General features: G+C 55.5%; 49 protein-coding genes and 6 tRNA genes (1 of these 55 only partly in view). 29 read left to right on the plus strand and 26 right to left on the minus strand.

What is annotated here, in order from left to right:
* Nucleotides 1-39: 39 nt before the first annotated feature.
* The 3 genes from ACKWMY_RS14490 to amiA all read right to left on the minus strand — a co-directional run bounded on the left by ACKWMY_RS14490 (nt 40) and on the right by amiA (nt 2365).
* Nucleotides 40-495 (minus strand): YaiI/YqxD family protein, encoded by a 456-nt coding sequence (locus tag ACKWMY_RS14490; RefSeq protein WP_024527105.1) that lies wholly within the window; start codon nt 493-495, stop codon nt 40-42.
* Complete coding sequence (gene hemF / locus ACKWMY_RS14495) at nt 495-1415, minus strand: oxygen-dependent coproporphyrinogen oxidase (RefSeq protein ID WP_409486498.1); 921 nt, start codon at nt 1413-1415, stop codon at nt 495-497. Before hemF ends, ACKWMY_RS14490 begins: the two co-directional genes overlap by 1 nt.
* Nucleotides 1416-1483: 68 nt before the next feature.
* Complete coding sequence (gene amiA / locus ACKWMY_RS14500; RefSeq protein ID WP_024527107.1) at nt 1484-2365, minus strand: N-acetylmuramoyl-L-alanine amidase AmiA; 882 nt, start codon at nt 2363-2365, stop codon at nt 1484-1486.
* A 229-nt stretch (nt 2366-2594) separates the two neighbouring features.
* On the opposite strand from amiA, the gene ACKWMY_RS14505 reads away from it, so the two are divergent.
* Nucleotides 2595-3020 (plus strand): GNAT family acetyltransferase, encoded by a 426-nt coding sequence (locus ACKWMY_RS14505; RefSeq protein ID WP_024527108.1) that lies wholly within the window; start codon nt 2595-2597, stop codon nt 3018-3020.
* A 39-nt stretch (nt 3021-3059) separates the two neighbouring features.
* Here ACKWMY_RS14505 and ACKWMY_RS14510 read toward each other — a convergent pair whose 3' ends face one another.
* Nucleotides 3060-3458 (minus strand): YgiW/YdeI family stress tolerance OB fold protein, encoded by a 399-nt coding sequence (locus ACKWMY_RS14510; protein ID WP_024527109.1) that lies wholly within the window; start codon nt 3456-3458, stop codon nt 3060-3062.
* Between the two features lie 158 nt (nt 3459-3616).
* Between ACKWMY_RS14510 and ACKWMY_RS14515 the strand changes: the two genes are divergently transcribed.
* From ACKWMY_RS14515 to ACKWMY_RS14560, 10 genes are all read left to right on the plus strand, one after another.
* Nucleotides 3617-4081 (plus strand): DUF2919 domain-containing protein, encoded by a 465-nt coding sequence (locus tag ACKWMY_RS14515; protein WP_024527110.1) that lies wholly within the window; start codon nt 3617-3619, stop codon nt 4079-4081.
* Nucleotides 4082-4201: 120 nt separating this feature from the next.
* On the plus strand, nt 4202-4786 hold the full coding sequence (locus ACKWMY_RS14520; RefSeq protein ID WP_024527111.1) for an RpoE-regulated lipoprotein: 585 nt from the start codon (nt 4202-4204) through the stop codon (nt 4784-4786).
* Between the two features lie 160 nt (nt 4787-4946).
* Entirely contained in the window at nt 4947-5846 is a 900-nt protein-coding gene (locus ACKWMY_RS14525; RefSeq protein ID WP_024527112.1) for a Dyp-type peroxidase, read from the plus strand.
* Between the two features lie 283 nt (nt 5847-6129).
* The gene (locus ACKWMY_RS14530; RefSeq protein WP_024527113.1) at nt 6130-7152 is read left to right on the plus strand and encodes a sulfate ABC transporter substrate-binding protein; all 1023 of its coding nucleotides are present in this window, start codon (nt 6130-6132) and stop codon (nt 7150-7152) included.
* Nucleotides 7152-7985, plus strand: a complete 834-nt coding sequence (gene cysT, locus ACKWMY_RS14535) for a sulfate/thiosulfate ABC transporter permease CysT (protein WP_024527114.1) — start codon at nt 7152-7154, stop codon at nt 7983-7985. Before ACKWMY_RS14530 ends, cysT begins: the two co-directional genes overlap by 1 nt.
* Entirely contained in the window at nt 7985-8860 is an 876-nt protein-coding gene (gene cysW, locus ACKWMY_RS14540) for a sulfate/thiosulfate ABC transporter permease CysW (protein ID WP_409486499.1), read from the plus strand. Before cysT ends, cysW begins: the two co-directional genes overlap by 1 nt.
* A complete protein-coding gene (gene cysA, locus ACKWMY_RS14545; RefSeq protein WP_024527115.1) occupies nt 8850-9938 on the plus strand; it encodes a sulfate/thiosulfate ABC transporter ATP-binding protein CysA in 1089 nt (362 codons plus the stop codon). Before cysW ends, cysA begins: the two co-directional genes overlap by 11 nt.
* A gap of 68 nt (nt 9939-10006) precedes the next feature.
* Entirely contained in the window at nt 10007-10888 is an 882-nt protein-coding gene (cysM, locus tag ACKWMY_RS14550) for a cysteine synthase CysM (RefSeq protein ID WP_039995377.1), read from the plus strand.
* A 208-nt stretch (nt 10889-11096) separates the two neighbouring features.
* Nucleotides 11097-11777 carry a response regulator transcription factor gene (locus tag ACKWMY_RS14555; RefSeq protein ID WP_024527117.1) on the plus strand — a complete coding sequence of 227 codons (681 nt, stop codon included), beginning with the start codon at nt 11097-11099 and terminating at the stop codon, nt 11775-11777.
* 5 nt (nt 11778-11782) lie between these two features.
* The gene (locus ACKWMY_RS14560; RefSeq protein ID WP_309048501.1) at nt 11783-13102 is read left to right on the plus strand and encodes an ATP-binding protein; all 1320 of its coding nucleotides are present in this window, start codon (nt 11783-11785) and stop codon (nt 13100-13102) included.
* Here the strand turns inward: ACKWMY_RS14560 and pgtA are convergent.
* From pgtA to ACKWMY_RS14575, 3 genes are read right to left on the minus strand one after another with little or no spacing between them, the layout of a single operon-like run.
* Complete coding sequence (gene pgtA / locus ACKWMY_RS14565) at nt 13099-14343, minus strand: two-component system response regulator PgtA (protein WP_409486500.1); 1245 nt, start codon at nt 14341-14343, stop codon at nt 13099-13101. The two genes, ACKWMY_RS14560 and pgtA, sit on opposite strands and share 4 nt — an antisense overlap.
* Nucleotides 14337-16340 carry a two-component system sensor histidine kinase PgtB gene (pgtB, locus tag ACKWMY_RS14570; RefSeq protein WP_409486501.1) on the minus strand — a complete coding sequence of 668 codons (2004 nt, stop codon included), beginning with the start codon at nt 16338-16340 and terminating at the stop codon, nt 14337-14339. The genes pgtA and pgtB overlap by 7 nt, the downstream gene beginning before the upstream one ends.
* On the minus strand, nt 16337-17572 hold the full coding sequence (locus ACKWMY_RS14575) for an ABC transporter substrate-binding protein (protein ID WP_309048502.1): 1236 nt from the start codon (nt 17570-17572) through the stop codon (nt 16337-16339). The genes pgtB and ACKWMY_RS14575 overlap by 4 nt, the downstream gene beginning before the upstream one ends.
* Before the next feature lie 457 nt (nt 17573-18029).
* Between ACKWMY_RS14575 and pgtP the strand changes: the two genes are divergently transcribed.
* Entirely contained in the window at nt 18030-19412 is a 1383-nt protein-coding gene (gene pgtP, locus ACKWMY_RS14580; RefSeq protein WP_024527122.1) for a phosphoglycerate transporter PgtP, read from the plus strand.
* A gap of 65 nt (nt 19413-19477) precedes the next feature.
* Here pgtP and crr read toward each other — a convergent pair whose 3' ends face one another.
* From crr to cysZ, 5 genes are all read right to left on the minus strand, one after another.
* Nucleotides 19478-19987, minus strand: coding sequence for a PTS glucose transporter subunit IIA (crr, locus tag ACKWMY_RS14585; protein WP_021807057.1), 510 nt, complete (start codon nt 19985-19987; stop codon nt 19478-19480).
* Nucleotides 19988-20036: 49 nt separating this feature from the next.
* The gene (gene ptsI, locus ACKWMY_RS14590) at nt 20037-21764 is read right to left on the minus strand and encodes a phosphoenolpyruvate-protein phosphotransferase PtsI (RefSeq protein ID WP_021178689.1); all 1728 of its coding nucleotides are present in this window, start codon (nt 21762-21764) and stop codon (nt 20037-20039) included.
* Between the two features lie 46 nt (nt 21765-21810).
* Nucleotides 21811-22068 carry a phosphocarrier protein Hpr gene (ptsH, locus tag ACKWMY_RS14595; protein ID WP_024484477.1) on the minus strand — a complete coding sequence of 86 codons (258 nt, stop codon included), beginning with the start codon at nt 22066-22068 and terminating at the stop codon, nt 21811-21813.
* A 402-nt stretch (nt 22069-22470) separates the two neighbouring features.
* Complete coding sequence (gene cysK, locus ACKWMY_RS14600; protein WP_199062377.1) at nt 22471-23439, minus strand: cysteine synthase A; 969 nt, start codon at nt 23437-23439, stop codon at nt 22471-22473.
* Nucleotides 23440-23595: 156 nt separating this feature from the next.
* The gene (cysZ, locus tag ACKWMY_RS14605; protein WP_024527124.1) at nt 23596-24357 is read right to left on the minus strand and encodes a sulfate transporter CysZ; all 762 of its coding nucleotides are present in this window, start codon (nt 24355-24357) and stop codon (nt 23596-23598) included.
* A gap of 222 nt (nt 24358-24579) precedes the next feature.
* On the opposite strand from cysZ, the gene zipA reads away from it, so the two are divergent.
* From zipA to ACKWMY_RS14620, 3 genes are all read left to right on the plus strand, one after another.
* Nucleotides 24580-25536, plus strand: coding sequence for a cell division protein ZipA (gene zipA / locus ACKWMY_RS14610; protein WP_024527125.1), 957 nt, complete (start codon nt 24580-24582; stop codon nt 25534-25536).
* A gap of 77 nt (nt 25537-25613) precedes the next feature.
* A complete protein-coding gene (gene ligA, locus ACKWMY_RS14615; protein WP_261161716.1) occupies nt 25614-27635 on the plus strand; it encodes an NAD-dependent DNA ligase LigA in 2022 nt (673 codons plus the stop codon).
* Nucleotides 27635-27850 (plus strand): DUF3820 family protein, encoded by a 216-nt coding sequence (locus tag ACKWMY_RS14620; RefSeq protein WP_021178683.1) that lies wholly within the window; start codon nt 27635-27637, stop codon nt 27848-27850. The genes ligA and ACKWMY_RS14620 overlap by 1 nt, the downstream gene beginning before the upstream one ends.
* Nucleotides 27851-27888: 38 nt before the next feature.
* Here ACKWMY_RS14620 and ACKWMY_RS14625 read toward each other — a convergent pair whose 3' ends face one another.
* The 3 genes from ACKWMY_RS14625 to ACKWMY_RS14635 form a co-directional block, all read right to left on the minus strand.
* The gene (locus ACKWMY_RS14625; protein ID WP_024527127.1) at nt 27889-28338 is read right to left on the minus strand and encodes a FlxA-like family protein; all 450 of its coding nucleotides are present in this window, start codon (nt 28336-28338) and stop codon (nt 27889-27891) included.
* 51 nt (nt 28339-28389) lie between these two features.
* Nucleotides 28390-28938: a nucleotidyltransferase family protein gene (locus ACKWMY_RS14630; protein ID WP_309048503.1), complete on the minus strand. Its 549-nt coding sequence runs from the start codon at nt 28936-28938 to the stop codon at nt 28390-28392.
* Nucleotides 28939-29063: 125 nt separating this feature from the next.
* Entirely contained in the window at nt 29064-31361 is a 2298-nt protein-coding gene (locus tag ACKWMY_RS14635; RefSeq protein WP_409486502.1) for a TonB-dependent siderophore receptor, read from the minus strand.
* Nucleotides 31362-31668: 307 nt separating this feature from the next.
* Here ACKWMY_RS14635 and fes point away from each other — a divergent pair, with 307 nt between their 5' ends.
* The 5 genes from fes (at nt 31669) to ACKWMY_RS14660 (ending at nt 39328) form a co-directional block, all read left to right on the plus strand.
* Nucleotides 31669-33021: an enterochelin esterase gene (gene fes, locus ACKWMY_RS14640; RefSeq protein WP_308872580.1), complete on the plus strand. Its 1353-nt coding sequence runs from the start codon at nt 31669-31671 to the stop codon at nt 33019-33021.
* Between the two features lie 10 nt (nt 33022-33031).
* Nucleotides 33032-33238, plus strand: a complete 207-nt coding sequence (locus tag ACKWMY_RS14645) for an MbtH family protein (RefSeq protein ID WP_024527131.1) — start codon at nt 33032-33034, stop codon at nt 33236-33238.
* Between the two features lie 41 nt (nt 33239-33279).
* Entirely contained in the window at nt 33280-37227 is a 3948-nt protein-coding gene (locus ACKWMY_RS14650) for an enterobactin synthase subunit F (protein ID WP_409486503.1), read from the plus strand.
* A gap of 251 nt (nt 37228-37478) precedes the next feature.
* Complete coding sequence (locus ACKWMY_RS14655) at nt 37479-37910, plus strand: hypothetical protein (protein WP_065682998.1); 432 nt, start codon at nt 37479-37481, stop codon at nt 37908-37910.
* Nucleotides 37907-39328 (plus strand): FKBP-type peptidyl-prolyl cis-trans isomerase N-terminal domain-containing protein, encoded by a 1422-nt coding sequence (locus ACKWMY_RS14660; protein WP_024527134.1) that lies wholly within the window; start codon nt 37907-37909, stop codon nt 39326-39328. Before ACKWMY_RS14655 ends, ACKWMY_RS14660 begins: the two co-directional genes overlap by 4 nt.
* A 151-nt stretch (nt 39329-39479) precedes the next feature.
* Here ACKWMY_RS14660 and ACKWMY_RS14665 read toward each other — a convergent pair whose 3' ends face one another.
* Genes ACKWMY_RS14665 through fepD form a run of 3 tightly spaced genes read right to left on the minus strand, consistent with a single transcriptional unit; the run spans nt 39480 to nt 42377 of the window.
* Nucleotides 39480-40280 carry an ATP-binding cassette domain-containing protein gene (locus tag ACKWMY_RS14665; protein ID WP_024527135.1) on the minus strand — a complete coding sequence of 267 codons (801 nt, stop codon included), beginning with the start codon at nt 40278-40280 and terminating at the stop codon, nt 39480-39482.
* Nucleotides 40277-41302: an iron-enterobactin ABC transporter permease gene (fepG, locus tag ACKWMY_RS14670; protein ID WP_409486504.1), complete on the minus strand. Its 1026-nt coding sequence runs from the start codon at nt 41300-41302 to the stop codon at nt 40277-40279. The genes ACKWMY_RS14665 and fepG overlap by 4 nt, the downstream gene beginning before the upstream one ends.
* Before the next feature lies 1 nt (nt 41303).
* Nucleotides 41304-42377: a Fe(3+)-siderophore ABC transporter permease gene (fepD, locus tag ACKWMY_RS14675; protein WP_409486505.1), complete on the minus strand. Its 1074-nt coding sequence runs from the start codon at nt 42375-42377 to the stop codon at nt 41304-41306.
* Nucleotides 42378-42536: 159 nt separating this feature from the next.
* Between fepD and entS the strand changes: the two genes are divergently transcribed.
* Complete coding sequence (entS, locus tag ACKWMY_RS14680) at nt 42537-43805, plus strand: enterobactin transporter EntS (protein ID WP_024527138.1); 1269 nt, start codon at nt 42537-42539, stop codon at nt 43803-43805.
* Here the strand turns inward: entS and fepB are convergent.
* Entirely contained in the window at nt 43792-44751 is a 960-nt protein-coding gene (fepB, locus tag ACKWMY_RS14685) for a Fe2+-enterobactin ABC transporter substrate-binding protein (protein ID WP_409486506.1), read from the minus strand. The genes entS and fepB overlap by 14 nt on opposite strands.
* Before the next feature lie 194 nt (nt 44752-44945).
* Here fepB and ACKWMY_RS14690 point away from each other — a divergent pair, with 194 nt between their 5' ends.
* From ACKWMY_RS14690 to dhbA, 4 genes are read left to right on the plus strand one after another with little or no spacing between them, the layout of a single operon-like run.
* On the plus strand, nt 44946-46154 hold the full coding sequence (locus ACKWMY_RS14690; RefSeq protein WP_409486507.1) for an isochorismate synthase: 1209 nt from the start codon (nt 44946-44948) through the stop codon (nt 46152-46154).
* Nucleotides 46155-46162: 8 nt separating this feature from the next.
* Nucleotides 46163-47791 carry a (2,3-dihydroxybenzoyl)adenylate synthase gene (locus ACKWMY_RS14695; RefSeq protein ID WP_409486508.1) on the plus strand — a complete coding sequence of 543 codons (1629 nt, stop codon included), beginning with the start codon at nt 46163-46165 and terminating at the stop codon, nt 47789-47791.
* A 3-nt stretch (nt 47792-47794) separates the two neighbouring features.
* Complete coding sequence (locus ACKWMY_RS14700) at nt 47795-48649, plus strand: isochorismatase family protein (protein ID WP_409486509.1); 855 nt, start codon at nt 47795-47797, stop codon at nt 48647-48649.
* The gene (gene dhbA / locus ACKWMY_RS14705; protein WP_199062366.1) at nt 48649-49407 is read left to right on the plus strand and encodes a 2,3-dihydro-2,3-dihydroxybenzoate dehydrogenase; all 759 of its coding nucleotides are present in this window, start codon (nt 48649-48651) and stop codon (nt 49405-49407) included. The genes ACKWMY_RS14700 and dhbA overlap by 1 nt, the downstream gene beginning before the upstream one ends.
* Before the next feature lie 611 nt (nt 49408-50018).
* Here the strand turns inward: dhbA and ACKWMY_RS14710 are convergent.
* From ACKWMY_RS14710 to ACKWMY_RS14725, 4 genes are all read right to left on the minus strand, one after another.
* Nucleotides 50019-50094: transfer RNA gene (locus ACKWMY_RS14710), tRNA-Lys, on the minus strand.
* Between the two features lie 33 nt (nt 50095-50127).
* A tRNA-Val gene (locus ACKWMY_RS14715) sits at nt 50128-50203 on the minus strand.
* Nucleotides 50204-50241: 38 nt separating this feature from the next.
* Nucleotides 50242-50317 (minus strand) — tRNA-Val (locus ACKWMY_RS14720).
* Between the two features lie 33 nt (nt 50318-50350).
* A tRNA-Val gene (locus ACKWMY_RS14725) sits at nt 50351-50426 on the minus strand.
* Between the two features lie 283 nt (nt 50427-50709).
* On the opposite strand from ACKWMY_RS14725, the gene gltX reads away from it, so the two are divergent.
* The 3 genes from gltX (at nt 50710) to ACKWMY_RS14740 (ending at nt 52559) form a co-directional block, all read left to right on the plus strand.
* Nucleotides 50710-52125, plus strand: coding sequence for a glutamate--tRNA ligase (gene gltX / locus ACKWMY_RS14730; RefSeq protein WP_024527144.1), 1416 nt, complete (start codon nt 50710-50712; stop codon nt 52123-52125).
* 220 nt (nt 52126-52345) lie between these two features.
* Nucleotides 52346-52421 (plus strand) — tRNA-Ala (locus ACKWMY_RS14735).
* Between the two features lie 62 nt (nt 52422-52483).
* Nucleotides 52484-52559 (plus strand) — tRNA-Ala (locus ACKWMY_RS14740).
* A 179-nt stretch (nt 52560-52738) separates the two neighbouring features.
* Here ACKWMY_RS14740 and ACKWMY_RS14745 read toward each other — a convergent pair.
* Nucleotides 52739-53926, minus strand: a complete 1188-nt coding sequence (locus ACKWMY_RS14745; protein WP_021178662.1) for a NupC/NupG family nucleoside CNT transporter — start codon at nt 53924-53926, stop codon at nt 52739-52741.
* Between the two features lie 378 nt (nt 53927-54304).
* On the opposite strand from ACKWMY_RS14745, the gene ACKWMY_RS14750 reads away from it, so the two are divergent.
* Nucleotides 54305-55543 (plus strand): Nramp family divalent metal transporter, encoded by a 1239-nt coding sequence (locus ACKWMY_RS14750; RefSeq protein WP_024527145.1) that lies wholly within the window; start codon nt 54305-54307, stop codon nt 55541-55543.
* 124 nt (nt 55544-55667) lie between these two features.
* Here ACKWMY_RS14750 and ACKWMY_RS14755 read toward each other — a convergent pair whose 3' ends face one another.
* Both ACKWMY_RS14755 and mgrA read right to left on the minus strand, forming a co-directional pair.
* Nucleotides 55668-56054: a DUF2502 domain-containing protein gene (locus ACKWMY_RS14755; RefSeq protein WP_253082832.1), complete on the minus strand. Its 387-nt coding sequence runs from the start codon at nt 56052-56054 to the stop codon at nt 55668-55670.
* 257 nt (nt 56055-56311) lie between these two features.
* On the minus strand, nt 56312-57039 hold the 3' portion of the coding sequence (gene mgrA / locus ACKWMY_RS14760; RefSeq protein ID WP_065683015.1) for an L-glyceraldehyde 3-phosphate reductase. Its footprint extends 262 nt past the window's final position; the window shows 728 of its 990 coding nt (coding positions 263-990); the start codon falls outside the window, past its right edge; it ends in the stop codon at nt 56312-56314.

Below are 57039 nucleotides of genomic sequence, written 5' to 3' on the forward strand. Positions count from 1 at the left end.
TCCCTGGGGAGAGGGTTAGGGTGAGGGGTAATCTCGGTGCTAATTGGCCCGTTTCGCCTGCTGCAGCCACTTGTCCAACTCATTGGCAAACTGCTGGCGATCGCGCTGGTTGAGGGTGTTCGGCCCCCCGGTCTGGATCCCGCTGGAGCGCAGGGTATCCATAAAATCACGCATGTTCAGGCGTTCACGAATGGTGTCTGGCGTATAACGCTCACCGCGAGGATTCAGGGCGATAGCGCCTTTTTCTATCACTTCGGCGGCCAGCGGGATATCCGCGGTGATCACCAGATCGCCTTTTTCACAGCGGCGCACGATTTCGTTATCCGCCACGTCAAATCCCGCTGCAACCTGCAAGGTGCGGATAAATTTCGAAGGGGGCGTGCGCAAAGGCTGATTAGCCACCAGGGTAACTGGCATCGCCGCGCGATCTGCGGCACGGAACAGCACTTCTTTGATCACGTTTGGACAGGCGTCGGCATCGACCCAAATCTGCATTATTGTTGCTCCTGTAGCCAGTCGCGCACTGGCAGAAAGTCACGGTATAGCGCGGCTTCCGGGCTGTCGGTTGCAGGCTGGAAGTTATATTCCCAACGCACCAAAGGCGGCATCGACATCAGGATCGATTCGGTGCGGCCCCCAGTTTGCAGGCCGAACAGCGTACCGCGATCCCACACCAGATTAAACTCGACATAGCGGCCACGGCGATACAACTGAAATTGGCGTTCGTTGTCGCCCCAAGGCAGTGCTTTACGTCTTTCCACGATCGGCAGATAGGCCTCCAGGAAACCTTCACCTACCGCCTGGGTAAACGCGAAACAGCTTTCGAAATCCGGGATATTCAGATCGTCAAAGAATAGGCCGCCGATGCCGCGGGCTTCATTACGGTGTTTGATAAAGAAATAGTCATCGCACCACTTCTTGTATTTTGGGTACACATCGTCACCGAAGGGGGCGCAGAGTTGTTGCGCGGTGCGGTGCCAGTGAACGGCGTCCTCGGTAAAACCATAGAAGGGCGTTAGGTCAAAGCCACCGCCAAACCACCAAACGGGCTCTTCACCCGGTTTTTCCGCAATAAAGAAGCGCACGTTGGCATGGCTGGTGGGTATATAGGGGCTGAGCGGATGGATCACCAGCGATACGCCCATCGCCTGAAAGCTGCGCCCGGCCAGTTCGGGACGATGCGCGGTGGCTGAGGCGGGCAGTGTGGCACCGGAAACGTGGGAAAAGTTTACTCCTGCCTGTTCGAACACCTTACCGTTGGTCAGCACCCGGCTACGGCCACCGCCGCCTTCCTCACGCGTCCAGCGATCTTCCTTAAAAGCGGCGCCGCCATCAGCCTGGGCCAAGTGCTCACAAATATTATCTTGCAACGCCAGCAGGAAGGATTTTACTGCGGCAATGGTGGGTAAACTCATACAGGTTATTCGCAACGGGTAACTGAACGGGGCGACAAGTATACCTTCTCGCCCCGTATTTTGCAGGTCTAGCGCGGCTTACGTTGGTGTGCGTCGTAATATTGGAAGAAGTTGATCACGCCGTCGGCGATGGCGCGGGCAATTTTTTCGCGAAAGGCGGTGGTGCCTAACAGGCGCTCCTCACCGGGGTTGGTGATAAACGAGGTTTCTACCAACACCGAAGGAATTGAAGGGGACTTTAATACGGCAAACGCCGCCTGTTCGGTGCTTTCGCTATGCAGGCGGTGAACCGGGCGGATCTGGCCCAGCACGTGGCGGCCCAGGGTCAGGCTGTTGTTGATGGTGTCGGTTTGCACCAGATCGAACAACACCTGCTGTAGATAGTTATCCTGATCTTTGTATTTGCCCCCCGCGACGTCATCGGCAGCGTTTTCCTTATTGGAGAGATAGCGTGCCATTGCGCTGCTGGCTCCACGGTTGGAAAGGGCAAACACCGAAGCACCGGCGGCATCCGGGCTGGTAAATCCATCGGCATGGATCGAGATAAACAGATCGGCCTGATGCTGGTGGGCGATTTCCACGCGCTGGAACAACGGGATAAATTCGTCCTCTTCCCTGGTCAGCCGGGCTTCAACGTGTTCGTGCTCATGCAAAAAACGCCGCACGTGGTTGGCAATTTCCAGCACCACGTGTTTTTCCTGTGAGCCTTCATGGCCCACCGCACCGGAGTCGATACCGCCGTGACCGGGATCGATCATCACCACTCTTCTGCTCCCCGTGGCCTTGGGGAGTGGTTTACTGTGCGGCTTGGGTTGCAGCATATTTGCCTGGGTGGCTGAGGTTTTCCCCCCGAGCAGGGCCAGGGCCAGGCCGGAGAGCAGCAGTTGGCGACGGGTCGATGAAGCGGTGAGGGGGCTGAAATTGAGGTAGGTTTTGCTCTGTTTTTTCATCACGCGCGGCTCCAACTAGATCAATCTATTTCGCGACGTTATAGCGTATTGATACTCATTAATCGACTTGATAACTATTGCCATTTATTACCTGACAAAACCCTGCGGCTTGAAAGACGGCGGGTATCAGTCAATAATTACGTAATAATCAGATATACCCGTCGTCTTTCACGCTGCAGCTTGAAATCCATAGGGTATTAAATAAGTTAATTAACAGTAGCGAGCAACGATGGAAATTCGCGTATTTCGGCAAGACGACTTTGAAGAGGTCATCACCCTATGGGAGCGTTGCGACCTATTGCGACCATGGAACGATCCCGAGATGGATATTGAACGCAAACTGAACCACGATCCTGATCTGTTTTTGGTCGCGGAAGTGGGCGGCGAGGTGGTGGGCTCGGTGATGGGGGGTTACGACGGCCACCGTGGCTCGGCGTATTATCTGGGCGTTCATCCAGACTATCGCGGGCGAGGCATTGCCAATGCGTTGATTAATCGGCTGGAGAAAAAGCTGATTGCGCGCGGTTGCCCAAAAATTCAGCTGATGGTGCGTGAAGATAACGACACCGTGATCGAAATGTATGAAAAGCTCGGCTACGAAATTCAGGCGATCACCAGTCTGGGGAAACGCCTGATCGAAGATCAAGAGTATTGATCGTCAGGGCGGTGGTTGCCACCGCCCCCAAGCCTTGGTTCAAGGCAGTTTTTTGATGTTTTTCACATCGACTTCCACGTTGTTCCAGTCCTTATCCACTTTCCCTTCCAACTGTACCTTGTCTTTTGGGGTGATGGTCTGGCCGTTCCAGCGCTTTCTGTCGATCTCTACCGTCAGCGTGCCGGTGGCGTCGCGGAAGGTGTAGGTGTCATCCCCCACGCGCTGTTCGATATTGCCCTGCAACATCACCCAGGTATCATCGCTCATCGATTTGACCTTATCTACCGTGGTCAGTGTGGCGCTAGGGCCAGAAAAGCCACCTTGCGGGCTGGTTTGCGTTTGAGCCGGTGTTGCGTTGGGGTCGAGGAACCCGCCCTGTTGAGCTAGAACCGGTGCGCTGCATAATGCGATGAGTGTGAGTAAAGCGATCTTTTTCATCTGGATCTTCCTTATCAGTGGTCTGAATGATTTCCCGTTAGCGGGACATAACCTGATTAAACCATAAGGATCTTAAGAGCTTCTTAAGCTGGAGATTGAAAATGGTGGCCACCGTCGCCATTTGCAAGGGTAATCATAACATCGGCAAGGAAAAGTCTTTGAAGGCGTCAACACACCGGTTTTCACCGGACGATTACGATCAGCACGGTATGTTACGGTTGCCGCTGTGGTTTTGGGGCGTACTGATCTTACAGGCTCGTACCTGGCTACTGTTTGTGATGGCGGGCACCTCACGCGATCAGGGTGCTGGCTTGTTACAACTGTTCTATCCAGATACTCAGCGCTTTTGGTACGGTATTGCGCTTGGGCTGCCTGCGGCGCTGGCCTTTTTGATTGCTGGCCGCCGCCTGCATTGGCCACGACTGTGGCGTAGTTGGCGTTGGGTACTGATAGTTTCGCTGGCGGCAGCGCTGCTCGGCTCGCTGTACAGCCTGTGGCAGCAAGACAGCAATGAACCTCCGTTGGATCTCCTGCTGGCGCTGTTGGATGTGCTGGCGATGGGGTATCTGTTAATGAATCGGCGCTTGAAAGCCTGTTTTATCCCGCAGGATGAGGCGGGTTAATTGTTAAAAGTTGCGGCACTTTTCCCAATTTACGCACTCCAATCTGGCAATTGATGGCGCAGCCACAGTGGTTATGAGAGGCTGCATATCGCCGATGTCTTTGATGTTAAGGAGCTATGAATGAATATTCGCCCACTGTTGTTAGGGCTACCGCTGTTGTTGACCGGCTGTTCGGCCATGTCAAACTTCTCCTGGTCAAGCCTGTCGCCGTTCAACTGGTTTGGCGGCAGCGTAGAGGTCAGTGCTAAAGGCGTCGGTGATGTGGGGGCTGGTACCCCCATGACGGAAGCGGCGATTGGCAAGGGCCTGAATAACAATTACCGCATGCGTGGCGGGATGGCGACCAATCAAGGGCAGATTGTTTCCTACTTCCAGGCATTGGACGGTGATGACGTGAAGCTGGTGATCACCGGGGAGCCTAAAGGCCACGTGCAGCGCATTGACGTGATGGATGCCAAGATCGCCACCGAATGGGGCAGTAAGTTGGGTACGCCGTTTAGTGAACTGTTCAACAAGGCCTACGGCGCCTGTAAACCAGCCGAAGGTGAGGATGCTGGCAAGGTCGAGTGTGTGGCACAGCAAAGCCGCAATGTCAGCTATATCTTCAGTGGTAAATGGGCTGGCCCGCAGGACCTGATCCCACCGGACGATACTCTGCAGAGCTGGACGGTGAGTAAAATCGTCTGGCATGCCAAAGCACAATAATTCTCATTGCGGGCGCACCTTGCGGTGTGCCTGCCTCGTTTGGCGTTAAATCCCTATTTTCTTTGCGTTCGGGCAAGGCAATCAGCCTGCTGTGCGTTATGATATTGCGCGTTTATAACAGGGCAACCTGTTACCCGATTCAGGTCTTGAGGAAATCAACATGACACAGGTTCAGAGCGGCATCCTGCTGGAACACTGCCGTTTTGGTATTTTTATGGAAGCGATGGTGCAGGGCGAATTCGTCGATCTGCGCCAAGGTTGCAAACAGTTTTGTCAGGTGCTCGGCGAGTTGCAGCAACAGTTTCCAGATGCCCACTTAGGTGCGGTTATCGCTTTTGGCTCCGACGTTTGGCATGATCTCTCCAATGGCCAGGGTGCCAAAGAGCTGAAGCCTTTCACGCCGTTGGGCAAAGGGCTGGCACCGGCCACCCAACGCGATATGCTGATCCATATTCAATCGCTGCGTCATGACGTTAACTTCACCCTGGCGCAGGCCGCCTTGGCCGCGTTTGGTAACACCATTCGTATTGAAGAAGAAACGCACGGTTTCCGCTGGGTAGAAGAGCGCGATCTGAGCGGCTTTATCGACGGTACCGAAAATCCGCAGGGCGAACAACGTCCGGAAGTCGCGGTGATTGGCGCTGGCGAAGAAGACGAAGGTGGCAGCTACGTGCTGGTACAGCGTTACGAGCACAACCTGCGCCAGTGGCAGCGTTTCACTACCGAACAGCAGGAACAGATCATTGGCCGTACCAAACAAGACAGTGAAGAACTGCCGCCGGATCAACGGCCAGATACCTCGCACGTCAGCCGTGTCGATCTGAAAGAAGACGGCAAAGGGCTGAAAATTTTGCGCCAGAGCCTGCCTTATGGCACCGCCAGCGGCAAACATGGCCTGTATTTCATCGCCTATTGCGCGCGCCTGCATAACATCGAACAGCAGCTGTTAAGCATGTTCGGCGAACTGGACGGCAAACACGACGCGATGTTGCGTTTCAGCCGCGCGGTGACCGGCAGCTACTACTTTGCCCCTTCGCTGACGCGTCTGATGTCGCTTTGATGTAATTGGCTTTTATGTAGGGGTATAGCACGCTGTTAAACGGGTGCAGCATGCGGCACCCCTACAATAAATTCATCAACATTGTCATTCTCTGGGCCAGTTCTTCTGGCTCCGGGCTTTCCCTCCCTCTGCGGTGAACCGCTCCCCTCCTGCCTTATAGCGTTTGATGCTTGAAAATCACTAAACGGTATATAAAAGCGTTACAGGTCTGCATCAAGTTATAAATACACTGGTCAATATCAGGGCATCAGCCCGGCGGTAAGACTCAGTGATAAGGTGCGCAATGGAACATTCCCGGGTTAGAAATACGCTGTTGAAAGGTTGGCTGGTGGCGGCATTGTTAGCCAGCGGTACGGTTTCGGCGGCAGAATTGCTCAACAGCTCTTATGACGTCTCCCGCGAACTGTTTGCTGCGCTGAACCCTGGCTTTGAAAAACAGTGGGATCAGCAGCATCCGAACGACAAACTGACCATCAAACAGTCCCACGCCGGTTCTTCCAAACAGGCGCTGGCGATCTTGCAGGGGCTGCGTGCCGATGTGGTCACCTATAACCAGGTCAGTGATGTGCAAATCCTGCACGATCGCGGCCAACTGATCCCGGCAGATTGGCAGCAACGCCTGCCGAACAACAGCTCTCCCTTCTATTCCACCATGGCGTTCCTGGTGCGCAAGGACAACCCGAAAGGCATCCACACCTGGAGCGATCTGGTGCGTGATGACGTGAAGCTGGTATTCCCGAACCCGAAAACCTCCGGAAATGGCCGCTATACCTATCTGGCCGCCTGGGGCGCTGCCAGCCAGGCTGACGGCAACGATCAGGCCAAGACCCGCGAGTTCATGACCCGTTTCCTGAAAAACGTGGTGGTGTTTGATACCGGTGGCCGTGGTGCAACGACGACCTTTGTCGAGCGTGGCCTGGGCGACGTGCTGATCAGCTTTGAATCCGAAGTGAACAATATCCGCAAGCAGTACGGCGCAGACAAATATGAAGTGATCGTGCCGCCGGTTGATATTCTGGCGGAGTTCCCGGTGGCCTGGGTGGACAAAAACGTCGAGAAAAACGGCACCGAGCAGGTGGCCAAAGAATACCTGAACTATCTCTACAGTCCGGCGGCCCAGAAACTGATCACCAGCTTCTATTATCGCGTCAATGACCCACAGGTGATGGCGGCGGCCAAAGGCCAGTTCCCTGAGACCAAGCTGTTCAGCGTGGAAGATCAGTTCGGTGGCTGGCCACAGGTGATGAGTGCCCACTTTGCAACCGGCGGAGAATTGGACCAACTGTTAGCGGCAGGGCATAAGTAATGTTTTCGATGGCCAGCAAGCGGGTTCTGCCTGGGTTTACTCTCAGTTTGGGAAGCAGTCTGCTTTTCACCTGCCTGATTTTGTTGTTGCCGCTCAGCGCGCTGGTGATGCAGTTGGCGCAGATGAGTCTGGCACAGTATTGGGAAGTGATCACCAATCCGCAGGTCGTCGCGGCCTATAAAGTGACGCTGCTGGCAGCCGGAGTTGCCAGCATTTTCAACGCGGTGTTTGGCATGCTGATGGCCTGGATCCTCACTCGTTACGAGTTCCCCGGCCGTTCCTTGTTGGATGGCCTGATGGATTTGCCGTTTGCATTGCCTACAGCTGTGGCCGGCCTGACCTTGGCAGGGCTGTTTTCTACCACCGGTTGGTACGGCCAATGGCTGGCTCATTTTGATATCAAGGTTTCCTTCACCTGGTTGGGGATTGCGGTGGCGATGGCCTTTACCAGCATTCCTTTCGTGGTGCGCACGGTGCAACCGGTGCTGGAAGAGTTGGGGCCGGAATATGAAGAGGCCGCTGAAACGCTCGGGGCTACCCGCTGGCAGAGCTTCCGCCGCGTAGTATTGCCAGAGGTTGCGCCAGCGCTGCTCGCCGGGACGGCGTTGTCGTTTACCCGCAGTCTGGGAGAATTTGGTGCGGTGATATTTATCGCTGGCAACATCGCCTGGAAAACCGAAGTGACCTCATTGATGATTTTTGTGCGCTTACAGGAGTTCGATTACCCGGCAGCCAGTGCGATTGCCTCGGTGATCCTGGCGGCATCACTGCTGTTGTTGTTTGCCATTAACACCTTACAGAGCCGCTTTGGCCGCCGTATTGGAGGGCACTGATGGCTGATGTTACCGCCCTGAACGGCGCAGAGCGCCCACGCGTGAATTGGGGGAAATGGACGCTGATTGCCATCGGTGCGCTGTTCTCCATCCTGCTGCTGGTCGTGCCGATGGTGATGATCTTTATCGAGGCATTTTCCTCCGGCGTGGGTGCCGTGTGGCATAACCTTTCGGACCCGGACATGCTGCACGCCATTTGGTTGACGGTGCTGGTGGCGCTGATCACCGTGCCAGTCAACCTGGTGTTCGGTACTTTGCTGGCCTGGCTGGTGACGCGCTTTACCTTCCCTGGCCGCCAACTGCTGCTGACACTGTTCGATATGCCGTTTGCGGTGTCGCCGGTGGTCGCGGGGCTGCTGTATCTGCTGTTTTACGGCACCAACGGCCCGATTGGCGGCTGGCTGGATGCCCATAATATCCAACTGATGTTCGCCTGGCCGGGCATGGTGCTGGTGACAATATTCGTGACCTGCCCGTTTGTGGTCCGTGAACTGGTGCCGCTGATGATGAGCCAGGGCAGCCAGGAAGACGAGGCCGCGGTGCTGTTGGGCGCTTCCGGTTGGCAGATGTTCCGCCGCGTCACCTTACCGAACATCCGCTGGGCATTGTTGTATGGCGTGGTGCTGACCAACGCCCGCGCGATTGGCGAGTTTGGTGCGGTATCAGTGCTGTCCGGTTCTATCCGTGGCGAAACCTATACCTTGCCACTGCAAGTGGAATTACTGCATCAGGATTACAACACCGCTGGGGCGTTTACCGCTGCGGCACTGTTGACCCTGATGGCGATAGTCACCCTATTTCTGAAAAGTGGACTGCAATGGCGCCTGGCGCGTCAGGATGCGCGTCTCGAGCGGGAGGAAAATCATGAGCATTGAGATTAACGGTATCAACAAGTCTTTTGGTCGTACCAAGGTATTGAACGATATCTCGCTCGATATTCCTTCCGGTGAGATGGTGGCGCTGTTAGGCCCATCCGGTTCGGGCAAGACCACCCTGCTGAGGATTATTGCCGGGCTGGAAAGCCAGAGCAGCGGTAAGCTGGGTTTCCACGGTACCGACGTCAGCCGCGTGCATGCGCGCGATCGTCGCGTCGGCTTCGTGTTCCAACACTACGCGCTGTTCCGCCATATGACGGTTTTCGACAATATCGCCTTTGGCCTGAGCGTGCTGCCACGCCGTGAACGTCCGAATGCGGCGGCGATCAAACAAAAAGTGGAGCAGTTGCTGGAGATGGTGCAGTTGGGTCATCTGGCTAACCGCTACCCTTCACAGCTTTCCGGCGGCCAGAAGCAACGTGTCGCCTTGGCGCGCGCGCTGGCGGTGGAACCCCAGATCCTGCTGTTGGACGAGCCGTTTGGTGCGCTGGATGCCCAGGTGCGTAAAGAACTGCGCCGCTGGCTGCGTCAACTGCATGAAGAACTGAAATTCACCAGCGTGTTCGTGACTCACGATCAGGAAGAAGCGATGGAAGTCGCCGATCGCATCGTGGTGATGAGCCAGGGGAATATCGAGCAGGTAGGTTCACCGACCGAGATCATGCGTGAGCCCGCGACCCGCTTCGTGCTGGAGTTTATGGGCGAAGTTAACCGCCTGAACGGCGAAATCCGCGGTTCACAGCTGTTTGTGGGCGCTCACCAATGGCCGCTGTCGTTCCAGCCAATGCACCAAGGCAGCGTCGATCTGTTCCTGCGCCCGTGGGAAATGGAGATCGGCACCGATTGCAGCGCCCGTTGCCCATTACCGGTACAGGTGTTGGAAGTCAGCCCGCGTGGCCACTTCTGGCAGTTGACCGTGCAGCCGATTGGCTGGCATCAGGAACCTATCAGCGTGATTATGTCAGAAGGTCATGTTGCACCGGCGCGCGGGGACCGTTACTACGTTGGCAGCCTGAATGCCCGCCTCTACGCCGGTGAACAACTGTTACAACCGGTTGCGTTAGCGAAAAGCGCCTGATAATTTCTAACCATTCCCATTTAAGGCAACCCAGGGTTGCCTTTTTACATTATACGCAGGCAATGATTGTGACCACGCTGGAACAATGCATCGGTAATACACCGTTAGTAAAACTACAACGACTGGCCGAAGGGCTGGACAGTGAAATCTGGCTCAAGCTGGAGGGCAACAATCCGGCGGGGTCGGTCAAGGATCGGGCCGCGCTGGGGATGATCCAGCAGGCGGAACTGCGTGGTGAAATCCAGCCGGGCGATACGCTGATCGAGGCCACCAGTGGCAATACCGGCATCGCGCTGGCGATGATCTGTGCAATGAAAGGCTATACGCTGAAGCTGCTGATGCCGGAAAACATGAGCATGGAACGCCAGGCGGCGATGCGTGCCTATGGTGCCGAACTGATCTTGGTCAGCCGTGAGCAGGGGATGGAAGGGGCACGTGACCTGGCGCTGGAGATGCAGCAACAGGGGCAGGGCAAGGTGTTGGATCAGTTCAACAATCTGGATAATCCCTACGCGCATTTCACCACCACCGGCCCGGAAATCTGGCAGCAGACCGCCGGTCGTATCACTCATTTCGTTTCCAGCATGGGCACTACCGGCACCATTACCGGCGTTGGTGGCTACCTGAAAAGCCAAAATCCGCAGGTGAATATTATTGGCTTACAGCCTGCTGAAGGCAGCAGCATCCCGGGGATCCGCCGTTGGGCACCGGCCTATCTGCCGGGTATTTTCCGCCCGGAGCTGGTGGATCAGGTGTTGGATATGGCACAAAGCGAAGCCGAACAGACCATGCGCCAACTGGCGCAGCGGGAAGGTATTTTCTGCGGTGTCAGCTCTGGTGGAGCCGTAGCTGGGGCGTTGCGCGTTGCTGCGGCCAACCCTGGCAGCGTCATTGTCGCTATTATCTGCGATCGCGGTGACCGCTACCTGTCTACCGGCGTATTTTCCTAGCTGAGCGATAATCGGTAGGGAGGAGCGAGACTCTCTACCTATTCCCCAACCTCTGCCATTTATCCCCTCAAGATCGAGTATCCCCTGAGCCATAAGCCCCGTCTTTCATTTGTGCCGGGAGAATGTCAATGTGTAAGGATTAGGTAAAACCGGCTGCGTACAGCCACAATAGACGCGAAAATGGCGGTAAATCAGCGGAGGAATGGGCATGAAAATTTTATTGGTCGATGACGATCTGGAACTTGGCACCATGCTGAGCGAATACCTGACGGCTGAAGGATTCAACGCGTCCCTGGTGCTGACTGGCAAGGCCGGAGTGGATGGGGCGCTTTCTGGCGATTATACCGCAATGATCCTCGACATCATGCTGCCGGACATGAGTGGGATCGACGTGCTGCGCGAGGTTCGCAAAAAGAGCCGTTTGCCGATCATCATGCTGACGGCCAAGGGAGACAATATCGACCGGGTGATCGGGCTGGAGATGGGGGCCGACGACTATGTGCCCAAGCCTTGTTACCCACGCGAACTGGTGGCACGCCTGCGTGCGGTGCTGCGCCGGTTTGAAGAGCAGCCGGAAGCGGTGGATAAAGTCTCTACCCTGAAATTTAATGAATTGACGCTCAACCCGTCCACCCGCAGCAGTGCCTGGCAGGGTAAGGCATTTGATCTCACCGCCTCAGAATTCAACTTGCTGGAGTTACTGCTGCGCTCTCCTGAACGAGTAGTGTCGAAGGATGAACTGTCAGAGAAAGGGCTGGGGCGGCCACGCGAAGCTTACGATCGCAGCGTGGATGTACATATCAGCAATATCCGCCAGAAGCTGGGCGCGCTAACCGATAACCGACTGAGCATTGAAACCGTGCGCAGTATCGGTTACCGCATCAGGTAATGCCGATGCGCGGAAGACTGTTCTGGAAAATCCTGCTCGGTTTCTGGCTGACGTTTATCATCATGACCCAGGCGCTGTGGGTGACGTTCGCGTTCTATGGCAATCGCCATGAATCGCCGGAAAACAACATGGCCCGGCGCATTGTCAATCTGCAACTGACCTCTGCGGCCTCCGTGTTACACAGTGGTGGCATGCCAGCATTGAACGCGATGGTCGCCGACTGGCCTGAAGTCGAGCGCCGCTTCTTTAGCGTGACGCCTATGGCCCAATCTCCAGCCGAGCAGCCAGATCAAAACCAGGCACCTCGGCCTACCAAGATGGTGGAGTGGGTCAAGGGGGCGGACAATCAGGGTTACCTGTTGAGCTACGATGTGGAGGGGCTGCGGGCCGAATATCGGCCAGCCAAGCGTTGGCGTTTGCTGAATATTCCGGAGCCGATGCTGTGGGTCGGTGGGCTGGGGGGCTTGCTGTTCAGCGCTATGTTGGCCTGGAACCTGACACGCCCGATGCGCCAACTGCGCGTCGGTTTTGAGCGGGTAGCGCAGGGCGATCTGGCTGTGCGGCTGTTCCCGGCGATGCGGCGGCGACATGACGAGCTTTCTGAGGTGGCGCGTGACTTTGACAGCATGGCAGAGCGGCTGGAGGTATTGGTTAGCGCCCGTGAGCAATTGCTGCATGATGTCTCCCATGAGTTGCGCTCCCCATTAGCCCGCTTGCAGCTAGCCATCGGCCTGGGGCGGCAAAATCCGGGTAACGTGGAGAACTCGTTGCAGCGTATCGAGCATGAAGCCGGGCGGTTGGACAAGATGATCGGCGAACTGTTGGCGCTGTCACGCACCGAGAACAGCGGCCTGTCGAATGATGAGGAGTATTTCGATCTTTATGGGTTGGTGGACGCGGTGGTTAACGATGCGCGCTACGAGGCGCAAATCCCCGGCGTAGAGATCGTGTTGCAGGCCAGTTCCGACGTGGAGTACACCGTAAAAGGCAATGCCGAGTTGATGCGCCGTGCGGTTGAGAACATTGTGCGTAATGCCCTGCGCTTTTCCAGTCACGGCCAGAGCGTGACGGTGGTGCTGTCGCGTATCGACCAATTGTTCCAGATCCAGGTCCGCGATCAGGGGCCGGGCGTGGAGGAGTCGAAGCTGTCCAGCATCTTTGATCCCTTCGTTCGGGTAAAGTCGGCGATGTCTGGCAAGGGCTATGGCCTGGGTTTGGCGATCGCTCGCAAAGTGGTGCTGGCCCATGGTGGGCAGGTTGAGGCACACAATGGTGAACAGGGGGGTTTGGTGATCACGCTGCGGGTACCGCGCTGGCCAATTTAACGATAATGCTGCTTGTCCAAATCGTACTTTTTCATCCGCAGGTAGAGCTTTTTACGCGGGATCTGTAAATACTCGGACACCTCATTAATCCGCCCCTGATGCAGGTTCAACGCCTCGGTAATGATCTGGCGCTCATAGTCTTCGATACGCTGATCCAGCGGAGCGGGATCGGATCCGTGTAACAGCGGATTGGCGGTCTCTGCCAGTGGCATCACCCCGACGGCAAACAGCTCTGCGGCATTGGCCAGCTCGCGCACGTTATTTGGCCATATCCTTTTGACCAAACGCTTAATCAACTCGGCTGGCAGATCCGGCAACGGATGGTTAAGGCGCAGGCAGGCCTGTTCCAGGTAGTGGCGGAACAACGGCTCTATATCGTCGGGACGCAGAGAAAGCGGCAGGCAGGCGATTTGGGTCATGGCAAAGCAGTAATAGAAATCGGGCAGGAGGGTATGCCCGGCGGCCAGCTCCACCAACGGTGAAGTCCCAATGCCGATCAGCCGGAAGGGGAGCGGGTCTTGCCCCTGGAGCTGGATCAGCCGCGCCTGCTGGGGGATAGACAAGTGCTCAAGGTGGCGTAAAATCAGCGTCCCGCCGCTTACCTGCTCAATCCATTGCTCTAACGATGCCTCACCCCCTGGCGTCAATTCACCCACGATCAACGGCTGTTCGCTACGATGGCTCATACGGTGTAAATAACGGGCTGCCAATGTCCTGCCGACCCCTAGCTCCCCTTGCAGGTAAACCGCCAAATCGGTTTCGGCCACCTGCTGCAAACGCACTCGTAGCTGCTTTACCCACTCACTACGTCCAATCAGATTGCTCTGCAGCTGTTCTTGCTGCCAACGACGACGGGCAATGTAAGAACGTCTCTGGGCCAGCGCGGTGGCGACCTGTTCGAGTAGCTGGGCCGGGTTGACCGGTTTTTGCAGGAAGTCCCAGGCCCCTTTTTTCACCGCTTCAACCGCCATCGGCACATCGCCATGGCCAGTGATCAACAACACCGGTAAACAGGCATCGTGAGCGAGCAGTAGCGCCATCAGCTCAATTCCGGAACAGCCAGGCATACAGACATCGCTGATAACGATCCCCGGCCACTCCTCACCGAGCATTTCCTGTGCCTTAAGTGGGTTACTACAGGCCTGAACCTGATAGCCTGCCTGGTTGAGCAGCATGGTATAGGCATCTAGGACGTCGGCATCGTCGTCGATTAACAGAATTTGCGCTTGTTGGCTTAACATGGTTGATCCACCGGTTGAAACTGTAAAACGACGCAGGCGTTTTGCGTCAGCGTAGAGGCCAGATGCAGGCTACCGCCCATTTGCTGCATCAGCGAAAGCGAGATGGACAGGCCAATCCCCAAGCCTACCGATTTGCTGGTGGTGAAAGGTTTGAGTAACGATTCAGCCCGCGCCAGCGGCCAGCCAGGCCCGTTATCCCACAGCATGATCTGCCACCCGGACTCGTGGTGTTGCCAGCTTATCTGCAATAGCGGTCGTTCCTGGCAGGCATCCAACGCGTTGCTCATCAGATTGACCAACACCTGCTGAATGCGCACCTCATCGCCTAACACATTTGGCGCACCTTCCGGTAGCCGCAGTTCCCCGTGCAGCGGTTGGTGGCGAAGAGCCAGCAACTCCCAGGCGGCGATGAATGACTGGCGCAAATCAACGGGCTGAGAGGGGCTATCCTGTTCCGTTCGCCGGGTGAATTGCCGCAGCATGCGGATGATGGCATCCATGCGGCCAATCAGACCGTCTGCTTTGGTCAGGGCCAGCGCGGCCGCCTCTGGTTGTTGTTTCTCCACCGCATGACGAGCGGTAAACAGGTACATCGATAGAGCGTTCAGCGGCTGATTGATCTCATGGGCCAGGGTGGTCATGGTCTGCCCAACCACGGCCAGCTTGGCGGCCTGCACCAGCTCATCCTGCGTGGCACGCAAATGCAGCTCAATGCCCTTGCGCTCGGTAATTTCCTGCTCCAGCCGGGATTTTTGCTGGTTCAATTGGCCTAGGGTGCGCCGCAACAGACGTGCGATGCGGCCCAGTTCATCGCCACCGTAAACCGGGATCACCGCGTTGGTTTCCCCAAGGCCGATACGCACTACCACCTGGTTCAGCTGGGTAAAACGCTTGACCAGGCGGGAACGGATAAAGTAGTGATTGAGCAAATACACCAATAACATCGCCAGCAGGGTGGCGATCACAATTAGCCTGCCGCTGACGCGGATGATTTGCTCCAGGCGATGGTTAAAGGTCTGCATCTGCTGGTGGCTGTTACTCAGTTGCGATTCCAGCTGTGTGCGAAAGCGGGCAAGCGTGGCCTCCTTGGCCTGAGTGGCCAGCGTAAGTGCCTGTTGCGCCTGATGATAGTTTTTCATCGCCGCGGGCATACTGTTTTCGGCAATGCCGGTCTCCAGCAGTTCGTCGATGGTTTGCCGCAGCGTGATGGTACTGGGATGAGCCTGCAACCCCTGCATATTTTCGTTCGCCGTCTTTTGCAGATAGGCTAGGTAACGTACATGCTCGGCAACCGAGGTGGGCTCTTCAGCGCCGGATTGCAGCTCGTTGAGGCGATCGCGCAGGGCATCGGCGATCTGGTTCTCGATGCGTGCCAGGGCATAGACCTGCTGTTGTTCACTTTGTACTTCGCGCAAACTAGCCTGCAATCGGGGGAATACCTGGCCAGAGCCTGTCTCCATCTGATCGAGCAATGCCCCCTGTTGCCAACTGAAATCCTGCACCAGCGAATTCAGCTCGGTGGTGAAGTCATCATGTAGCCAACTGATGCGCGCGGCGATCTCATTGACCTTTTCCCCGGCGATAAACATGTTGTACAGCGCGTTGTCCAATCGGCCCAACAGTTGGCGGCTTTCTGCCAGCGTCGCCTGAATTTGCTGACGTTCAGGGTTATCCAACAGCATGCTGGCCTGCTCGATTTGTTCCAAATGGCCGACGATCTGATTTCTCAACTGTAGGCGGGCATTGGTATTGGCGGCCTGCAAAAATTCATTGAGCTGATCGACCAGCGTGTTCAGATTGCTTTCGATCACGAACGAAGATTGGATGCGTGGAAAGTAATCATCCAGCGCATAGCGGACCTGCGAGCTTTGCTCATGCCAGGAGTATAGGCTGACCCCGCTGACGGTAAGCGTCAGCAGCGCGCCGGTGAGAAAGGCTCCCCGCAGGCAGGCGCTGATGGTCAGGCGTTTAAAGAAGCGCGGCAATAAACGGCTCATTTCAACTCTTCCAGCGCCTTGATGGCCTTTCTCTGCTGCTGCTGAAAGAACAGCTGCCATTCCATGACCTGCTGCTCACTCTCGCTACGTGCCGCAAACTGTTTAAGGTACTGAGGATCTTCGCTTTGAGCCAGGGTGACAGGAATGGCGGTCAACAATGCACGGATTTCCGGCAAAGGCCGTTTGAGGCGGCTTTCAGCGCCATGCAACGCTTTCCAGGCGTCCTTGAGCTGAGACAGGCGGAAGCTGATGGCCGTATCAAACAGCTTTTGCACCAGGCGCTGACGTTGCAAAATTAGGGAGTAATTCAGCGGTGGCCGCTGTAACAGCTTTTGCTGTTGCGCAAAACGTGGGTTATCTGCCGGCAGTGGAACCACCGGGTATTTTCCCGTGCTGGTATCTGCCAGGACCCGCTGCCCCTGCGGGCTGAGCAGAAACTGTATAAAGCGCCGGGCCTCAGCGGGATAATGGCTATTGCTCGTTACGGCAATATAGGTGGGGGAGGCCGCGGCCTGAGGGAAATAATGGAAGGCCAGATGCGGATCGTCGAGCAGTAGATTGGCGTAGTTATCGATAATCGGCCCAACGGAACCCAGGCCGCTTTTGACTTTATCCGCCACGCCAAAGCTGCGCGAAGAGATGGTGATCAGGTTACCGGCCGCCGATAGCATCGTTTGCCAGCCAGATTGCCAGCCCCGCTGTTGCAACAGCGATTCCACCATCAGGTGGTTGGTATCCGAGCGGGAAGGGCTGCTCATCAGCAAAGCACCCTGGTAGCGGGCATCGGTCAGATCGTCCCAATCGTCTGGCAGCGGCAGCCGTTTCTCTGCCAGATTGGTGCGGTTGATTAGCAGGCCAAAGCCCGAAATGGCCACCGCCACGGCGGTATTGCGGATAGGTTCAGGTACCAGCCGCTGTGATTGTTCCGGAGCACCCTCATAGTTTGCCAGACGCTGATGCTGTTGCAGGTGCTGGAGCAGCATGGGGGAGGAGGTCAGTACCAGATCGACGTTGTCGCTGCCGGTGCTGTCGAGCAGTTGTTCCAGGGAACTGCTGGTGCGGTTCAGCGTGCGGATGACCACCGACTGAGGCTGGCCTTGCCAACGGCTGATGAGGTAGGCGGTTGCCTCTGGTGAAAAGGTAGTGGCCATCACCAGTTCATTTCTTTTGGCTCCGGCGACACTGGATAACAGCCAGCAGACCATTGCCGTAAAAATGAGCGTTGCACGCATAATAAAATTCTCCCTCGACCTCATCGTTTGTGATCTTATTCATAAAATCGCAATGACGATAAAAATAACCCGCAAAACATTTGGGACAAAAATATTTTCGTGAACCAATAGGATTTAGCCGGGGTTATAACGTTGATGAAGCCAGGATATTACCATTGATAGACCATCAATACTGTTAACGCCTTCAAAAACATCGCCACTGGTGGGCTGGCTTGGTGTGCAACCGCATTGCTGTGGCGCTCTGGCGCGGGGAGGTGAGCGAACTGGCTTTTGGTTAATAATGGTAATGTTAATTGATGGGTCAAAAATGGGCTTATTTGTTTTGGGTTTGAGTCAATTTTGACACATGTTACGGGGCTTGTCTTATTAATGAATTAATTACACCATCCGCTGCGAGCGTTATTAATAAATAGCAGGCGCATTGAGCCAGTACAGATAAACCTCACAGGGGAATAACATGTTTTCATTATTAAAACCTAGCGCGGCGGCAAAGCGTGTTCCGCCAGAACAGGTGCAGGCAACCTACCAGCGTTATCGCATGCAGGCGTTACTGAGCGTCTTTTTGGGCTACCTGGCCTATTACATCGTGCGTAACAACTTCACGCTTTCGACGCCCTACCTGAAAGAGCATCTGGATCTGAGTGCGACGCAGATCGGCATGTTGAGCAGTTGCATGCTGATTGCCTACGGCATCAGCAAAGGGGTGATGAGCAGCCTGGCCGATAAGGCCAATCCCAAAGTGTTTATGGCCTGTGGCCTGGTGCTGTGTGCCATCGTCAACGTCGGTTTGGGATTCAGCTCAGCTTTCTGGATCTTTGCCGCATTGGTGGTGTTTAACGGCCTGTTCCAGGGGATGGGCGTAGGCCCTTCGTTCATTACCATCGCCAACTGGTTCCCACGCCGTGAGCGCGGCCGCGTTGGCGCATTTTGGAATATATCCCACAATATCGGCGGTGGGGTGGTGGCCCCCATCGTTGGCGTGGCTTTTGCGGTGTTGGGCAGTGAACACTGGCAGAGTGCCAGCTATATCGTCCCAGCGGGCGTGGCAGTGCTGTTTGCTTTGGTGGTGTTGTGGCTGGGTAAAGGCTCCCCGCGCAGTGAAGGTCTGCCTGCCCTGGAACAAATGATGCCGGAAGAAACCATCAGGGTGAAAACCGGTGTGCAGGAGCAGGCACCGGAAAATATGAGCGCCTTCCAGATCTTCTGTACTTATGTCCTGCGTAATAAAAATGCCTGGTATGTGTCGCTGGTGGACGTATTTGTCTACATGGTGCGCTTTGGCATGATCAGTTGGCTGCCCATCTACCTGCTCACCGAAAAACATTTTTCCAAAGAGCAGATGAGCATCGCGTTTTTGTTCTTTGAATGGGCGGCGATCCCGTCCACATTGTTGGCTGGGTGGCTGTCGGATAAGCTGTTCAAGGGACGCCGTATGCCGCTGGCGATGATCTGCATGGTGATGATTTTTATCTGCCTGATTGGTTACTGGAAGAGTGACTCGCTGTTGATGGTCACCATCTTTGCCGCCATCGTCGGTTGCCTGATCTATGTGCCACAGTTCCTGGCTTCGGTACAGACGATGGAGATCGTTCCCAGTTTTGCTGTCGGCTCCGCCGTCGGCCTGCGTGGCTTTATGAGCTATATCTTTGGGGCCACGCTGGGCACCAGCCTGTTTGGCGTGATGGTTGATAACATGGGATGGCATGGAGGCTTTTATCTGCTGATGGGCGGTGTGGTGTGCTGCATCTTGTTCTGCTATCTGTCACATCGTGGCGTATTGGCTTTGGAGCGTGAAAGACAGCAACAGGAGCTACAAGCGGAGCCGCTGGTAGCGCAGTAGGGCTTAGAAGTTCTGGATAAAAAAATGGCGCCGATAAAGGCGCCATTTTTACGATCGAACCGCGATTACTTCTTGATGCGGATGATCGGGGTCTCGCCAACGGTGACGCTGCCGGACAGTTTGATCAGCTCTTTGATCTCGTCCATGTTGGAGATAACCACCGGAGTCAGGGTAGACTTGGCTTTCTCTTCCAGCAGGGCCAGATTGAACTCGATAATCACATCGCCTTTCTTGACGCGCTGGCCTTCTTCCGCGATGCGTTTGAAGCCTTCGCCTTTCAGTTCAACGGTGTCGATACCAAAGTGCACGAACAGCTCAATGCCGCTATCAGATTCGATAGAGAACGCATGGTTGGTTTCGAAAATTTTACCGATAGTGCCGTCAACCGGAGCAACCATTTTGTTGCCAGCAGGTTTGATAGCAATGCCATCGCCGACGATCTTCTCGGCGAATACGACGTCCGGTACATCTTCGATATTGACGATCTCGCCAGAAAGTGGAGCGACGATCTCGATAGTGCCCATGTCTTTCTTGTCATCAGAAACCAGAGACTTCAGTTTATCGAACAAACCCATGATCTTCTCCTAAGCATTAAATTGGGCGGCGTTCCAGTGTCGTGGAATTTTAGCAGAGCGTTTTTTCTTCGATGAACTTATTGACGCAGTTCATCAAATCCTGTGCCGTTGGTTGTTCCAAGGCCTGCGCTGCCAATGCCTTCACATCTTCGAAATTGGTATTACGAATAATTTTCTTGATGCGCGGGATTGCAATCGCACTCATGCTGAACTCATCCAGCCCCATGCCCAAAAGCAACAGTGTAGCACGCTCATCGCCAGCCAGCTCGCCGCACATACCGGTCCACTTGCCTTCTGCGTGAGATGCATCAATAACCTGTTTGATCAGGCCAAGCACTGATGGGGACATCGGGTTATAGAGATGAGAAATCAGCTCGTTGCCGCGATCTACTGCCAGAGTATACTGGGTTAAATCGTTTGTCCCAATACTAAAGAAGTCGACTTCTTTCGCCAGGTGGCGAGCGATCACTGCCGCAGCTGGTGTTTCCACCATCACGCCCACTTCAATGCTCTCGTCAAAGGCTTTGCCTTCTTCACGCAGCTGCGCTTTCAGCGTTTCCAGCTCGCCCTTCAGATCGCGCACTTCTTCCACCGAGATGATCATCGGGAACATGATGCGCAGTTTACCGAAAGCAGAGGCACGCAGAATGGCGCGCAGCTGAGCGTGCAGGATTTCCCGGCGGTCCATCGCGATACGGATCGCGCGCCAGCCCAGGAACGGGTTCTCTTCTTTTGGCAGGTTCATGTACGGCAGGTCTTTATCGCCGCCGATGTCCATGGTACGGACGATAACTGCCTGTGAGCCCATGGCTTCCGCAACGGCCTTGTAAGCCGAGAACTGCTCGTCTTCGGTTGGCAGTGAGTCGCGGTCCATGAACAGGAATTCGGTACGATACAGGCCGACACCTTCGGCGCCATTGCGCTCCGCACCGGCGACGTCGCGCACGGTACCGATGTTGGCACAGACTTCAACCTGATGCCCGTCCAGCGTGATCGCCGGCAGGTCTTTCAGCTTGGCCAGATCGTTTTTCTCGGTGACGTATTGGGTATGAACCGCTTTCAGCTGTTCAATCACCTCGGCCGTCGGGTTGACGTAAATCTTGTTGTTAACCGCATCCAGGATCAGGTAATCGCCGTTTTTCACCTGGGTGGTCACGTCGCTGGTGCCAACGATAGCGGGCAGTTCCAGGGAGCGAGCCATGATCGAGGTGTGGGAAGTACGGCCACCCAGATCGGTGATGAAGCCCAGCACTTTGTCCAGGTTCAGCTGTGCGGTTTCTGACGGTGTCAGGTCCTTCGCGACCAGGATCACCTCATCTTGAATGGCGGTCAGATCAACAATCGCCAGGCCCAGGATGTTTTGCAGCAGACGTTTACCGATATCACGCACGTCAGCCGCGCGCTCTTTCAGGTATTCGTCGTCTAATTCTTCCAGCGCTTTCGCCTGGCCTTCGATCACGGTGTAGGCTGCCGCATCGGCAGACGCCAGATCGTCTTTGATGAGGGCTATGATTTCCTGCTCAAGCTCTTCGTCTTCCAACAGCATGATGTGGCCTTCGAAGATCGCTTCTTTTTCTTCGCCGAAGGTTTCGCCTGCCTTGGTTTTGATTACTTCCAGCTGTTCAGACGCTTTGGCGCGGCCTGCCAGAAAACGTGAGATTTCCTGCTCTACATGGTCTGCAGAGATTTTTTTCCGGTTGATGACAATTTCATCTTCCTTCAGCAAGAGAGCCTTACCAAAAGCGATACCCGGTGATACTAAAATGCCTGAAATCATAACCCTACCTTACTCTTGACTGGTGTTAACTAAAAAGACGGGCCGATTACTCAAGCTCTGCCATCAGTTTTACCAAGTGCTCAACGGCTTTCTGCTCGTCTTCACCAACGGCTTCGATGGTGACTACTGTTCCTTGGGTCAGGCCCAGAGTTTGCAGCTTAAACAGGCTTTTGGCGCTAGCGCTCTTGCCGTTGGAAGTCACGGTGATGTCAGACGTGAAGCCTTTGGCTTCTTTTACGAACTGAGCGGCAGGGCGAGTGTGCAGACCATTCGGAGCGGTGATAGTCACTTCTTGCTGGAACATTGATGTTTCCCCAACTTATCGGATTTAAGGTTGTGGAGCTAAAGTTTAGCCTAATGGCGTGATTTTAGCTTGTCTGGTTAGCGCCTGACTATGGTACAGGGGCGAGCGTTGATGCAACATAAAACGACGCTTTAAGCATTTCAGATCAAAAAATCCGAGCATCTGGCGTTGTTTCAATCAGCTCCCCATTATGCCGTGTTTTTCGCTTGAGCGACAAATGAGTAAATCGATTCAGCTCAAACAATGGCAGGAAGGTGATTAATTTTGCGCATCGAAATAATTGACCGGTTAAATACTAAAGCCAGCGGCGAAAATCAATCGTTGAGTGGTGTAAACTTTGATCCAGTCCACAAAAAAAGCACCTGAATAGGTGCTTTTTTAGCTATTTGTGCACTGTTTGCGCTATTGCTGCAGTTCCTGTTCGGTGAACAGATCGGCAAACAAAGCGGTGCTCAAGTAGCGCTCACCTGAAGAAGGCAGAATAACCACAATTGTCTTGTCGGTAAAGTCGGCTTCTTCGGAAAGTTTGACGGCGGCCGCCACGGCGGCACCGGAAGAAATCCCGGCCAGGATACCTTCTTCTTCCATCAGACGGCGTGCCATGCTGATGGCTTCGTCGTTGGTGATCTGCTCGACGCGGTCAACCAGGCTCAGATCCAGGTTGCCAGGAATGAAACCGGCACCGATGCCCTGGATTTTGTGCGGACCGGGTTTGATTTCCTGGCCTGCCAACGCCTGGCTGATGACCGGTGAGTCGGTCGGTTCAACCGCCACTGTGGTGATGGCTTTGCCCTTGGTGTTCTTGATAAAGCGGCTGACGCCGGTCAGCGTACCGCCAGTGCCGACGCCCGCGATAAAGACATCGACCTCGCCATCGGTATCTTCCCAGATTTCCGGGCCGGTGGTTTGTTCGTGGATTTCCGGGTTGGCCGGGTTGCTGAACTGTTGCAGCAGGATGTAGCGATTCGGATCGGTGGCCACAATCTCTTCGGCCTTGGCGATCGCCCCTTTCATGCCTTTGGCACCTTCGGTCAGCACCAGATTGGCACCCAGCGCCTTGAGCAGTTTACGACGTTCGATGCTCATGGTTTCCGGCATGGTCAGCGTGAGCTTGTAGCCCCGTGCCGCGGCGACAAACGCCAGGGCGATACCGGTGTTGCCACTGGTTGGCTCCACCAGTTCTTTGCCTGCGCTAAGAATGCCACGTTTTTCAGCATCCCAAATCATATTGGCACCGATGCGGCATTTGACGCTGAAGCTCGGGTTGCGAGATTCAACCTTGGCGAGAATGCGTCCGTTGCCGATACGGTTCAGACGAACCAGCGGCGTATGGCCGATTGTTAATGAGTTGTCTTGGTAAATCTTGCTCATGGCCCGTCCTTATAACTCTATGAAATGTAGGGAACATCGAAAGCATACGCTAACGGTCTCGGCAGGGAAGTAAAGAATTGGTATATCGATATGTTATTAGAGAATAAGTTTTAATCACAATAGCAAGGGCGCAAGAAGCGCCCTCAAATAAAGCCGTTAGTGACGAACAAATTGTGCACGATAACGGTCTACCCACATCGCCGTGGCACCGCAGACCGCCACCGGCAGGATCACCAGATTGAGGATGGGGATCATGGTGAACAGGCTGACCAACGCGCCAAACTGCAGGTTGTCGGTTTTGTGCTGGCGCAACGCCTGGCGCATCTCGGCGAAGCTGACCTTGTGGTTATCAAATGGATAATCGCAGTATTGAATGGCCAGCATCCAGGCGCTGAACAGGAACCACAGCACCGGTGCCAACGTTTGGCCGATGCCCGGTATAAAATAGAGTAACAGCAGGCCCAGCGCGCGCGGCAGGTAATACATCAGTTTGCGCCATTCACGGGACATGATGCGCGGCAGATCTTTGACCACGCCGAGCATACCGGTATCCGGCAACGGTTTGCCAGTCAGGCTGCCTTCGAGCTGTTCCGCCAACAGTCCGCAAAACGGGGCGGCGATCAGGTTGGTGATGGTGCTGAACAGGTAACTGAACACCAACAGCACGGAAATGACCGCCATCGGCCAGAGTAAATAACTCAGCCACTGTAGCCAGCTTGGCACATGGCTCATCATGCTCGGGATCCAGTCGCCCAGTTGGCTGAACAGCCACCAGAAGGCAGAACCCATCAGCAGCACGTTCACCAGCAACGGCAAGACGACATAGCGTTTAATACCCGGGCGCGAAATCAGGCGCCATCCTTGGGCAAAATAATGGAAGCCGTTGGTGGGTCCGACAGGGGGAGGAACATAGGACATATCTTAAGATTTTCTCTTTGGCTAAACAGGCTAACCTATCATATAGGGTTGATTTTCCACTGGCTAGAGCCACATTGGCTGAAAAAACAGCAAAAAAATGCCGGATAATCATCTTTATTGGCATAAAGTTCAGCACGGACTTGCACTTGTGCCTGCGGGCAAATAGAGTTAAAGAGTGAATGTTTGCCGCGGTGGCAATGTCTTGGAACAACAGAGATAGCAATGATGCAGGATTTGCGTCTGATATTAATCGTTGTTGGCGCGATCGCCATAATAGCGTTGTTATTACATGGTCTTTGGACCAGCCGTAAGGAACGCTCGTCCCTTTTTCGCGATCGCCCAGCCAAACGCTCGAAAAACGAGCGTGAACCTACTCCACTTGATGATCCTGCCGAAAGCGTGGGAGAGGTACGTATCCGTGCCACTCGCGCTGAAGTTGAGGATGAGCCATCAATGGGCCATATCGATGTCGCACGCGAAGAGCCGGTAATTGCACCAAGGCCAGCTCCAGCAGCTCAACCTGCGTCTCGGCCAGCCCAGCCCGCGCCGCTTTCTCAGCGGCCGGAGTATGATGACATCCTGCTGGATAACTATGCCCAGGACGAGGACGAAGAGCCGCAGCAACCTGTTGTGCGTCGTGAGCCGCGCGTTGACGATATGCCTCCGGCTACCGCTCCTGCGCCAGAGCCTGCTTTCCAACATGCAGAGCCTGTGCCTGAACCGCAGCCCGCGCCGGAATCGTTGAAACCGGCAAAATTGCAGGAAACCGTATTGGTGCTGCACGTCGCTGCTCATCAAGGTGGCGTTATCGGGGGGGAAGTCTTGCTGCAGAGCGTGTTGCAGGCGGGTTTCCAATTTGGCCAGATGAATATCTTCCATCGCCATATCAGCCCGGCAGGTAGTGGTCCCGTGCTGTTCAGCCTGGCCAATATGGTCAAGCCTGGCTCATTCGATCCGGAAATGATGTCCGATTTCTCCACGCAGGGCGTCTCGATGTTTATGATGGTGCCGTCTTACGGCGACGCTAATCAGAACTTCAAGCTGATGCTGCAATCGGCACAACGTATTGCCGACGATGTGGGTGGCGTGGTGCTTGACGATGAGCGCCGCATGATGACCCCGCAAAAGCTGGAAACCTATAAAGCACGTATCCGCGAAGTGTTGGAAAACAACGCCTGACCGGTTGCCTGCGCACTGCATAATCCGTAATCCAGAACCCCCGCCAGCCGGGGGTTTTTTATCTTTGATGGTGAGCCATGGCATCGATTAACGAAACAATCAATCAACTACGCACCTCATTGCGCCATCACGAATATCAGTATCACGTACTCGATGCGCCGGAGATCCCGGATGCGGAATACGATCGCCTGATGCGTGAGCTGCGTGAGCTGGAAGAGGCCCATCCTGAGCTGATCACCGCCGATTCGCCGACGCAGCGCGTCGGGGCCGCCCCTTTGGCGGCGTTTGATCAGGTGCGGCATGAAGTGCCGATGCTGTCGTTGGACAACGTCTTTGATGAAGAAAGCTATCTGGCGTTTTACAAGCGCGTGCAGGATCGCCTCAAAAGCAGCGAGCCGCTGACCTTCTGCTGTGAGCTGAAGCTGGACGGGTTGGCCGTCAGCCTACTGTATGAAGATGGCGAGCTGGTGCGTGCCTCCACGCGTGGTGATGGCACCACCGGGGAAAATATCACCTCTAATGTGCGCACTATCCGCGCCATCCCGCTGCGCCTGACTGGCGACAATATTCCGCGCAGGGTGGAAGTGCGTGGCGAAGTCTTTATGCCGCATGCCGGCTTTGAGCAGATGAACGAAGAGGCGCGCCGCAAAGACGGCAAAATCTTCGCCAACCCGCGTAACGCGGCGGCGGGCTCGTTGCGTCAGCTTGATCCGCGTATCACTGCCAAGCGCCCGCTGACCTTCTTCTGCTACGGTGTTGGCCTGCTGGAAGGGGGCGAATTGCCACGCAGCCATTGGCAACGCTTGATGCAGTTTAAAGCCTGGGGCTTGCCGGTGAGCGATCGCGTTAAGCTCTGTACCGGTAGCGATGAGGTGCTGGCGTTTTATCGTCAGGTAGAACAGGACCGCATCAATCTTGGCTTTGATATCGACGGCGTGGTGGTGAAGATCGACGATATCGATCTGCAAGAATCTCTGGGCTTTGTTGCTCGTGCACCGCGCTGGGCTACGGCATTCAAGTTCCCGGCGCAAGAGCAGCTCACCGTGGTGCGTGAAGTGGAATTCCAGGTCGGGCGTACCGGTGCGATTACGCCGGTCGCACGTCTTGAGCCAGTATTGGTGGCCGGGGTGATAGTCAGCAATGCCACGCTGCATAATGCCGATGAAATCGAACGCCTTGGCCTGCGCATCGGCGATACGGTGATCGTGCGCCGTGCCGGGGATGTGATCCCGAAAGTGGTCGGGGTGATCGAAGATCGTCGCCCGCAGGACGCGCGTGAAGTGGTATTCCCACAGCATTGCCCGGTGTGCGGTTCCGATGTGGAACGAGTGGAAGGCGAAGCCATTGCGCGCTGCACCGGCGGGCTGATCTGCGGTGCCCAACGTAAAGAGGCGCTGAAGCACTTCGTTTCCCGCCGGGCGATGGACGTTGACGGCATGGGCGATAAAATTATCGAACAACTGGTCGATAAGGAATATGTCAAAACGCCAGCCGATCTGTTCCGTCTTTCCGCCGGTCTTCTCACCGGGCTGGATCGCATGGGGCCAAAATCGGCACAGAATCTGGTCAACGCCTTGACCACCGCCAAACAAACTACCTTTGCGCGCTTCCTGTATGCGTTGGGTATTAGGGAAGTGGGTGAGGCTACAGCAGCCGGTCTGGCAGCGCACTTTGGCTCGTTGGAGAAGCTGCAAGAGGCCGACCTGGATACGTTGAAACAGGTCCCGGACGTGGGCGAAGTGGTAGCCAGCCACGTGGTGAACTTCTTTGCCGAAGCCCATAACCAACAGGTGATCGCCGAGCTGATTAGTCCAGAAATCGGCATTAACTGGCCTGCTCCGATCGTGGTGGTAGCTGAAGAGATCGACAGCCCGTTTGCCGGTAAAACCGTGGTGCTGACCGGTTCTCTCAGCCAGCTTTCCCGTGATGAAGCCAAAGATCGGCTGACGGCGCTGGGGGCCAAGGTCAGTGGCAGCGTATCCAAGAAAACCGATCTGGTGATCGCCGGTGAAGCTGCTGGCTCCAAGCTGGTCAAGGCACAGGAACTGGGGATCGAGGTGATCGACGAGGCAGAGATGATCCGCCTGCTGGGGGCCTGATGGAAAAAGAGAACCTGATTGAAATCGCCAACACCGTGATGCCTTTTGGCAAATACCAGGGCAGGGTGCTGATTGACCTGCCGGAAGAGTATCTGCTGTGGTTCGCCCGTAAGGGCGAATTCCCCAACGGCAGACTGGGAATGCTGATGGAAATGACGTTGGCGATTAAAATTGAAGGGTTGGATCACCTGATCAAACCCCTGAAGAAAAGCTGAGTCGATGGGCGTAACGCCATGTTGCGCCCCTTTATCGTCTAGATATAAACGTCCACGGCGTTGGCGTCGGTCGGGCGGTTAACCCCATCACCGCTCATGGCTTTGGCCATCTGCTCTTGCTGCTGTTTTTCCATTTCTTGTTTCTGAATGCGCGCGATCTCAGCCTGGAGCATTTCAATCTGGCTCATGATCAGCTGTTTTTGCTGTTCGATCTCTTGAGTGTCGCCACCCGAGTCTTTCAGTTCGATCAGTTTTTGCTGCAGGTTCTGGATCTGCTTATACAGCGCTGCAATACGTGACGCCGCGCTGCTATCTTTTGGGGTTACTGGCGCATCATTATCAGTTTTCTTGGATTTCTCCCCTTCAGGGACATTGTTAACCGGTGCCGACATCAGTGCAGCCCCGCCTTTACCCGTGGCGGTGAATACCTCGCGGACTCCGGCAATCGGGTTCTTGATGGGCACAATCATGGTAATGTTGGTCGACATGCGATCCTCCCAGGCAGCTTGCCAAAGGTATCGGCAAATCGCGGCAAAACTTTACCTTGGCATCAGCTTTAGCCGTGGCCAGAGTTCGAGCCACTGTTTCTCCACTACGCGCTGCTCGAAAGCGGCCAGGTTGTTGCTCTTGGGATTGAAGGTGATGCTGTGATTGAACAGCGCCTGTAGGCCAAAAGGGGCAACGAGCTGGATGCTGCCATCGGCCTGCAATCGGGCACCCACGGCGGTTTCGATCTCCGTCCAATAACTGATGGCGTCTTCGCTGTCGCGATAGGGCGCGCGGTGACTACGCAGGTGCATACGCGCCTGATTCTTAACCGACCAGGGTTGTGCTGACCACTCCAACAGGCGCGACTCCAACATTTGGTCGCGCTCGGCATCGCTATGGCGCGAATCAAAATGGATCACATCGATATCATTAAGCGGCGTGCTGGCCGTAAAACCATGCTGCCGGTCCCACACCAGATTACGCACGAAGCCCGCACCCAGGCACCAATCGTTCAGCCCGAGCCGCCGGGCGGTCGCCAATGCCTGCATACGTTCACTATCTTGGCGTAACCAATCAATAATTTGTTGCTGTGGATCCATCATTTCTCCTTTGTCACCGCTACTCTAACCCGAAATGGGCAGCAGCGGGATCGGGATGATTGAGGAAAACGGCAAAAAAAAGCGCGGCATAAGCGCCGCGCTGAGATTGACTTGGTAGCACACATTTAGAACTGGGTGTTCAGGCTCATAAAGTAAGTCCGACCCGGTTCGTTATAGGTTGCCGCCCCGGCACCATAGATATTGACTGCCCCGGTGACTGGGTTACCTACGTTTTGCGAGTTACCGGAACGGAACTGGCGTTTGTCGAACAGGTTCTCGATTCCCGTCGTCACGCTGACATTTTTAGTCAACGCATAGGTGCCGCTCAGGCCAAAGATTGCGTAAGGGCTGACCTCATGAGTTTCCGGCCCAGCGGTTGGCTCCCCACGGTAGTTGTATTTCTTCGGCTTTTGACGGCCATACCAGGTCGCTGTGGTCTGCAAAGACAGATCCTGCGTGGCCTGCCAGCTCAGGGTTGAGTTGATGGTGAACTTGGGAATAATCGACAGGTAATCACCGGTAGTTTTATTCTCGTTCTCAATCATGTAGGTAGCGTTGTTGTTCCAGGCTACCGTTTCGCTCACCGGCACGTTCAACGTTCCTTCCAGACCCTGGATCACCGCTTTAGGCACGTTCTCCCAGCGATAGATATCGGTTTTACTGGCGTTAGAGGCCGTTGGCGAATAGCCCGCTTCGATCTTGTTGCGGTAATCGTTACGGAAGTAGGTGATGCCGGCCAGCCAACCTTCATGGTGGAATTCCAGCCCGATCTCTTTGTTGATGCTGTTCTCGGCCTTAAGGTCGTCATTACCCATCAGATAGCAGCCGGTCCCCGTCGAGCTGGCGGCACAGCCCTGGCCTTTGCTGTAGAGAATATAATCGCCGTTGCTCTGGAACAGGTTGGGGGCTTTATAGGCGCGAGCGATACCCATTTTCAGGGTAAACAGATCGCCCAATTCCTGTGACAGGTTAAGCGACGGGCTCCAGTTGTTACCGGCCATGGAGTGGTGATCATAACGCAGGCCTGGGGTCAGCATTGTGGTATCAGTCAGTTCAATATTATCTTCGGCAAACAGCGAGAAGATATCTGCGGAGGAATACGGACTGCGGTTGGTACTATTGGTACCTGGGATCGCTCCCCCGGTATTAGTGCCGGTCAGCGACTGGGTGGTCGAAGAAGGATCTTTCATTTTCTGCTGGTTCCACTCGGTACCCAGCGTGGCGGTTTGCGGCACCCACATATCGAACGGAATACTGACTTCACTATGGGCCAGGAAATCGTCCAGACGGGTGGTGTTGTAACTGTCGCTGGCGAAGATCCCTTCCAGGCCCCCGGCCAACCCTTCGGCTAAACGGGTATTGCGCGTGCGCTCAAACTGGACGTAGTTGTTGGTGCTAACGCCGTTATCCCATGCGCCACGATAATTGACCGCATAGGTTTCACGATACATACGGTTGGTTTCTTTACCGTAGTTGCTCTGCACCAGTGCATTGGTGTTGGTGTTCTGGGTATCCCCGGCGTACAGGTTGCCCTGGCGGCCATAGGCGTACTGGAAATCCAAGGTCTGCAGGTGGGCGAATTCCCAGCTCAGCAAGGCATCGATATTTTTGTCGACCACCCCTTCACGACCGGCAGGCAGAGTATTGGCATAGGAGCCGGTACGTTCGGACTGATGTCCCTGGTTGATATCCCAGGCGTCGGCCTGCGTTTTGCTGTAGCCACCAAACAGACGGAAGCTCAACTGATCGCTTAACGGGCCGGAAAGGCTGAAGTCGGTACGCTTGGTAGCGCCTTCATCCTTATGCTGCGGTACGTTGAAATAACCGTTCAGTGTTCCGTGCAGGTCCTGGCCAGCTTTTTTGGTGATGATGTTGACCACGCCACCTGCCGCGCCGTTACCGTAGCGGGCAGCCGCTGGGCCACGCAGCACTTCGATACGTTCGATCATCTCCGGCGGCACCCAGGCGGTATCGCCACGGGTATCACGCTCACCGCGCCAGCCTTGGCGCACCGAGTTACGGCTGCTGGCCGGTTTGCCGTCGATCAGGATCAGGGTATTTTCTGGCCCCATACCACGAATATCGAGTTGGCGGTTGTTGCCCCGCTGGCCGCTGGTGGAGTTACCGGTCAGGTTGACCCCTGGCATGGTACGGATCAGCTCATTGATATCACGAGCGGGAGGGCGTCTTTTGATTTCTTCGGCAGTGATGGTGGAAACGCCGGGAGCTTGAAGGTTTTGTTTGGCGGCGGTGACGACGATGACATCTTCAGAGGCGGATTCTTTTTTGCTTTTCTCAGCCAGCGCGGCGCTGTCTGAGGGGGGGGCCGTTTGCTCGGCATTGACCGTAACGGAAAATGCAGATGTGCCCAATCCTAACCCGATGAGTGTGGCTAAAGAATAACGAGATAACTTCCGATTCATTTTGAGGTTCCTACCTAACAACCCTTCCTGATGCGGCGCTATGTGACAACCGGTCACGGAACGGTTTGTTGTAGTTTTATTGTGTAGTCGAAAATAGTAACGAAACCCAGAGGCCAGGCTGACTGGCAGCAAGATCCCGCTCAATAATTCGGCATCCATCCCTGTTGAAGAATGCCCGCTCTATTTCAAGCTTGTATACACTATTGCAAATGCAAATAATTATCAATAGTATTCCTTATGCCGTTTGGTATTTGGGAACCGGTGAGTCGCACGGCGTGCCTTGCCAACAACACAATGAGTGGGCGTTTTGAAAACTGAACAACAACCAGCAAGCAGTACGTTTTTGGCGAGCAAGCATGCAGGGAGCCACGGTTGGTGGCTGGATATCGCCCGGCGTGGCACCCCTTTGGTGGAACCGCTAGATAATGGGCGATGGAAGGTAACGTTCTTGTGGCGCGATCCTCAGGGCGGTGAACTGACCTCGGCTTATCAACGAGTCTGGATCCATATCAATTGCCTCACCGATCATCATCAAGCTTCTCCTCCTCAGAGCCTGCAACGCCTCACTGGGTCGGACGTCTGGTATTGGCAAACCGAGCTGCAAGGCGACTGGCGCGGTAGCTACTGTTTTATCCCCTGCATGGAGGATCGTCCGTTCGAACCTCAGGGGGATAATCCCCACGCCAACATGCTTTCTATTCGCCACTGGTGGCACCAGGTGTTTGCCAACGCAACTCACGATCTGCTTAATCCTTACCGCGCCTGGCCTGGAGTCGGGGGGCATACTCTTTCTGGCCTGCATATGCCACAGGCTCCTCAACAGCCGGCCTGGCGGGACTTTGACAACTATGCCGTGACCAGCGGCCGCTGTACGCCTGCACCTCCAGCCAAACTGCAACGGCATACCTGGCATAGCCAGCGATTGGGAACCTCCCGCCACGTCTGGATCTACTCCACCGGTGAAAGTAACCCGGCGGCGCGGCCATTGGCTATTTTGCTGGACGGCCAATTCTGGGCCAATCAGATGCCGGTCTGGGATCCGCTGATGCAACTGACGCGTACTGGCCAACTGCCGGAGGCGGTCTACCTGCTGATCGACGTGATCGACCAGCAACACCGCGCACGGGAACTGACCTGCAACGATGAGTTTTGGTTGGCCCTACAGGAAGAGTTATTACCGCAATTGGCCGACTGGGCACCGCACAGCCGTGAGGCTGCCAATACCGTAGTTGCAGGGCAAAGCTTTGGGGGCTTGGGGGCGCTCTATGCTGGCCTGCGCTGGCCGGAATATTTTGGTGCCACCATCAGCCAATCGGGCTCTTTCTGGTGGCCACGCCGCGATATGTTGCAGCTCCCCACCGTGCCGGAGGATGCCTGCTGGTTGATCCGCCAGGTAGAAGAGCGGCAGTTGGGTGCGCGCGGCAAGCTGAAGGTGTTTTTAGAGGCTGGGGCGCATGAAAAGCTGGTCCACCGGGTGAATGACCGCATGGCGGCCCTGTTAAACGCAACCGGGCATCAGGTGCAATATCGGCTAGTGGAGGGCGGGCACGATGCGCTGTGCTGGCGTGGTGGCTTACTCGATGGTCTACAAGCGCATTGGTCGGAGTTGGTCAACCTCCGTGCCGCATTGAAGCCGTCCGCCAACCCTCTTCATGCTTAAGGAGCAAGTAATGGAAACCTTAAACCCGTTCGATGACGAGCAGCAAGTTTGCTACGTCCTGCGTAATGAAGAGCTGTTTTACAGCCTATGGCCGGATTTCAGCGCCATCCCGACTGGTTGGGTCAGCGTTTTTGGCCCGGCGTCCCGGGAGCACTGCGTCAACTGGCTAGAACAGAATTGGCAGGATATGCGGTCCGCATCACTGCGTAAGGCGTGATGGAGACGCAGCAGCAAGAACCGACAACAGGAGCGAACGTCGTGTCAGAAACCTCTATTTTACCCACCGGGCAACAGGTGACCGTTGAGTTGCCATTGGTGGCCGCGCAGCCCGGTATTTGGGTTGCCGATCAAATTTCACCGTACGGCAATGCCTATGCGGTTGCTCATTATATCGAGCTGAATGGCCCGCTGGACAAAGACCACCTGTTACAGGCGATCTCACTGGGCCTGGCTGAAGTGGATACCTTACGGCTGCGTTTCGTCGAGCGTGATGGTGTGCCAATGCAGTATTACGACGCCACGATGCCGTTGGCTGCGCCGGAATGGATTGATTTAAGCGACTCGGCGGATGCAGAGGCGGCGGCCCACGCGTTGATGCAGATCGACCTTGGTGCTGAATTACGAGTGAGCAGCGGCAAACCGCTGTATCGCCATATCCTGATGCGTCTGGCCGACGATCGCTGGTTCTGGTATCAGCGTTACCATCATCTGGTGGTCGATGGCTTCAGCTTTACCGCCATTGCACGCCGTATCGCCAATATTTATACCCGCCTATGTCAGCATGAGCAGCCGGAACCGACGCCGTTCACGCCTTTTAGCGATGTGGTGGCGGAATATCAGCAATACCAGCAATCCCCTGGTTATCAGCGTGATGCCGATTTTTGGTTGAACAAGGCACGGCAGTTGCCCATGCCAGCCACCCTATGCCCGCAACCGTTGGCCGGGCAGGCACCCTCGACGCGTATTCACCGCTTGGCACAGTTCTGTGCCGCGCAGGATCTTGCACCACTGGTCAGCGTAGGCCAGCAACAACAGCTCAGCGCTGCCGATATGGCGATGGCGCTGGTGGCCGTGTGGGTGGCTCGTCTGACAGGGCAAACCCGCTACAGCGCCGGGTTTATTTTTATGCGCCGCATGGGCTCGGCTGCGCTTTGTGCCACCGGGCCAGTGATTAACGTGCTGCCGGTGGAGATGCACGTCACGCCGCAGGCTACGCTTGCCGATATCGCCGCGCAAATCAGCCGTGAACTGAAGTTTGCCCGCCGCCATCAGCGCTATGATGCCGAACAGGTACAGCGCGATCTGGGGCGTATTGGCGACAGCCAGCCGCTGTATGGCACCGTCTTCAACTTCAAGATGTTCGACTACCAGCTCGATTTTGCTGGTATCAAAGGGATCACTCACGATCTGGCTTCTGGCCCGGTGCGTGATTTGGAAATCGCCTTGTTTATCGACGAGGTGGGCACGCTGAAGATTGAGCTATTGGCCAATGCCGAGCGTTATCAGTTGGCCGAATTGACGGAGCACTTACAGCGCTTGCCGCTGTTGCTGCGGCAGTTTGCGGCCCAACCGACATTGCCGGTGAGCGAAGCCGATTTGCTGAGTGAAAAAGATCACGCACTGCTGGCCAAGGTGAATGACACCGCTTATCCGGTGGCAGCCCAGACCCTTAGTGGTCTGCTGGTCGAGCAGGCGAATAAAACCCCGAATGCCCCGGCGCTGGCAGATGAATACCATCGGTTTAACTACCGCGAAACTCGCGAACAGGTGATCGCTCTGGCCCAGCGTTTGGTGGATCAGGGTGTGCAACCGGGCGACATCGTGGCCGTGGCATTGCCGCGTTCTGTCTTCCTGTCGCTGGCGTTAATGGCGATTGTGGAAGCGGGGGCGGCCTATTTACCACTGGATACCGGCTATCCAGATGAGCGCCTCAGCATGATGCTGGAAGACGCAGCCCCACGTCTGATTATCACCGATGCCTCCCAACAGGCTCGTTTTGTGGGGCAGGGGGAAGTGCTGTTATACGATGCACCACTGGTAGCCACCGCCGCTGCACCGAGTGCGATCCAAGGCCCGACGCCGCATCATCCGGCCTATATCATCTTCACATCCGGCTCAACCGGGCGGCCAAAGGGCGTGTTGGTTGGGCATCAGGCCATCGTTAACCGTTTACTGTGGATGCAGCATCAGTACCCGTTGGCGGCAGATGATGTGGTGCTGCAAAAAACGCCGTGCAGCTTTGACGTCTCGGTGTGGGAATTCTTCTGGCCATTGATAGTGGGCGCGCAGTTAGTGATGGCACCGCCGGAGGCTCACCGCGATCCTCAACAACTGCAAACGCTGATCGATCGGCATAAAGTCACTACCATGCACTTTGTTCCTTCGATGTTGGCGGCCTTTGTCGGTGCCTTGGACAGCACAACCGCCATCGCCCATTGCCAGCCACTGCGTCAGGTGTTCTGTAGCGGTGAAGCATTATCGGCAGAGTTGTGCCGCTTGTGGCAGAGCCGCACTCAGGTGCCGTTGCATAACCTTTACGGCCCTACCGAGGCGGCGGTGGATGTGACCTGGCATCCGGCCTTTGGTGACGCCCTCGCTGCTGTCACCGGTGCTAACATCCCTATTGGTCTGCCAGTGTGGAATACCGGTTTACGCATTCTCGACGCGCGCTTACGCCCTGTACCGCCGGGCGTAGCTGGCGATCTTTATCTGACAGGCGTGCAACTGGCTCATGGTTATCTGGCCAGGCCGGACCTTACCGCCAGCCGCTTCGTCGCCGATCCGCAGGGCAACGGTGGCCGGATGTATCGCACCGGTGATGTTGCCCGTTGGCTGCCAGACGGCTCGGTAGAATATCTGGGGCGCAGTGACGATCAGCTGAAAATTCGCGGTCAGCGGATAGAACTCAGTGAGATCGACCACGCCTTGCTGTCATTGCCGGGCGTACGTCAGGCGGTGGCTCATGCCTTGGTATTGGAGGGCACGGTTGTCGATACGATGGGCGGCGATGCCCGGCAACTGGTGGGTTACCTGGTCCCACAGCCCGGCGTACATCTGGATAGCGAAGCCCTACGTGCCGCGCTAGCCGATCGCTTGCCGCCGCATATGGTGCCGATCGCCCTGGTTGAAATGGCCGAGTTGCCGCTTAGTGCTAACGGCAAGCTCGATCGCAAAGCCTTGCCACAGCCGCAAACCGGGGGGGGAAAGGCCGGGCGTGAGCCGCAACCCGGGTTGGAAAGCGAGATTGCTGCCGTTTTCGCTCGTTTGCTTCAGCGCGAGCAGGTATTTGCCGATGACGATTTCTTTGCCCTGGGTGGGCATTCATTGCTGGCGATGCGCCTGGCCGCCGAGTTGCGGCGCGATCTGGGTAAAGCGGTGTCGGTTGGCCAGGTGATGGTCGCTTCGAAAGTGGAACAACTGGCTCAGCTACTGGCGGAAGAACGAACGCAGGAAGAGGCCGACCAGTGCGGTTTCGACAGCGTGCTGCCGCTGCGCGTTACCGAAGGCCCAACGCTGTTCTGCCTGCACCCGGCTTCCGGTTTCTCCTGGCAGTTCAGCGTGCTGCCGCGTTATATCGATCAGCATTGGTCGTTGGTGGGTATCCAGTCTCCACGGCCGGAGGGTCCTCTGGCACTGGGTGAGGATATGGATCAGGTCTGCGATGCGCATCTGGCCACGGTATTACAGGTACAGCCACACGGCCCGTATCACTTTATCGGTTATTCCCTGGGGGGAACGTTGGCTCAAGGTATCGCAGCTCGTTTGCAGGCGCGTGGGGAGGAGGTGGCTTTCCTTGGCTTGCTGGATACCTATCCGCCGGAAACCCAGAACTGGGATGTGATGCTGGACGACAACGTGCTTAAAGAAGTGCAGCGCGAGCGTGAGCAGTTCCTGGCGGTATCAGAAGATACGCTCGATCCGGCGTTGGGCGAGGCGCGGGTCGCGATGTTTGACAATATCGAAGCCAACTACGCGGATTCGGTCAGGCTGTTGTCACACACCCATACGGCGCATTTCCAGGGGCAGGCGACGCTATTCGTGGCCAAGCGCACCTTGCAAGCTGGCATGGATGTGCAGCAGACCTGGGCGGAATATGTCGATGCGTTGCAGGTGTTTGAACTGGATTGTGCGCATGTGGATATCGTTTCACCGGCTTCGTTCAAGGTGTTGGGCCCCTTGTTGAACCGGGTGTTGCGGGCACTGTAACTGTAATGCCATGTGCAAACAGCAGGTTAAAAACGACAGTGAGCCGTTCTCGCTGAAAAACATTTCCTGGTGGAGTGTCTGCGATAAGTGGCAGGAGATCTAACGCGGCACTTGCCCTGTTGCTGTTGCCACCAAGTATGACCTGTCTTATCATCCCAACCGGGCAATAGCAATATTGCCCGCCAATGGAGGCGATCCGCGTGCGCACGGGCAGCGGTGACGGACATTATCCAGTCAGGAAGGAATAAAATTTGAAACAGCTTCAGAAAACCCGTGGATACCGGCAGCCACTGCTTGCCTGTCTGATCATCGGCAATGTCCTGCTGATGGCTGGCTGCGCGAATGAACGCCCGGTCACCTCGTTTGTCACACCCACTGCGGAGCCTACGCCTGTTGTCGTTGAAACTCCGCCATCCCCGCCAGAACCGACGCCTATAAGCAGGTGTCAGAGCGATCTTGCCGCGTTGCAAACCGTTAGTCCTCGGACCTATGCGGTCAGGAAGGCCAATTTTGACAGCCTGCTGGCCAACGCCTCGTTTTACAGCGGGGTACGCGGTGATGTGAACGCATTGACCAAAAATACGGTAGACGCACTGTATAAATATAAAACCAATCAGCTGTGTGCACAGATCGGGCAGGACTTGCTTAACGGACTGATCCGCAAAATGGAGAGCGTGAAATGAAGTTGGGGTTAAAGTATGGTTTGGCCTTGAGCCTGACGTTGCCAGTGGGATGCGCATTGGGTGCAGAGCAACTCAAGGATGACAGGGCCAGCACCATCCAGGCCTTGGAAGCGATCACCAGCCAAGAGAGTGAGGCTCCGGCGTTGTTGTTGCTGAGCCCTTCACAACTGAATGAGATCAGCCCTCCCGCAGAAAGGAAAGTGAGTAAACCCTCCACCAATACCAAGACCCGCGAGTCAGCGCCCCTGCAAGCGCAAATCAAACAGTTAAATGCTGCCCTTGCTCAACGTGACCAAGAGCTGCAGCAACTTCGTCAGGCTGCACAGCAGGATGCAGATGCTCGCGCCGAGGTTAGCCAGTTGAAAAAGACCCTGCAGGAGAATCTGCAAGCGACGGAGCAGATGCAGCAGGATATGGTGGCTGCGGCGACGGCTAAAGGTGAGAACTCCAACGAAAACGGTAGGCTACAGCAGGCGCTGGACCAAAGCCGCCAACAGAGCTCGGCGTTGCAGAAGCAGTTGGCTGCCTTGGCCAAAGCACACACCGATAATAGTGAGGAAAACAAGGCGTTGCAGGCAGAGTTGAACGACAGCCGTCAACAGGCCGAACAAGCGAAACAGGCGTTGGCTGAGTTATCGGCGAAAACTGAAGCTAAACCCATCTTGCAGCTTGCGCTGGATGAAAGCCTGCAAAACCAACTGACGATGCTGAAAGTCGCCAACGAACAGCAACAGGCGGAAAACAGCCGGCTGCAGCAACAGTTGGCTACACAGCCACGAGAAATCATAGAACCGAAGTCAGAGCTTGAGATCCGTGATTATGCCATCGGTAGTTCCCTGGCAGAAGACATGTTGGCCTTGCTCAAACAGCGGGCGGCTCAGGGAGTTGAAGTGGACAGCCGTCTGGCGCTGGCGGGGGTGCAAGATACCTTCGCGGGCAAACTCAAGCTGCAACCGGAGCAGATCGACAAGGCGTTGGATGCCAGCGAAAAGTTGGTGCAACGTAATGCACAGCAGCAAAAATTGGACACCGAAAAGGCAGGGGCACGTTACATCGAGCAGTTTGCCAAGCAAAAACAGGTGAAAAAAGAGGCTTTAGGCTACTTTTACCGGATCGATAAGACCGGAAAGGGGACTATCGGCGCAAACAACATGATCAGCGTGGCGGTGAAAGAGAGCCTGATCAACGGTAAAGTCGTCAAGGATATGCAGGCGGCAGGCACCTCGGTCACCCAGTTACTGAGCAGCTATCCACCGATATTCAGAACGGCAATCTCTAAGCTGCAAAATCACGGCAGTATCACGATGGTCGTACCGCCAAGCTTGGCTTACGGCGATAAAGGCCTGCCCCCTGATATCTTGCCGGGTTCGACCATGGTCTATAACGTCACGGTCTTGGATGTCGCACCTGCCAAGTAAATGGAGCACGGCTGTGGCTGCCTGCCTAAAGGCTTCCAACCTTGGGTGGCCAAAGTTAGTTAGAGGGCTCTCGCGCTCACGGTGATGATCTGTCAGTAGGGCCATCGGCTATCAGCCGGTGGCCTGATTTTCATCGTGAGTTTGCTGGCCGCTATTTCCCCAATGGCACCACCAGCGGCGTATGCGAAACCGGATCGTCGATGATCACGCACTTCAGCCCGTAAACCTCCTCGATCAATTCTGGCGTAACAATGTCTTTTGGCGAGCCCTCGGCCACCACTTTGCCGTCGCGCATGGCGATCAGATGGGTGGCATAGCGGCAGGCATGGTTGAGATCGTGTAGCACCACCACCAGCGTGTAATGATTCACCCGGTTCAATTGGCGCAACAGCTCCAACAGATCGATTTGGTGAGTGATGTCCAGCCAGGTGGTCGGCTCATCCAGCAGCAGCAGCGGCGTTTGCTGGGCCAACACCATGGCGATCCACACCCGCTGGCGTTGCCCACCGGAAAGGGTATCGACGGGTTGATCGGCCAACTGTGCCACGCCGGTTGAGCGCATGGCCTGTTCCACTGCCTGCTGATCTTCTTCGCGCCAGCGGCTGAACAGGCTCTGATGAGGGTAGCGGCCACGGGCAACCAGATCGAACACCGTGATATCGCCTGGGGCAATTGAGCTTTGTGGTAACAGGCCCAGTTGGCGTGCGACTTCCTTGGTGGGATATTCCCGGATTTGTCGGCCATTCAGCCACACCGAGCCCGCCTGGGGTTGCATCAGGCGGCTGAGGGTGCGCAGCAACGTGGATTTACCGCAGGCGTTTGGCCCGATTATGACCGTCAGTTCGCCATGAGGAATAGACACTGAAAGATCGCGTGCGACGATTTTCTTGTCGTAGCTCAGCGTCAGGTTTTCGGCACGCAGCGGTGCGGTTAACGGGGTTTCAGCATTCATTTTTTTCGTGACTCACGGATAAGTAACCAAATCAGATAGATGCCACCGATGCTGACGGTCAACACACCGACCGGCAACTGATAAGGCATAAACAGGCGCTGCGCTGCCACATCGGCCGCCAGCAATAATAGGGCACCGGTCAGCGCGGTGAGCAGCAAGACGTTCTGATTGGCGCACAGGCGGCGGGCAATTTGCGGGGCGACCAGAGCAATAAAGGAAATCGGCCCGGCCACGGCGGTGGCGGCAGCGGTTAGTATCACTCCGACCAGCAGCAACAGCAGCCGGGAGCGTTCAACCCCAACGCCGAGTGCGCAGGCGGTGTCATCCCCCATTTCCAGCAACCGCATACGTCTTGTCAACGTCAGCAATACCAGTAACGCCAGCAGCAGCACCGCCAGCACCGGCAGGCTTTTCGCCCAGGTGATGCCGTTGAGGGAACCGGCGTTCCACAGCCCAGCTGTCATAGACGCTTCCAATGAGGCGCTGATGATCATCCAGGTATTGGCGGCCAGCAGCAGGGCACGAACGGCAATCCCGACAATGATCAGGCGGAAGGTTTCTACCCCGTTGCTCCAGGCCAACAGATAAACCACCCCGGCGGTAAGCAGGCCACCGGCCAACGCCCCAGAGGTAATGCCGATAACGCTGCTGTTAAACAGCACGATGGCGACCAGTACGCCGCTATAGGCTCCCGTATTGAAACCAATCACGTCAGGGCTGCCGAGCGGGTTACGCAACAGTGACTGGAAAATCGCACCGCTGAGGCCGAGCGCTGCCCCCAACAGTAAAGCCATGGCCACACGTGGCAAACGCCACTGGGTGACGATCACCGCAAGATTGGTCGGGCCTTCGCCGAGTAACGCGTCGATCACCTGAGCAGCGCTGAGCTGCAAGGTACCAGAACCGAGGGCATAAACCGCCAGCGCAAGGCAGGTGAGCAACAACAGCAGGGCAGTTGCTAAAGGACGCGCCAGCCGAAACGGCTTTTTGGCGACGATTTGGCGGGAAACCAACAGGCTCATCTTATCCTCCCCGCCGGAACATACGGCGCTGGCGCACCAGCATAATCAACATTGGCGCGCCGATCAGGGAAAGTACGATGGAGACCCGCAGTTCCCCCGCAACCAGAAAGCGCCCCAATAAATCAGCGCTCAGCAGCAGGATCGGCGTTAAAACCAGCGTCCAGGGCAGCATCCAGCTTAATTCGGAACCCGCTAACCGCCGGGCAATGTGGGGCATCATCAGTCCGACAAAGGCAATAGGACCAACGGCGGCGGTAGCTCCGCCACACAGCAGCGTTATAGCTAACAGGCCAAGCAGTTGAGTGCGGATAATCCCGGTGCCGAGCGCCGCTGCAAGCTCACTCCCCATGCTTAAGCTGTTCAACGCCTTGCTAAGCCACAGGGTGATCAGCGTACCCAGCAGGATTGGCAATGCTACGGCACGTACTACCGCCATATTCTGAATGTCTAGCGAACCGGCCTGCCAGAAACGCAGCTGATCGAACACCAAAGGATTGAGCAGAGCGATGCCGGTGGTCATCCCTTCCAGCACAGCGGCCAGCGCTACCCCGGCCAGCGTTAGGCGCACAGGATTAACGCGGCTGCCGCCCAATGCGCCTACCAGCGCCACCAACAGCGAGGCAAACAGCGCCCCGGCAAAGGCGAACCACAGATATTGGCTGACGTTGGTCGCACCAAAGAAAGTTATGCCCAACACTACGGCGAAACCGGCTCCGGAGTTAACTCCTAAGATGCCAGGGTCTGCCAGTGGGTTGCGGGTGAGGGTTTGCATCAGCGCGCCAGCCAGCCCAAGTGCAATGCCAGCCAATACGCCGATCAGGGTGCGTGGCAGGCGTGCTTCTGTAATGATGACGCAGTCTGCGCCGCTGCATTGGCCGCTCAGAGCGGCAACGACGTTACTAAAAGGAATGGATTTAGCCCCCAGCGATAGGCTGAGCATCATTACCAACAGCAGCACGGCAAAGGCGCACAGCAGGCCAAACAGGCGCTGCCAGAAGGAGCGGGATAACCCCAGAAACAGTATGCCCCTGCGGTCAGGAAGCGGAGGAGAACAATTAGGTGTAAGCCGGAACATGACAGCCCATTTTAACTGAATATCAATGATATCTATTATCATTATTGATTGTATTTATCTATGGTAGCATGGCAGCCTAACCAGCACTAGCACCGAGCCTATCGAATATCGTGTCGTTGTTTGTGGAAGATCAAGGATATAAGTTGTGGTGATAACCAGATGAATAAACCCTCTATTTTGCTCGATTTTGGCCTGCTTAGGACCAACCCCGCTTTTCGTGCCGTATTCTGCGCCCGTTTTATTTCGATCCTGGCATTGGGCCTGATGGCGATCGCCATTCCGGTGCAGATCCAGGCGTTAACCGGCTCAACCTTGTTGGTCGGGCTGTCGGTGACCCTGGCGGGCAGCGGAATGTTTGCCGGTTTGCTGATGGGCGGCGTGTTGGCCGATCGTTATGAACGCCGTCGCCTGATCCTGTTTGCGCGCTCAACCTGCGGTGTGGGTTTTTTGGGGCTGTGCCTCAATGCTGCGCTACCTTCACCTTCATTGACGGCCATTTATCTTCTCGCAGTGTGGGACGGATTTTTTGGTGCGGTAGGCGTAACGGCGTTGCTGGCGGCGACACCGGCCATTGTTGGCCGTGAGAATATCGTACAGGCCGGGGCCATCAGCATGCTGACCGTGCGCTTTGGGTCGATCCTGTCTCCCGCTATCGGCGGGCTGGTGATCGCCGGGGCGGGTATCAGTTGGAACTATGCGCTGGCGGCCTTGGGAACGCTGATCACTTTGATCCCGCTATTAAAACTGCCCCAGTTACCACCTCCGCCGCAGCCCCGTGAACACCCGCTGCGGGCGTTGATCGGCGGCTTCACCTTCCTGTTCCAGAACAAGGTGATTGGCATGGTGGCGCTGATTGGTGCGTTGATGACCATGGCCAGTGCGGTGCGCGTGTTATATCCAGCTATCTCGGGCATGTGGCAGGTTACCACTCAGAGTTTGGGGATCATGTATGCGGCGGTGCCACTAGGGGCGGCGATTGGCGCATTTACCAGTGGCCGGGTGGCTCAGATGGCACGGCCAGGCTGGATGATGTTGATAACGGCGATAGCGGCTTTCGTGGCCGTGGGGTTGTTTGGCCTGATGCCTTGGTACGGCATGGCGTTGTTGTGCCTGGTGGTGTTTGGCTACCTCAGCGCACTGAACTCGCTGCTGCAATATGGCCTGATACAGAACCTGACGCCGGACGCGTTTCTGGGCCGGATTAACGGCCTGTGGACCGCTCAAAACGTAGTGGGGGATGCGCTTGGTGCCTTGCTGCTCGGCGCGATGGGGGCATTTATGCTGCCAGCGATGAGTTCGACCAGCTTCGGTTTCGGTGCGGCGCTGCTGGCTGTGGTGCTGGCGTTTGCCATGCGTGGCCTACGCAACGTGAGCATGGGCGGGCAGAGCGATAAACTCCAACCCGCCACTGCGACTACGGAGAAATAAACAGCTTTTCCAGACGCGTCAGCAAGTTGCTGGCGCTGTAATAATCCAGCCGGAAGGTGTCGTTCCCCAGGGCATAAACCCGCTTGTTCTCCACCGCGGGCAGATGGGCTAGGAAACTGTTGCTCATCAGCCGCTGTACGTCGCTTTCGTCATTGGCGAATAACAGCAACGTTTGGCCATTCAAGCCTTCTGCCAGGTTTTCACCGCCGAGTTGGATGATGTCTTTCCGCGCCCCTTGGCTGGTGCTGGCATTGAGTTTGGGCGGCAAGGTGGCCAGGGTAAAGCCTAGCTGCTGCAGCAGTTGCCCTTGTGATGAGTCGGCGGTCCACAGGTTGGCATTCTTGCCATCGCTGCGAAACACCAGTGCCGTTATGGGCTGGGGTGGCAATGTCATCTGCTGTTTCAGCGTTTTCTCACGGCGATCAAACTCGCTGACGATCTTCTCCGCTTGTGCTTCGTGACCGGTTGCTACGCCGAGGATGTTGGCCAGTTCTTGCCAGCTTTTATCGTCATAGTTCACCACCAGCACCGGAGCGATGGCCGAGAGTTGATCGTACAGGCGCACCGCAGAATCGGCCCCGGTAGCGGACATCACAATCAGGTCAGGTGCCTCACCGGCGATCGCCTCGGCGTTGGGTTCACCAATATATAACCGCTTCACTCCGCGTTTGGCCGCAATCTCTCCCCACTGGTGGAAAAAGCCCTGCCGATCCGACAGCCGGTTGTTTGGGCTGGTTGCTCCGCTGGCGATCACTGGGGCGTCGATCGCCAACAGCGTACCGGTAACCGTCACGCTGGTGGAAACGATGCGCTGTGGGGGTTGGTTAAGGGTGATAACGCCGTGCGAGGTTTCGATACTGCGAGGCCAAGCTTGAGTCTCGGCCTGGGCCACGCTCAACGCCAGCAGGCCAAACAGCGCCAGGCTGAGCCGCAGGGGAATTAACATCGGTGAGATCCTTTTAATTCGAATGATTATCATTCATTGGTCAGAAACCACCAAGTTTACCCCTTAATGTGGGTTAGCAGAAGAGGTTACGTTTATTGACATGGCTAGTTCTGGCAGGTACTTTATCGCGGATGCAATACAAATGATAATCATTATTATATTGGTTATTGTTAATGAAACAAGAGGAAGTACCTATGGACGTAGCCGTTAAGGGCGCTGCGCAAAAGGACCTGCAACAGGGTGTAGATCTGGCACAGCCCGCCACAATATCCCCGACTTCAGGTTTCTTTTTTACCTCGCCTTTTCGCAGTCTGAGCACCCAGGGATGCTTTGCCCGCATCACCTTGCCAGCGGTTGATGGCGATGACCTGCAGGGCCAATTCCAGCAGGCGATACAGCAGGCCTTTGCGCAGGCCCGCAAGGCAGGTATCAAGGATCCGCTGCTGTGCGGCGCGATCCCTTTTGACACTCGTCAACCCTCGTCACTGTTTATCCCACAACAGACGCAATGGTTCGATCGTGAAACCTTGCAGGCCAGTGTGGCACCTGCTGCTGGATCGATCCCTGAGATTGTCCGCCAAACCGAGTTGCCAGCGCAGCCGCAGTTTATGCAGATGGTTAGCGATGCCGTACAGGCAACTAGTGGTGATCGATTGGATAAGGTGGTGCTCGCCCGCCTGTTGGACATTGAAACCAGCAAGCCGGTAGACCACGCAGCGTTGATGACACGCATCATTGCCCAGAATCCGCACGGCTTCCATTTCCACGTGCCGCTGGCAGAGGGGGCATTGGTGGGAGCCAGCCCGGAGCTGCTGCTGCGTAAATTTGGCGATCAGTTCCATTCCAACCCGCTGGCGGGATCGGCTCGGCGCGAAAGCGATCCGCAGCGGGATCGGGCCGTCAGCGAACAACTGTTGGTTTCAGGCAAAGACCGTTATGAACACCAGATCGTGACCGAAGGTATGCGCCAGGTCTTGGCCGGGCGTTGCAGCCATTTGCATATTCCCGCAACCCCTGAACTGCTCAGCACCACTACGTTATGGCATCTTTCGACGCCAATCGACGGTGAAGTGGCCGATCGGGCAGAGAATGCCCTGTCGCTGGCCTGCCTGTTGCACCCGACGCCGGCATTATGCGGTACCCCAACACTGGTAGCGCGCGATCTTATCGAACAGCTTGAGCCGTTTGACCGGCAGCTGTTTGGCGGCATCGTCGGCTGGTGTGACGCCGAGGGTAACGGAGAGTGGGTCGTCACCATCCGTTGCGGCACCGTCAAGGGGAATCAGGTACGCCTGTTTGCCGGTGCGGGCATCGTGCAGGACTCTTCCCCGCAGTCCGAATGGCACGAAACCGGTACCAAGCTCAGCACCATTCTGCGTGCGTTTGGCCTTAATCAAGGATAGAGAGTCCCATGACTATTGCTTTTACCCCCTGGCCAGAAGAGTTCGCGCGCCGTTACCGCGAACGCGGCTATTGGATCGATCGGCCATTGACCGACATCTTGTCCCGTCAGGCAGACAACGACGCTATTGCCATGATCGACCCACAACGCAGCTTAAGCTACCGCCAACTGGAACAGCTTTCCGACCGTCTAGCCGCCGCCCTGCTTCGGCGCGGACTACAATCCGGCGATACCGCATTGGTTCAACTTGGCAACGTGGTTGAATTCTATGTGGTGTTCTTTGCCCTGTTGAAAATCGGCGTGGTGCCGGTGAATGCCCTGTTCAGCCATCAACGTAGCGAACTGAACGCCTATGCCAGCCAAATCAAGCCTGCGCTGCTGATTGCCGATCGCGAGCATGCCCTGTTCGCACAGGATCAGTTCCTGGATACGTTCAGAGAACAGCATCCTTCGCTACGGGTGGTTGGGTTGCGTAATCAGGCCGAAGGTGAACAGGCATTGGTTGCCTGGCTGGAAGAAGAACCCGGTGCTTTTGAACCGACGCCAACGGCCGCCGATCGGGTGGCGTTTTTCCAGCTTTCCGGTGGCAGCACCGGTACGCCGAAGCTGATCCCGCGTACCCATAACGATTATTACTACAGCATTCGCCGCAGCGTAGAGATTTGCCGCTTCGACAGCGCTACCCGCTATCTGTGTGCGTTACCAGTGGCCCACAACTACCCTATGAGCTCTCCAGGCGTGTTGGGGGTGTTCTACGGTGCCGGGCTGGTGGTGTTTGCCAGCGATCCCGCAGCCGCCCAATGTTTCAAACTGATCGAACAGCATCAGATCACGGTTACCGCGCTGGTGCCGCCTGCCGTTACCCTGTGGCTACAGGCGATCGAAGAGTGGGGCAGCAATCAGCCGTTAGCCAGCCTGGCGCTGCTGCAGGTTGGCGGAGCCAAATTGGGGGAAACCCTGGCGGCCCGCATACGCAACGAGATCGGCTGCCAGTTGCAGCAGGTGTTTGGCATGGCCGAAGGGCTGGTGAACTACACATTGCTGGATGACGACGACCAACACATTCTCACCACCCAAGGCACGCCAATGTGCCCGGACGACGAGCTGTGGGTGGCAGATGAACAAGGTAATCCGCTACCGGTAGGGGAAACGGGCCGCCTGATGACGCGTGGGCCATACACCTTCCGCGGTTATTACCAAAGCCCTGAGCATAATGCCGAAGCCTTTGACGAGAACGGTTTCTACTGTTCCGGTGATTTGATCAGCCTGACGGCGGACGGTTATGTGCAGGTACAAGGGCGGCAGAAAGACCAAATCAACCGGGGTGGCGAAAAGATTGCTGCAGAAGAAATTGAAAACCTGCTGCTGCGCCACCCAGCGGTGATTAACGCCGCGCTGGTGTCGATGCCAGACGAGCTGATGGGTGAAAAAAGCTGTGCCTTCGTCATCGCGCACGAGGCAGTCAAACCCGTGGTGCTGCGCCGCCATCTGCGTGAGCAGGGTGTGGCCGAATTTAAATTGCCCGACCGCTTTATTCAGGTGGAGTCACTACCGTTAACCCCGGTCGGCAAAGTCGATAAAAAACTGCTGCGTGAACGCCTGGAAACGCAACAACTGGCTCAGGCCAAAGGAGAATAAGTCATGGCGATCCCTAAACTTAACGATTATGCGTTGCCAACGCCGAGCGAGTTGCCGGTTAACAAGGTTAACTGGGCCTTCGAGCCACAGCGCGCGGCATTGCTGATCCACGACATGCAGCAATATTTCCTTAATTTCTGGGGCGAAGATAGCCCGTTGATCAAACAGGTGGTCGAGAACATCGCCGCTCTGCGTCGCTACTGCAAGCAGCAGGGTATCCCGGTGTTTTATACCGCGCAGCCTAATCAGCAAAGTGATGAAGACCGTGCCTTGCTGAATGATATGTGGGGACCGGGGCTGAACAAGCACCCTGAGCAGCAGGCGGTGGTCAGCGAATTGGCACCGGATGCTGACGATACGGTGCTGGTTAAATGGCGTTACAGCGCATTCCACCGTTCGCCATTGCAAGAGATCCTGCAAGAAAGCGGGCGCGACCAACTGATTATCTGCGGCGTCTACGCGCACATTGGCTGCATGACCACGGCTATCGACGCCTTTATGCGTAACATCAAACCGTTTATGGTGGCCGACGGCCTGGCGGACTTCTCCCGCGAGGAACACCTGATGGCCCTGCGTTACACCGCCGGGCGCTGTGGCCGCGTGGTGACCACCGCAGATCTGCTACCCGGTATTGCCAGCATCGATGCGTTGCGCCAGCAAATTATCCCGTTGCTCGATGAAGATAGTGAAGAGATCGGCAATGATGAAAACCTGATCGATTACGGTCTGGACTCGGTGCGTATCATGGAGTTGGCAACCCGCTGGCGTAAAATTCGTGAAGATATCGATTTTATTGCGCTGGCCAAATCACCGACGATCGATAGCTGGTGGGCGCTGCTTTCCGATAGGAGATCCTGATGGCTAGAGAACAGGAATTTAGCGGTAAACGCGTTTGGGTGACTGGTGCCGGGGCGGGGATTGGTTATCAAACCGCATTGGCATTTGCACAGAGTGGGGCCGAGGTTATCGGCTTCGATCTGCATTTTGGCGATCTGGACTATCCGTTCCGCACCGAGGTGCTGGATATCACTGATGCCGCTATGGTAGATAGCGTTTGCCAGCGTTTATTGGCGGAACATGAACGGTTGGACGTGCTGGTCAATGGGGCTGGCGTTCTGCGCATGGGGCTGACCGATGAAACCAGCAATGCGGACTGGCTGGCCTGCATGGCGGTGAACGCGGGTGGTGCCTTTAACCTGTTCCGTCATACCTTGCCGGTGTTCCGCCGCCAGAAGCTGGGGGCCATCGTGAGCATCGCTTCTAACGCGGCTCATGTGCCACGCGTTGGCATGGCTGCCTACTGTGCCTCCAAGGCCGCTATGCGCAGCCTGTGTCAAACCGTGGGGCTGGAAATGGCGCCTTATGGTGTGCGCAGTAACCTGGTTTCTCCCGGCTCGACCAATACCCCGATGCTGCGCGGGATGTGGCAGGACGAACACGGTGAAAGCAATATGATCAAGGGTTTTCCTGACCAGTTTAAGTTGGGTATCCCGTTGGGCAAAATTGCCCAGCCACAGGAGATTGCCGACGCGATTCTGTTCCTGGCGTCTGACCGGGCTAGCCATATCACGATGCAGGATATTGTGATCGATGGTGGGGCGACGTTGGCGGCCTGAGTTATTGCCAATGCGTTAAAACCGTAGGGAGCCGAGTTGGGCTCCCTTTTTGTTTTTGATGGTTAGTAACTAATTGCCTTTAAAATATTTATTTCTTTGCGGCGGCTAGGTTTATGGCGGAATAACCGGTGGCACAGACTGTTCCCTCCCTTGGGGAGAGGGTTAGGGTGAGGGAGATATCACCGTTGGCTGAGGAGGCGGTTGCCGGGGAGGTCAAAAGAAGTAGGGGGCGAGCATTTGGCACCTGTACGGTGGGTCGTGCAGGATGACCTGTTGTTTGTGTTCGCTGATAGCTAGGTTGACGGAGATATTTCAGGTGGCACGGACTGTTCCCCTCTCCTTGGGGAGAGGGCTAGGGTGAGGGAGATATCACCGAGGCCTGAAGTGTCGGTTTTCAGGTAGGTCAAAAGAGTGTAGAGCGTGCATTAGGCACCTGTACGGTGGGTCGTGCAGGATGACCGGCCGCCGCCGTTGTCTCGCAAGCGAGACTCGAACCTGAACGCAGGTTCTCACCCACACGACCCTTCTTTGCGTATGTGCTGAGGGAGACGGTACTCTTGTGGGGAGCGCATATGCGAAAAAGGCGCCCAAAGGCGCCTTTTTCTAAATGGTGGTGGGTCGTGCAGGATTCGAACCTGCGACCAATTGATTAAAAGTCAACTGCTCTACCAACTGAGCTAACGACCCACGAATGTGGTTTACTGCTGTCTGAAACTGAAATGGTGGGTGATGACGGGCTCGAACCGCCGACCCCCTCCGTGTAAAGGAGATGCTCTACCAACTGAGCTAATCACCCACTTCAGGACTTCCAGATACTACCAAATGAGAGAATGATGGTGGGTGATGACGGGCTCGAACCGCCGACCCCCTCCGTGTAAAGGAGATGCTCTACCAACTGAGCTAATCACCCTCATTGTTCTCATTTCTTACTGCTTCAACAAGATGGTGGGTGATGACGGGCTCGAACCGCCGACCCCCTCCGTGTAAAGGAGATGCTCTACCAACTGAGCTAATCACCCCGTCTTGTTGGAGTCGCATTATAGGGATAGTTGAAAGTGAGTCAACGGTTTTTAAAATGATTTCAATCGTTCGCCGCAAATTTAGACAGGATGCGATATTTATCGCCGACCAGGATGATTCTTTGCACAGTATCATGCGTAGTGGGCCGCAAAGCGTAGCGGCCGATAGCGTGTCGGCGTTGAGGAATTAGCATGGAGTGGTAGAATGTCGTCCACTATTTTACATTCCGAGCAATCGTCGGCACTCCGCTGACACGCGTTGCGTAATAAGGCAGTGAACCCAATGAAAATCAAAACCCGTTTCGCCCCAAGCCCGACCGGCTATCTGCACGTCGGCGGCGCCCGTACTGCGCTCTATTCCTGGTTGTTCAGCCGCCATTTCGGCGGTGAGTTTGTATTGCGTATCGAAGATACCGATCTCGAACGTTCAACCCAGGAAGCTATCGACGCAATTATGGATGGCATGAACTGGTTAAACCTGGATTGGGATGAGGGTCCGTACTTCCAGACCAAGCGTTTCGATCGCTACAATGCGGTGATTGATGAAATGCTGCAACAGGGAACGGCCTATAAGTGCTATTGCTCGAAAGAACGCCTGGAAGCGCTGCGCGAGAAGCAAATGGAAAACGGCGAGAAGCCACGCTATGACGGCCATTGCCGCGATAGCCAGTGTAGCCACACAGATGACGAGCCACACGTTGTGCGTTTCCGTAACCCGCAGGAAGGCTCGGTCATCTTTGACGATAAAATCCGTGGCCCGATCGAATTCAGCAACCAGGAGCTGGACGATCTGATCATTCGCCGTACTGACGGTGCGCCAACCTATAACTTCTGCGTAGTGATCGATGACTGGGATATGGAAATCACCCACGTGATCCGTGGTGAAGACCATATCAACAACACACCGCGCCAGATCAACATCCTGAAAGCGCTGGGGGCACCGGTGCCGGAATATGCTCACGTGTCGATGATCCTGGGTGATGACGGTAAAAAACTGTCCAAACGCCATGGTGCCGTTGGCGTGATGCAATACCGCGATGACGGCTACCTGCCGCAGGCATTGTTGAACTATCTGGTGCGTCTGGGTTGGTCCCATGGCGATCAGGAAATCTTCTCTATTGACGAGATGAAAGAGTTCTTCACCCTGGATGCGATCAACAAATCCGCCAGTGCCTTCAACACCGAAAAGCTGCAGTGGTTAAATCATCACTACATTAACCATATGCCAGCGGAAGAAGTGGCGGTCTATCTGGCATGGCATGTTGAGCAGCAGGGGATTGAAACCCGTAACGGCCCGGAATTGAAAGATCTGGTCAAACTGCTGGGCGAGCGTTGTAAAACCCTCAAGGAGATGGCGGAGTCTTGCCACTACTTCTACCAGGACTTCAGTGAGTTCGACGCCGATGCGGCGAAGAAGCACCTGCGTCCTGTCGCACGCCAGCCGCTGGAGGCCGTGCGCGCCAAACTGGCCGCTATTACCAACTGGACGCCAGAAAACGTGCACGACGCCATTCAGGGCACCGCAGACGAACTGGGCGTGGGCATGGGTAAAGTAGGGATGCCATTGCGCGTCGCGGTCACTGGCGCTGGCCAGTCACCGGGCATGGACGTTACCGTACACGCTATCGGCCAGGCTCGCTCCCTCAAGCGTATTGATCAGGCGTTGGCTTATATTGCCGAGCGTGAAGCGCAAGCCTGACCGTTAGTTGCCAGCTAAACCGACAAAGCCCTGCGAAGCGATTCGCGGGGCTTTTTTCTTGCCGGTTTATTTTGTGCCCAAAGCGGCGGTTTTTTAGCATTAAACGCGCTGATTTGGCGGCTTTTTCAGCGCTTGATCGAGGAATTCAATTTAGCCGTTGACAGGGTTTCTGGGGTTTCATATTATGCGCCCCGTTCACAGGATTTCGTGATTGTGGATTGGGGCTATAGCTCAGCTGGGAGAGCGCTTGCATGGCATGCAAGAGGTCGACGGTTCGATCCCGTCTAGCTCCACCAACCTTTTATCTCAGGAAGGTTGGGGAATACCGTAACGCACGGTTAACGCGTACCACTTTTGTGGGGCTATAGCTCAGCTGGGAGAGCGCTTGCATGGCATGCAAGAGGTCGACGGTTCGATCCCGTCTAGCTCCACCACCATTTGAAAAGCCAACCCTTGGGTCGGCTTTTTGCTTTTGTGCTGTAAGAACACCGCCGCATGTTGTGTCTATTCCGCCCCTCAGTTCGAGCAGTATTGTCATTGGGCCATCAAATAAAAAACGCCCGATAAACTTCATCGGGCGTCTTAAGACTAGAACTTGTCGATTCTAAAGCTGTTAGCCCAGAACCAGGCCTGTGATGGCCGCTGACAGCAGGCTAACCAGAGTTGAGCCGTAAACCAGCTTCAGGCCGAAGCGTGAAACCACGTTGCCCTGATGCTCGTTCAACCCTTTAATCGCACCGGCTACGATACCGATAGAAGAGAAGTTGGCGAAGGACACCAGGAACACGGACAGGATGCCCATGCTGCGTGGGGACAGCTCAGCACCGATTTTCTGCAGTTCCATCATGGCGACGAATTCGTTGGAAACCAGCTTGGTGGCCATGATGCTGCCAACCTGCAACGCTTCGTGCTTAGGCACGCCAAGGACCCAGGCAAATGGATAGAAGAAGTAGCCCAGGATTTCCTGGAAGCTCAGGCCGAAGATGGCGCTGAACAGGCCGTTAAGCGCGGCAATCAGGGCGATAAAGCCAATCAGCATCGCGGCAACGATAATCGCCACCTTGAAGCCTGCCAGAATGTATTCACCCAGCATTTCAAAGAAGCTTTGGCCTTCGTGCAGATTGCCGAGGTGCAGCTCTTCTTCTTTACTGGTGTCATAAGGGTTGACCAGTGAGAGGACGATAAAGGTGCTGAACATGTTCAGTACCAGCGCTGCCACCACATACTTGGCATCCAGCATGGTCATGTACGCACCAACGATAGACATGGAAACTGTCGACATCGCGGTAGCGGCCATGGTGTACATGCGTTTTTCTGACATCTTGCCCAGCACATCTTTGTAGGCAATGAAGTTCTCAGACTGGCCCAGGATCAACGAACTGACGGCGTTGAAGGATTCCAGTTTGCCCATACCGTTCACTTTAGACAGCACGGTCCCGATGATGCGGATGATAAACGGCAGTACTTTGATGTATTGCAGAATACCGATCAGGGCAGAGATGAACACGATTGGGCACAGCACCTTCAGGAAGAAGAAGGCCAGACCTTTGTCACCCATCCCGCCGAACACAAAATCAGTCCCTTGCCCCGCAAACCCGAGCAACTTGTCGAACATTGCTGCAAAGCCTTTTACAAAGCCTAAACCTGCTTCCGAGTTCAGGAAGAAATAGGCCAGTAATACTTCAATAACCAACAACTGAATAACATAGCGGATGCGGATGTTTTTACGATCGCGGCACACTAACAGGGCCAGGATCGCAACCACCACTAACGCTAACGCAAAGTGCGCAATATGGGACATGTTTGCTCCAAATTTGAGGCAGGCTGAATTTCGGTTGTCATTTTATGTAACGCCAAGTTTAAAAACGAGACATTCATAGCAAATATGGAAAATCATAGTGGAGATAGTCCTAATCTATGACGGCAAAGCACCAAAGATCAAGATGTTAATAAATATGCGTGTTCGTGGCATTTTTGTGCTACTTTTATTATCAAGCGTGATCCGCTCTGAACCTTGTGATCCAGAGTAGATGGAAACGCCAGGATTTCATGCGATCTGTTCGATAAAACCTTCGTTTTTGGCTATCGCAGAGATAACCATTATCGCTGCAAATGCACTTGATAATCATTATCATTTAAGTAAAGATGAAGGTGAGCTAAATTAGTAAGGGTTTTCGCTATGCTGAACAGTCGCGCGGTTAACAATACTTCCTCCAGCCGCCCGTCCAGAAAGATCAAACTTTCTCTGATGGGGCCTGCCTTTATCGCCGCCATCGGCTATATCGACCCCGGTAATTTTGCCACTAATATTCAAGCTGGCGCTTCTTTTGGCTACACGCTGCTGTGGGTGGTGGTATGGGCCAACGTCATGGCGATGCTGATCCAATTGCTGTCTGCCAAACTCGGTATTGCTACCGGTAAAAACCTTGCCGAACATATCCGCGATCGCTTCCCGCGCCCTGCCGTCTGGGCCTATTGGGTGCAGGCGGAGATTATCGCGATGGCGACTGACTTGGCCGAGTTTATCGGTGCCGCGATCGGTTTCAAACTGCTGCTAGGGGTAACGCTGTTGCAGGGCGCAGTCCTCACCGGTATTGCCACCTTCCTGATCCTGATGCTGCAAAAACGCGGGCAAAAGCCACTGGAACTGGTGATTGGCGGCCTGCTGCTGTTTGTGGCGATGGCCTATATAGTAGAACTGGTATTTTCTCAGCCGCAACTGAGCGGGTTACTTAGAGGGATGGCGATCCCGGATTTGCCAAACGGTGACGCGGTGTTTCTTGCTGCGGGGGTGCTAGGGGCAACCATCATGCCGCATGTGATTTATTTGCACTCCTCGCTGACGCAGACCGCCGGTAAAGACTCTAAAGCAGAACGTTATTCGGCCACCAAGCTGGACGTGGCGATCGCCATGACCATTGCCGGTTTTGTTAACCTGGCGATGATGGCCACCGCCGCTGCCGCATTCCATTTCAACGGCCACAGCGGCATTACCGATCTTGACCAAGCCTACCTGACGTTGCAGCCGCTGCTCGGCAATGCGGCGGCCACCATTTTTGGCCTGAGCCTGGTTGCAGCAGGTCTCTCTTCTACCGTAGTAGGTACTTTGGCAGGGCAGGTGGTGATGCAGGGCTTTGTCCGCTTCTATATTCCTATCTGGGTACGGCGGGTGGTCACCATGATGCCATCGTTTATTGTCATTATGATGGGGATGGATGCGACGCGTATTCTGGTTTTGAGCCAGGTACTGCTGAGCTTTGGTATTGCCCTGGCGTTGGTGCCGCTGCTGGCGTTTACCGGCAACCGTGAACTGATGGGGGATATGGTCAACGGTCGTCTGATTCAGAATCTCGGTAAACTGATTGTGTTGGTGGTGGTTGGGCTAAACGGTTATCTGCTGATCAGCAACCTGCTTTAGGATAGTTCCTCTCATCCGACCCTCACTTATGGAGAAGGGATAAACGTGCTACAGGTTGACTTCTGTACCTGATGACGATGCCGATCGGCTCCCTCTCCCTGTAGGAGAGGGTTGGGGTGAGGGGTCAATCATCATGATCGTGATGGTGTTTTTCGTGATGATGTTTGTTCTTATGATGTTGTTTTTTATACTGTTTGTAATAGTATTTATCGGCCTTGCGGTAGCGGCCATCATGATAGTAATAATTTTTCTGCCAGTAATCGCGGTCACGCCAGCGATAGCCATCCCAATAGTAGCCCCGGCGGCTGCGCTCCCCTAAATCACGCCCCTGATGGCCATGCCACCAATCGCGATCGCGCCAGTCGTAACCGTCCCAGTAATTGCCCCGTTTGTCCTGGTCACCAATCTGCAGTGAGACCCCCGGCAGCAAATCAATATTGACGCTGCTAGCATGGGCGATGGGTATGAAAAGCGCCACCAGAATGGCAGCGGTAAACAGAGGTTTGAACATTTAGGCTCCCTTGGCCGGGTACCGATAATGAAGCACGTTCATCGGTATAGGTTTTGGCCATGCAAAACGGTTGTTATCCCTCGTTCTTTAACGCTATGCGTAAAATCCATGAGGTATTTATCCGAGGGATGCTATCGCCTTGGAGCGGCTGCGCCTTTGGGGAAATTCTGAAAGCCATGGGGAATACCGGGGATTGGGAGTTATCTGAGGAGGAAGGTGAAAAAACCGCCGATAATTCACCGGCGGTTTGTAAGCGATTACATCAGGATCTGCTCAATCTTGGCGATTTCTTCTGCGCTGAACTTACGGTTGGCCAACATACCGACCGCATCTTCAATCTGGCTGACTTTGCTAGCACCGATCAAAACGGAAGTGACCCGATCGTTGCGCAATACCCAGGCCAGCGCCATCTGCGAAAGCTTTTGGCCACGCTGTTCTGCCAGCGCGTTCAGTTGGCGAACCTTTTGCAGTTTCGCTTCGGTAATCTGCTCGGGAGTGAGCGATCGGCTGCCGCTCGCTGCGCGTGAATCAGGCGGAATGCCTTGCAGATAGCGATCGGTCAGCATGCCTCCGGCCAATGGTGAGAAGGCGATAGACCCCACGCCATGCTCTTCCAGCGTATCCAGCAACTCGGGTTCGACCCAGCGTTCAAACATCGAGTACTTCGGCTGGTGGATCACGCAAGGAGTACCAAGCTGTTGCAGTATGGCAAATGCCTGCCGCGCCCGTTCGGCCGGGTAATTCGATAACCCGACATACAGCGCTTTCCCTTGGCGGACTATCAAATCCAGCGCCGCCATGGTTTCTTCCAGCGGCGTATCTGGGTCAGGGCGGTGATGGTAGAAGATATCCACATAGTCGAGCCGCATGCGTTGCAGGCTCTGGTTCAGGCTGGCGACCAGGTATTTCTTCGATCCCCAGTCACCGTAGGGGCCAGGCCACATGGTGTAGCCCGCCTTGGAAGAGATAATCAGCTCATCGCGAT

Origin of the sequence: Serratia sp. J2 (assembly GCF_046269175.1) — a bacterium.
GTDB classification, from domain to species: Bacteria; Pseudomonadota; Gammaproteobacteria; order Enterobacterales; family Enterobacteriaceae; genus Chania; species Chania fonticola_C.

What these genes read in the sequence shown, in the direction of transcription:
- ACKWMY_RS14490 (WP_024527105.1), bottom strand. Translation starts at nt 495, where the DNA reads ATGCAGATTTGGGTCGATGCCGACGCCTGTCCAAACGTGATCAAAGAA.
- hemF (WP_409486498.1), bottom strand. Translation starts at nt 1,415, where the DNA reads ATGAGTTTACCCACCATTGCCGCAGTAAAATCCTTCCTGCTGGCGTTG.
- amiA (WP_024527107.1), bottom strand. Translation starts at nt 2,365, where the DNA reads ATGAAAAAACAGAGCAAAACCTACCTCAATTTCAGCCCCCTCACCGCT.
- ACKWMY_RS14505 (WP_024527108.1), top strand. Translation starts at nt 2,595, where the DNA reads ATGGAAATTCGCGTATTTCGGCAAGACGACTTTGAAGAGGTCATCACC.
- ACKWMY_RS14510 (WP_024527109.1), bottom strand. Translation starts at nt 3,458, where the DNA reads ATGAAAAAGATCGCTTTACTCACACTCATCGCATTATGCAGCGCACCG.
- ACKWMY_RS14520 (WP_024527111.1), top strand. Translation starts at nt 4,202, where the DNA reads ATGAATATTCGCCCACTGTTGTTAGGGCTACCGCTGTTGTTGACCGGC.
- ACKWMY_RS14525 (WP_024527112.1), top strand. Translation starts at nt 4,947, where the DNA reads ATGACACAGGTTCAGAGCGGCATCCTGCTGGAACACTGCCGTTTTGGT.
- ACKWMY_RS14530 (WP_024527113.1), top strand. Translation starts at nt 6,130, where the DNA reads ATGGAACATTCCCGGGTTAGAAATACGCTGTTGAAAGGTTGGCTGGTG.
- cysT (WP_024527114.1), top strand. Translation starts at nt 7,152, where the DNA reads ATGTTTTCGATGGCCAGCAAGCGGGTTCTGCCTGGGTTTACTCTCAGT.
- cysW (WP_409486499.1), top strand. Translation starts at nt 7,985, where the DNA reads ATGGCTGATGTTACCGCCCTGAACGGCGCAGAGCGCCCACGCGTGAAT.
- cysA (WP_024527115.1), top strand. Translation starts at nt 8,850, where the DNA reads ATGAGCATTGAGATTAACGGTATCAACAAGTCTTTTGGTCGTACCAAG.
- ACKWMY_RS14555 (WP_024527117.1), top strand. Translation starts at nt 11,097, where the DNA reads ATGAAAATTTTATTGGTCGATGACGATCTGGAACTTGGCACCATGCTG.
- ACKWMY_RS14560 (WP_309048501.1), top strand. Translation starts at nt 11,783, where the DNA reads ATGCGCGGAAGACTGTTCTGGAAAATCCTGCTCGGTTTCTGGCTGACG.
- pgtA (WP_409486500.1), bottom strand. Translation starts at nt 14,343, where the DNA reads ATGTTAAGCCAACAAGCGCAAATTCTGTTAATCGACGACGATGCCGAC.
- pgtB (WP_409486501.1), bottom strand. Translation starts at nt 16,340, where the DNA reads ATGAGCCGTTTATTGCCGCGCTTCTTTAAACGCCTGACCATCAGCGCC.
- ACKWMY_RS14575 (WP_309048502.1), bottom strand. Translation starts at nt 17,572, where the DNA reads ATGCGTGCAACGCTCATTTTTACGGCAATGGTCTGCTGGCTGTTATCC.
- pgtP (WP_024527122.1), top strand. Translation starts at nt 18,030, where the DNA reads ATGTTTTCATTATTAAAACCTAGCGCGGCGGCAAAGCGTGTTCCGCCA.
- crr (WP_021807057.1), bottom strand. Translation starts at nt 19,987, where the DNA reads ATGGGTTTGTTCGATAAACTGAAGTCTCTGGTTTCTGATGACAAGAAA.
- ptsI (WP_021178689.1), bottom strand. Translation starts at nt 21,764, where the DNA reads ATGATTTCAGGCATTTTAGTATCACCGGGTATCGCTTTTGGTAAGGCT.
- ptsH (WP_024484477.1), bottom strand. Translation starts at nt 22,068, where the DNA reads ATGTTCCAGCAAGAAGTGACTATCACCGCTCCGAATGGTCTGCACACT.
- cysK (WP_199062377.1), bottom strand. Translation starts at nt 23,439, where the DNA reads ATGAGCAAGATTTACCAAGACAACTCATTAACAATCGGCCATACGCCG.
- cysZ (WP_024527124.1), bottom strand. Translation starts at nt 24,357, where the DNA reads ATGTCCTATGTTCCTCCCCCTGTCGGACCCACCAACGGCTTCCATTAT.
- zipA (WP_024527125.1), top strand. Translation starts at nt 24,580, where the DNA reads ATGATGCAGGATTTGCGTCTGATATTAATCGTTGTTGGCGCGATCGCC.
- ligA (WP_261161716.1), top strand. Translation starts at nt 25,614, where the DNA reads ATGGCATCGATTAACGAAACAATCAATCAACTACGCACCTCATTGCGC.
- ACKWMY_RS14620 (WP_021178683.1), top strand. Translation starts at nt 27,635, where the DNA reads ATGGAAAAAGAGAACCTGATTGAAATCGCCAACACCGTGATGCCTTTT.
- ACKWMY_RS14625 (WP_024527127.1), bottom strand. Translation starts at nt 28,338, where the DNA reads ATGTCGACCAACATTACCATGATTGTGCCCATCAAGAACCCGATTGCC.
- ACKWMY_RS14630 (WP_309048503.1), bottom strand. Translation starts at nt 28,938, where the DNA reads ATGGATCCACAGCAACAAATTATTGATTGGTTACGCCAAGATAGTGAA.
- ACKWMY_RS14635 (WP_409486502.1), bottom strand. Translation starts at nt 31,361, where the DNA reads ATGAATCGGAAGTTATCTCGTTATTCTTTAGCCACACTCATCGGGTTA.
- ACKWMY_RS14645 (WP_024527131.1), top strand. Translation starts at nt 33,032, where the DNA reads ATGGAAACCTTAAACCCGTTCGATGACGAGCAGCAAGTTTGCTACGTC.
- ACKWMY_RS14660 (WP_024527134.1), top strand. Translation starts at nt 37,907, where the DNA reads ATGAAGTTGGGGTTAAAGTATGGTTTGGCCTTGAGCCTGACGTTGCCA.
- ACKWMY_RS14665 (WP_024527135.1), bottom strand. Translation starts at nt 40,280, where the DNA reads ATGAATGCTGAAACCCCGTTAACCGCACCGCTGCGTGCCGAAAACCTG.
- fepG (WP_409486504.1), bottom strand. Translation starts at nt 41,302, where the DNA reads ATGAGCCTGTTGGTTTCCCGCCAAATCGTCGCCAAAAAGCCGTTTCGG.
- fepD (WP_409486505.1), bottom strand. Translation starts at nt 42,377, where the DNA reads ATGTTCCGGCTTACACCTAATTGTTCTCCTCCGCTTCCTGACCGCAGG.
- entS (WP_024527138.1), top strand. Translation starts at nt 42,537, where the DNA reads ATGAATAAACCCTCTATTTTGCTCGATTTTGGCCTGCTTAGGACCAAC.
- fepB (WP_409486506.1), bottom strand. Translation starts at nt 44,751, where the DNA reads ATGTTAATTCCCCTGCGGCTCAGCCTGGCGCTGTTTGGCCTGCTGGCG.
- ACKWMY_RS14690 (WP_409486507.1), top strand. Translation starts at nt 44,946, where the DNA reads ATGGACGTAGCCGTTAAGGGCGCTGCGCAAAAGGACCTGCAACAGGGT.
- ACKWMY_RS14695 (WP_409486508.1), top strand. Translation starts at nt 46,163, where the DNA reads ATGACTATTGCTTTTACCCCCTGGCCAGAAGAGTTCGCGCGCCGTTAC.
- ACKWMY_RS14700 (WP_409486509.1), top strand. Translation starts at nt 47,795, where the DNA reads ATGGCGATCCCTAAACTTAACGATTATGCGTTGCCAACGCCGAGCGAG.
- dhbA (WP_199062366.1), top strand. Translation starts at nt 48,649, where the DNA reads ATGGCTAGAGAACAGGAATTTAGCGGTAAACGCGTTTGGGTGACTGGT.
- gltX (WP_024527144.1), top strand. Translation starts at nt 50,710, where the DNA reads ATGAAAATCAAAACCCGTTTCGCCCCAAGCCCGACCGGCTATCTGCAC.
- ACKWMY_RS14745 (WP_021178662.1), bottom strand. Translation starts at nt 53,926, where the DNA reads ATGTCCCATATTGCGCACTTTGCGTTAGCGTTAGTGGTGGTTGCGATC.
- ACKWMY_RS14750 (WP_024527145.1), top strand. Translation starts at nt 54,305, where the DNA reads ATGCTGAACAGTCGCGCGGTTAACAATACTTCCTCCAGCCGCCCGTCC.
- ACKWMY_RS14755 (WP_253082832.1), bottom strand. Translation starts at nt 56,054, where the DNA reads ATGTTCAAACCTCTGTTTACCGCTGCCATTCTGGTGGCGCTTTTCATA.